A 54,759-nucleotide genomic window follows, 5' to 3' on the forward strand; every position below is an offset into this window, starting at 1 on the left:
CATGCATTACGTGGTGCTCAACCTGCTGGGTTCGTCGTTCTTCCTGATTGGCGTCGGCACCCTGTACGGCCTGCTCGGCACCCTGAACATGGCCGACATGGCTGCCCGCGTGGCCAGCGCCGACTCGCAGACCGCGCCGCTGGTGGCCGCCGCCGGCTTCCTGCTGCTGGTGGTGTTCGGCCTCAAGGCGGCCATCCTGCCGCTGTACTTCTGGCTGCCGCGCACCTACGCGGCAGCCAGCGCGCCGGTCGCCGCACTGTTCGCGATCATGACCAAGGTCGGCCTGTACGCCATCCTGCGGGTGTTCACCCTGGTGTTCGGCAGCGAGGCCGGCGAACTGGCCTTCTATGCCCATGACTGGCTCTGGTGGCTGGCGTTGCTGACCCTCGCGGCGGGTGCCATCGGTGCGCTGGCCGCCCGCAGCCTGCAGGAGATGATTTCCTATCTGTTGGTAATTTCGGTGGGCAGCCTGCTGGCGGTATTCGCCTTGGGCAGCCGTGCCAGCCTGGGGGCGGGTCTCTACTACCTGGTGCACAGCACCCTGGTATGCGGCGGGTTGTTCCTGCTAGCCGATCTGCTCGGCCGGCAGCGCGGCGAGCTGGCCGGTGCGCTGCAGGTCGGTCCGATGCTGCGCCAGCCGATGCTGCTGGGGGGGCTGTTCTTCTTCGGGGCGCTGGCGGTGGCCGGTCTGCCGCCGTTGTCCGGTTTCCTCGGCAAGCTGCTGATGCTGCGTTCGGCCGGCACCGGCGCCACCGCGCTGGAGTTCTGGCCGCTGCTGCTGATCGCCGGCCTGGCGTCGATCGTCACCCTCAGCCGGGCTGGCAACCGCCTGTTCTGGCGCAACAACGGCCAGGCTGCCGAAGGGCCGCTGGCCGATCCGCTGCGCTTGGCCGCCACGGCCGGTCTGCTGCTGGCCAGCGTGGTGCTGGTGATTGTCGCGCAGCCGCTGCAGGCGTACCTGGATGCCGCCGCCGCACAGTTGCTGGACCTGGCGCCTTATCTGCGCATTGTTGAAGGAGGTGAGGCATGACGCGCTTCGCCTGGCTGCCCCATCCGGGGCTGAGCCTGTTGCTCACGGGTGTCTGGCTGCTGCTGACCAACCAGCTCAGTCTCGGTCACCTGCTGCTCGGCCTGTTCCTGGGCTGGGTTATTCCGCTGCTGCTGCGCCGCTACCTGATCTTCGTGCCGCGCGTGCGCAAGCCGCTGAAGCTGTGCCTGTTCCTGCTCAAGGTGTTCTGGGACATCGTGGTCGCCAACCTGCATGTGGCGCGCCTGGTGCTGGGTCCGAAGGAACGGCTGAACCCGGCGTTCGTCGAGGTGCCGATGGTCATCGAGGATGAGTTCCTGCTAGCCACCCTGGCCTGCATCATTTCCCTGACTCCGGGAACGGTCTCCGCCGGGCTGACACCCGACCGCAAGACCCTGCTGCTGCATGCCCTGGACGCCCCGGACATCAAGGCGCTGGTGGCGGAACTGAAGCACCGCTACGAAGCCCCGCTGCTGGAGATATTCGAATGCTCGCCTACGTGATTCCGCTGTGCATGGGCCTGCTCGGCCTGGCGCTGGTGCTGAACATGCTGCGTCTGGTGCGCGGGCCGTCGGTGCCCGATCGGGTGCTGGCCCTGGATACCCTGTACATCAACGGTCTGGCGCTGATCGTGCTGTTCGGCATCTGGCTGGCATCGGACATCTTCTTCGAAGCCGCGCTGCTCATCGCGGTATTCGGCTTCGTCGGTACCGTGGCGGTGGGCAAGCACCTGCTGCACGGCGACCTGATCGACTGAGGGACACACCATGCCTTTCTGGATCGAATTGCTGATCTGCGCGTTTTTGCTGCTGGGCAGCCTGTTCGCGCTCGTCGGCGCCATTGGCCTCTATCGCCTGCCGGACTTCTTCACCCGTCTGCACGCGCCGACCAAGGCCACCACCCTCGGCGTGGGCGGCATCATCATCGCCTCGGTGATCTTCTTCAGTGTGCAGAAGCAGGGCTTGAGCCTGCATGAGCTGCTGCTCACCCTGTTCCTGTTCATCACCGCACCAGTGAGTGCGCACATGCTGTCGAAGGCCGCGCTGCAACAGGGCCTGCCGGCGATGGACAAGACGCGCGGCCGGCGATGGAAGGACGACGGGTTCTGAGGAATCCTGTGCCGGCCGCGCCTACCCGGCCGCGCCAAGAGCTCGCGAATGAATTCGCTCCCTCAAGGCCGCTGCCGGGCTGGTCCGGACTGTCCCTCAAGCGTAGGGTAGACAACGCTGTTCCTGTCCACCATTGACCCCGCACGGCGGCCAGAAAGGCGCTGACCGTCCTACGTCTAATCCCGCTTCAATGTGAAATTTCTTTTTCCGGATTCGCCATGAGCAAGTTCACCCCCGTCATCGACCGCTCGCGCGATGAGCATTTCATGCGCCTGGCGCTGGACCAGGCGCGCCTGGGCGCGGCGCAGGGGGAGGTGCCGGTCGGCGCGGTGCTGGTGCGCGATGGTGAGGTGGTCGGCAGTGGCTTCAACGCGCCGATCAGCCGTCACGATCCCAGCGCCCATGCCGAAATGGTCGCTATCCGCGCCGCCGCCGAGGCGGCGCAGAACTACCGCCTCCCGGGCACGACCCTCTACGTGACGCTGGAACCCTGCAGCATGTGCGCCGGGCTGATAGTGCATTCGCGCATCGCCCGCGTGGTCTACGGTGCCAGCGAGCCCCGCGCCGGGGTGGCGGTGAGCCAGGGGCGCTTCTTCGAGCAGAACTTCCTCAACCACTGGGTACGCGTCGAGGGCGGCGTGCTGGCCGAGGAGTGCGGGGCGGTGTTGAAGGAATTCTTCAAGGCCAGGCGCTGACGCGCTTCCCCTCTCCCTTGATGGGAGAGGGGCCGGGCGCCGTTCAGGCCGCCTCGGCCCGCGCCATCGCCTGGCGCTGGCGCCATTCCATGAAGGTCTTCAGGAACACGGTGAGCAGCGCCATGCACGCCAGAAGCGCGGCGGCGGTGAAGGCGGCGGCGGTCTTGTAGTCGTTGTTCAACTGCTCGACCAGCAGCGGCAGGGTCAGGGTCTGGTTCATGATGGTGCCGGACACCACCGACACCGCGCCGAACTCGCCCACCGCCCGCGCGTTGGTCACCACCACGCCGTAGAGCAGCGCCCACTTGATGTTGGGCAGGGTGACATGGCGGAAGATCTGCCAGCCATTGGCGCCCAGGGTCAGCGCGGCGGTTTCCTCTTCGGCGCCCTGGCTCTGCATGGTGGGAATCAGGATGCGCGCCACATAGGGCGCGGTGACGAACACCGTGACCATGACGATCCCCGGCCAGGCAAACATCAGCTGGATGTCACGATCGTAGAACCACTGGCCGACGAAACCCTCGATGCCGTAGATCACCAGGTAGCACAGGCCGGCGACCACCGGCGAGACCGCATAGGGGATGTCGATCAGCGTCGACAGCAGGCGGCGGCCGCGGAAGTCGTAGCGCGTCACGCACCAGGCCAGGCAGATGCCGAACACCAGGTTGATCGGCACCGTGGCGATGGCCACCAGCACGGTGAGCATCAGTGCGTGCTGCATGTAGTCTTCGGAGAGGTTCTGCACCAGCAGGTCCCAGCCGCCGGATAGCGCGCGGGTGAAGATCAGCACCAGCGGTACCAGCAGAACCAGGGCGACCACGGCGAGGCCGAGGCCGATCAGCAGCCATTGCTGCCAGGAATGGGGCTTCTTCATTTCTTGCGCTGCCAACGAAGGACGCGACTCTGCACCACCTGCAGGGTGAACAGCAGAATCAGGGAGGCCAGCAGGATCACCGAGGCGATGGCCGCGGCGGCGGGATAGTCGAATTCCTGCAGGCGCACGAAGATCATCAGCGAACTGACTTCGGTCTTGAACGGCATGTTGCCGGCGATCATCACCACCGCGCCGAACTCGCCGAGGCTGCGCACGAAGGATTGCGCGCCACCGGTGATCAGCGCCGGCACCAGCATCGGCAGGATCACGTGCCAGAAGGTCTGCCACTTGCTGGCGCCCAGGGTGTGCGCGGCTTCCTCGAACTCGTTGCCCAGCTCCAGCAGCACCGGCTGCACGGTGCGCACCACGAACGGCAGGCTGGTGAAAGTCATGGCCACCACGATGCCGGGAAATGCATAGGAAACCTTGAAGCCCAGCCACTGGCCGATCCAGCCGTCCGGCACCAGCAGGAAGGCCAGGGTCAGGCCGGCCACCGAGGTGGGCAGGGCGAAAGGCAGGTCCACCAGGGCGTCCACCAGCCGCCGGCCGGGGAAGTCGTAGCGGGCGATGATCCAGGCCAGCAGCAGGCCGATCAGCAGGGCGGCCAGGGACGAGATCAGCGCGCCTTGCAGGGTTACCGCATAGCTGGAAACCACCCGCGGATCGCTGATCGCCCGCCAGTATTCCAGCCAGGTGAGGTCACTGACGTACAGCAACAGTGCCGAGATGGGCAGGAGGATCACCAGCGACAGGTACAGGGTGCTGATGCCGAAGCTCAGCCCGAAACCCGGCAGGGTGGGTGCCTGATGAAAGAAGCGCGGAATCGGAAAGGTCACGGGAAATCGCTTGTCGATCGGAAAACAACCGCCGCAAAGGCAGTGCCGCCCGGCGGGGGCGGCACAGTCTAGCGCAGGCGGGACATCAGTTGGGGCGCTGGCTCAGCAGCTGGTCCAGCACGCCGTTGCGGCCGAAGTGGGTCTCGGTGATGGTGTCCCAGCTACCCAGCACGTCGGTGGGGTTGATCAGGCGAACCTTGGCGAACTGGGCCTCGGTGGCCTTGACCACCTCGGGGTGATGAACGCGCAGGTTGTAGCGGGTCAGCAGTTGCTGGATGTCCCGGGTGTACTGGAAATTCAGGTATTCGGTGGCCAGCTTGCGGGTGCCCTTCTGGTCCACCACCTTGTCGACGATGGCCACCGGGAACTCGGCCAGCACGCTCACCGGCGGAATCACGATCTGGTAGTTGCCGGCCTTGAAGTCCGGATGGTTGGCGATGTTGATCACTTCCGACTCGAAGGTCAGCAGCGCATCGCCCTGGCCGTTCTGGGCGAAGGCCACGGTGGCGCCACGGCCGCCGGTGGGGAAGTTCTCCACGTTGTGCAGCAGCTTGCCGACGAACGCCTTGATCTTGTCCTGGTCGCCGTTGAACTTCTCGTTGGCGAACAGCCAGGCGGCCAGGTAGGTGTAGCGGGCGTTGCCGGAGGTCTTCGGGTTGGGGAACACCAGCTTCACGTCGTCGCGAATCAGGTCATCCCAGCTCCGGATGTTCTTCGGGTTGCCCTCGCGCACCAGGAAACCGATGGTGCTGTAGTACGGCGAGCTGTTGTTGGGGAACTCGGTGGCCCAGTCCTCGTTGAGCAGGCGGCGCTTGGCGAGGATGTCCACGTCGGTCACCTGGTTGAAGGTCACCACGTCGACCTTCTTGCCCTGGATGATGTCCTGGGCCTGCTTGGAGGTGCCGGCGAAGGACTGGTCGATCTTCGGCTCCTCGCCGGTGGTGGCCTTCCAGTGCTCGATGAACTTCGGGTTGATCTCTGCGAACAGTTCGCGTGCCACGTCATAGGACGCGTTCAGCAGCGGCGGAGTCTGCGCCTGGGCGGCGGCGCCGAACAGGCTGGTGGACAGGGCGGTGGCCAGCAACAGTTTCTTGAGCATCGAAAACGTCCTTCGCGCAAGCGGGCAATCGGGAGTGGCCAGGCGGCCGTCTGGGTGGGGATTCTGCGGGATAGCCATATGCTATGAAAATACGGAATTCTCATAGTGATATAACGATTTAGAATAAGTGCGCGGAGCCGTCAGTTCGGGTCGAGCCGGGGGCATTCTCAGGCCTGCGGAGGCTGGCCGGATTGTTCATCCTCGGGCTTCTCGCCTCTTCCCGGCGTGCCCTGGCCCACATCGCTGGCCTTGTCGTGCAGGCGCTCACCCTGATGGCGCAGATCGCCGACGCGGCCCGGTGCTACGCCGGGCTCTTCGTTCTCGCGGCTCTCCTCCGCGGGCGACGGCTCGGCTTGGGTCGGGGTGTGCTGCGCATGGTGTGGGTCGCCGGTTGCCATGATGAGCGCTCCTGCGGGGCTGCGTGGACGGGCTGAGCAGGGGACCGGAAGGGCGGCGCGCAGGTTCCGGGTATGTGGCGAGCTGCGGCTCAGGGCGCGTGGCTGCAGCGCAGCTCCGCGTAGGGCTGGCCGGGCGCGTAGTCGCCGGGCACCCGCTCCACCACCTGGGCGCCGGGCGCGATCCGGAAAGGTACCGGTGGGGTGGTCGAGCGCACTTCCGCCGGAACCTGGAACTCGCAGACGACGGTCTGCTCGCCATGGTTGATTACCTTGACCGCCCGGACCCCGAGCAATTCGCCGTCCAAGGCCTGCAGCGGTTTGCCCATCGGCTGGACGTCAATCTGCAGGCCCTCCTGGTGGAGGATGATCTCGGGCTCGGCATTCTGGGCGAACAGGGGCAGGGCGAGGGCGAGGCCGCAGAGGGTGGACAGTGGCCGGAACATGGCGGATTCCCTTGCTGACGAATACCCGCCTTTAGAAGGCTGTGCGGCTGTTGGGTTCGCGCGGGGCGAATTTCAGCGCGTGGAGCCTGTCGGTTACCAGGAAGATCAGGCGGCCGCGAGGCGGGAGGAAGTGATGCGAGAGATGCGCTGGGGTGCCGTGATGCTGCTGGGGTTGCTCCTGGCAGCCTGTGGCGACGGGAACGGGGAGCGGGACCGACCTCCCGCAGCGCCGGCCATGCAGCCGGGCAACCCGGCCGCCGAGGGGGCGGATCGGCCCGACCTGCATGGGGAGGAAGCCGGGACCGAACGCTGACCCCGGCGTAACCGACCCGTCAGCCGATGCTGATCGGCGGCAGTTCCGGCAGGGTCACGGTCTGCTGGCTGCGCGGGGCCAGGATCTCCGCCTCGCCGTCGACGACGATCTCGTCCCGCTGGTTGACCACGCGGGTGCCGATGCGTACGCGGAACTTGGGCAGTTTCTCGAGGATTTCCAGCTGCACGGTGAGGGTGTCGCCGAATTTCACCGGGCGGGTGAACTTCATGGTCTGGCCCAGGTAGATGGTGCCGGGGCCGGGCAGGGTGCAGGCCACTGCCGCGCTGATCAGTGCGCCACTGAACATGCCATGGGCGATGCGCTCCTTGAACATCGTGCCGGCGGCGAACTCCGCGTCCAGGTGCACCGGGTTGCGGTCGCCGGACATGGCGGCGAACAGCTGGATGTCCTTCTCACCGACGGTCTTGCTGTACGTGGCCTTCTGGCCGACTTCGAGCGCCTCGTAGGGAGTATTGGTGAGTTGGGTCATGCGATCTCCTTGGGGTGGCAGGACTGCCGGTTGGCCAGGGCGGCCTCCAGCCAGTCGAGCAAAAAGGCTATGACATCCGCGCGGTTCGTTTCGTGCAGCAGTTCGTGGCGGGCGTCGGGGTAGAGCTGAGCGCTGACGCGTTCCAGGCCGGCACGGCGCAACGCGTCGACAAGATCCAACTGACGCCGTCCGTCACTGACCGGGTCACGCTCGCCGCCGATCACCAGCAGCGGCAGGTCGTGGGGGATTTGCGCCAGGTTTGCCACCGGCGTGATCTCCAGCAGGCCGCCGAACAGGTCGATCCACAACTGGTTGGTGCAGCGAAAACCGCACAGCGGATCGGCCAGGTAGGCGTCGACCGAGGCGGGGTCGCGGCTCAGCCAGTCATGGCGAGTGCGGTTGGGACGGAACGCCTTGTTGAACGTGCCGAAGGTCAGCCATTCCAGCAGCGCGCTGCGTCCATGCCGGCCCTGGCGCCAGCGTTCCAGGCGTGCGACCAGGCGTCCCAGCCGATAGAGCGCCGGCGACTGGTAGTTGGAGCCGGACAGCACCGCGCCGGCGAAGCCTGCGCCATGACGCAGCAGATAGGCCTGCGCCAGGTAACTGCCCATGCTGTGGCCGAACAGGAGCAACGGGACCTGCGGGTGGCAGGCGCGCAGGTGCAGTTCGAGCTGGTGCAAATCCTCGAGGACGCGCCGCCAGCCGTCATGGTCGGCGTAATGGCCGAGCAGGCCCTGCCGCTGACCGGTAACGCCGTGGCCGCGCAGGTCCGGTGCGTAGAGCGCAATGCCGCGCGCGGCCAGCGCCTGGCCAAGTTCGGCATAGCGTGCGCCGTGTTCGCTCATGCCGTGGATCAGCAGCAGCGCAGCGCGCGGCGGCTGGTCCGCGCTCCACTGATTGACCTGGAGGGCAACACCGTCGCTGGCTGGCAGGGTAAAGGTGCGCATGGCGCGCGCTCCGCTGAATAAAGACACGCATTGTAGGTAGGCTGCCGAACGCTGCCCAGCCCGAGGGTGTGCGTGCTGTCCCGCAGTTTGCGGTTTGCGCTCCGCCGGCGGGCTGCTACCTTGCTCCGGGTCATACCGGGTGGCCTGTTGCAGGGGTGCCGGCGGGCGAAATCCGGCGGCTGCTGCGGAGGCTGCATCTCGTGACTGAATGTCAATTCTCAGTCATTAACGAGACTGCAAGGCTTGATTTTGGCTATGGATGGCCTTTTGCAAAGCTGATACTCTCGCGGCGCTTAGGGGCTCTGCACCGGGCTCTCGGCCACCGAATAATATCAACCAACCGTCACTGCCGACGGTGAAGACAAGCTGTAGCTTAGGAGTGGGCTTTCCATGACCGAACATTACTGGAAGGACAAGTATCCGGCAGGCGTGCCTGCGGAGATCAATGCCGATGCGTTTCCGAACATCCAGGCCGTTCTGAAAGAGTCCTGCCAGCGCTTTGCCAACAAGCCCGCGTTCAGCAATCTGGGCAAGACGCTGACCTATGGTGAGCTCTACGAGCTTTCCGGTCGCTTCGCTGCCTGGCTGCAGCAGCACACCGATCTGCAACCGGGCGACCGCATCGCCGTCCAGCTGCCGAACGTGCTGCAGTATCCCGTGGTGGTGTTCGGCGCCATGCGTGCCGGCCTCATCGTGGTCAATACCAACCCGCTGTACACCGCGCGGGAAATGGAACACCAGTTCAACGACGCCGGCGCCAAGGCGCTGGTGTGCCTGGCCAACATGGCCCACCTGGCCGAGGAAGTGCTGCCGAAGACCGGCGTGAAGCACGTCATCATCACCGAAGTCGGCGACATGCTGCCGCCGCTCAAGCGCCTGATCGTCAACGCCGTGGTCAAGCACGTGAAGAAGATGGTGCCGGCCTACCGCCTGCCACAGGCCGTCAAGCTCACCGACGCCCTGGCCAAGGGCAAGGGCGTGCCGGTGCGCGAGGCCAACCCGGGCAACAGCGAAATCGCCGTGCTGCAGTACACCGGCGGCACTACCGGGGTGGCCAAGGGCGCCATGCTCACCCACCGCAACCTGGTGGCCAACATGCTGCAGTGCAAGGCACTGATGGGCGCCAACCTGGGCGAGGGCTGCGAAGTGGTGATCGCGCCGCTGCCGCTGTACCACATCTATGCCTTTACCGTGCACTGCATGATGCTGATGCTGACCGGCAACCATAACGTGCTGATCACCAACCCGCGCGACCTGCCGGCGATGATCAAGGACCTGGGCAACTACAAGTTCACCGGTTTCATCGGCCTGAACACCCTGTTCGTGGCCCTGTGCAACAACGAGGACTTCCGTCGCCTGGACTTCTCGAGCCTGAAACTGACCCTTTCCGGCGGCATGGCCCTGCAACTGGCCGCCGCCGAGCGCTGGAAGGAAGTCACCGGTTGCGCCATCTGCGAAGGCTACGGCATGACCGAAACCAGTCCGGTGGTGTCGGTCAACCCGGTGCAGAACATCCAGGTCGGCACCATCGGTATCCCGCTGCCTTCCACCCAGTGCCGCGTGATCGACGACGAAGGCAAGGTGCTGCCGTTTGGCGAGCGCGGCGAGCTGTGCGTCAAGGGCCCGCAGGTGATGAAGGGCTACTGGCAGCGCGAGGAAGCCACCCGCGAAGTGATGGACGCCGAAGGCTGGCTGCGCACCGGCGACGTGGCGATCATCCAGGACGACGGCTACATGCGCATCGTCGACCGCAAGAAGGACATGATCCTGGTCTCCGGCTTCAACGTGTACCCGAACGAGCTGGAAGACGTGCTGGCCACCCTGCCGGGCGTGCTGCAGTGCGCGGCCATTGGCGTGCCGGACGAGCGTTCCGGCGAGACGATCAAGATGTTCGTGGTGGTCAAGCCGGGCGCCAGCCTGACCAAGGAGCAGGTGCTCAAGCACATGCACGACAACGTCACCGGCTACAAGCGTCCCAAGCTGGTCGAGTTCCGCGACAGCCTGCCGACCACCAACGTCGGCAAGATCCTGCGTCGCGAGCTGCGTGACGAAGAGCTGAAGAAGCTGGCCAGCGCCTGATTGCTTCCTCCGCATCCACAAAACCCCGCTTCGGCGGGGTTTTGTGTTTTTGGGGAATGTCAGCGGTCGTTGTGTCCCAGGTTGCGCTGCGGGTCGATGCGATCACGCACGCGCTGCTTGAGCTCCTTGGCTTCCGGGAAGCCACCGTCGGCCTTGCGTTCCCAGATCTGCTCGCCGTCGCAGGTGATGCGAAACACCCCGCCGGTGCCTGGTTCCAGGCTGACCCGGCCAAGGTCGTCGGCAAAGGTGCTGAGCAGCTCCTGGGCCAGCCAGGCGGCTCGCAACAGCCAGTGGCACTGGGTGCAGTAGGTGATGACGATTTCCGCTTTCGGCCGCTGCATGGTGGTTACCTGTAAGAGGGAGTGGCGGCCAGTTTACCGCCGCCACGGCTGCGGCGAACCGCTGGCCACTGGTCTATAGATAGGGGGAATCCAGCAGGGAGGGCCATCCCATGAAAGGCGCCGAAGCCTACGTCAACGACCAGTGGAATACCTGCGGGCTGACTCATCTGCCCAGGGATGCCTGCGCGCTGCTGGTGCAGCTGCACTTCATCATTCCGCGCGATACCCAGTTCACCAGTTTGCTCAACGAGATCAGCGCCGTCTGCCGGCGGCACCTGCAGGAAGCCTACCCCGGGCGCAGTGTGCATGCCGACCCGGTGGTGGGCTCGGTGGTGGGTGATGGCAGCGGTGACGGCATCACCCTGCGCTTCCACGTCGGGCCGGCGCAATCGTAGGCTGGTCAACGCATGGCGTTCGTAGCCGGCACGGCGGGTTCGGCGGCCGGAAAAGCGCCGACCGCCCTACCGGCCAATCGCGTGCCTCAGCGTAGGGTGGTCAACGCAACGCGTTGGCCACCGTCTCGCGTCCTGCGCCGACCGCCTTACACCGGTAGGGCCTTGCGTGCCGGGGCCTGTGTAGCCTCGGTCCAGGCGCGCAGATCCGCGCCGCCGGGGTTCTGGAACACGCGCAGGCCGAACTCGGGCAGGATCGCCAGCATGTGGTCGAAGATGTCCGACTGGATGCTTTCGTACTCGGCCCAGGCCACCGTGTTGGTGAAGCAGTAGATCTCCAGCGGCAGCCCTTCCGCGGTGGGCGCCATCTGGCGCACCAGGAGGGTCATGCCCTGGTGGATCCCCGGGTGGCTGCGCAGATAGCGCTCCACATACGCACGGAAGGTGCCGATGTTGGTGACGCGCCGGGTATTCACCGGCTCGCGACCGGCTTCGGCCAGCTTGGCGTTCCAGTCGTCGATCTCGCGGCGCTTGTTGACCAGGTAGTCCTGCAGCAGGTTGAAGCGATACAACCGCTCGCGCTCCTCGCTGTCCAGGAAGTGGATGCTCTGCTCGTCGATCAGCAGGCTGCGCTTGATGCGCCGGCCGCCTGACTCCTGCATGCCACGCCAGTTCTTGAAGGGGTCGGTGATAAAGCGCTTGGTCGGGATGGTGGTGATGGTCTTGTCCCAGTTCTGCACCTTCACGGTGTGCAGGGCGATGTCGATCACGTCGCCGTCGGCGTTGAGCTGCGGCATCTCCACCCAGTCGCCGACGCGCACGATGTCGTTGGAGGTGATCTGCACGCTGGCCACCAGCGACAGCAGGGTGTCCTGGAAGATCAGCATCAGGACCGCGGCCATGGCACCCAGGCCGGAGAGCAGGATCAGCGGCGAGCGGTCGATCAGCGCGGCGATCACCAGGATGGTGGCGATTGCGTAGATGGCGATCTTCACCACCTGCAAATAGCCCTTGATGGGCCGGCGCTGCGCATCCGGGCGGCGCTGGTAGAGGTGGTTGACGATATTCAGCGCGGCGCCCAGTGCCAGGGCCACGGTGAGAATGATGAATCCCGCGCAGACGTTCTGGGTGACCGTGACGGCAGCCTGGGGCAGACCCGGCACGGCAGTCACACCGCCGGTGATGATCAGCGCCGGTACCACGTTGGACAGTCGGCGGATCAGCCCGAAGTCGTCGAAGGCGCCGGTCTTCAGCAGTGAGTACAGGCCGCGCACCAGGATGCGCTTGACCAGCCAGTTGGCAATCGCCGCCAGCAGCAGCAACGCGCTACAGGCAACCAGGGTTTGCAGTTCGGGATGGCTGCGCAGCCAGTCGAGCCCTAAGGCCAGCTCTTCTTGCATGTGAGTCTCCAGGTGAAGGGTGTAATCAGGGGCGGTAGGCGCCGATGAAGATGGCCGGATCGATGCGCACATCGTTGAGGCTGACGTTCCAGTGCAGGTGCGGGCCGGTGGAGCGGCCGGTGCTGCCCACCTTGCCCAGCACCTCGCCGCGCGCCAGGCGCTGGCCGACCGTCACATCGATAGCCGAGAGGTGGCAGAACATGCTGATCAGCCCGCGGCCATGGTCGACGAACACTGTCTGGCCGTTGAAGAAGTAGTCGCCGACCAGGATCACCTCGCCAGCGGCGGGCGCCTTCACCGGCGTACCGGCCGGTGCGGCGAAGTCCAGGCCCGAATGCGGATTGCGCTCCTCGCCGTTGAAGAAGCGCCGCAGCCCGAACGGGGAGGACAACGGGCCGTCCACCGGCCGGTCGAAGTACAGGTTGCTCGGTTGGAAGGCGCTGAAGCGCCGGTACGCCTCCTGCTGTTCGGCCAGCTCGCGGCCGATCCGCGCCAGGGCTTCCGGGCCAGGGTTGACCTGTTCCTTGTTTTTCAGGGTGATGTGCTGCTCGCGGTAAGTGCGTGCGCCGACCTCGAAGCTGCGCGGCTGGCCATCCACCAACAGGGTCTGCGCACCGGCGGGCGTTTGCAGCGGCACGCCGACGATGGCGATCCAGCGCCGGCCGTCCTCGCGAATCACCAGCGCCGGCTTGTCCTGGTAGCTCACCTGGGGCGCGTGCGGAGCATCGCCCAGGTCAACCACGGCGACGCCCCCGGGGACCGGTTTGTCGAGCAGGCGGGAAAGAAAGCCTTCGGCATGCGCCGGCAGGGCGAGGCAGAGCAGCAGGGTCAGCAGAGTGCGCATGGGAACCTGTGGGAAATAACGAACGCGGGGGACTTTATCATGGCTGCGGATGGCAGGCCGCTGCAGCCGCCCAAGCGGACTCGCCTTTTGTGGGAGCGGACTCGTCCGCGAGCTTCCTGCAGGCACCATCAAAAGCGCGCGAATGAATTCGCTCCCACGGGAGCAGCAGCGGACCGCTCCTACCGTCCTGGTGAGACGGCGGGCAGGCGGATCTCCACGCGCAGCCCGCCCAGCGGGCTGGCCTGCAGCTGCCATTCGCCGCGCCAGGCGCTGATGATGTCGGCGACGATGCCCAGTCCCAGTCCATGGCCCTCCAGCCCCTCGTCCAGGCGGGCGCCGCGCTGGCAGACGGTATCGCGGCGGTCGACAGGAATTCCCGGGCCGTCGTCGTCGACGCGCAGGCGGTAGCCATCCGGCAGCGTCGCGATGCCCAGGCGAACCTCGCTATGGGCCCACTTGCAGGCGTTGTCCAGCAGGTTGCCGAGCAGCTCCAGCATGTCCTCGCGTTCCCAGGGCAGATGGCAATCGGGCGGGGCCTGCCAGTCCAGTTTCAGGTCGCGGCGATGGATGGCCGCCAGGGTGGCGAACAGTGCCGGCAGCTCCTGCGCGCAGTCGAAGCCGCCGCCCGCCTGTCCCTCGCCGGCCAGGCGGGCGCGGCTGAGTTCGCGGGACACCCGCTGGCGAATCTGGCCCAGTTGCTCCTCCAACTGCTGGCGCAGTGCCGGCTGGGCGGCCAGCGCCTCGCTGTCCAGCAGGCCGGTCAGCACTGCCAGCGGCGTCTTCAAGGCATGGCCGAGATTGCCGATGGCATGGCGCGAGCGTTTCAGGGTCTCGTCGGTCTGCGTCAGCAGATGGTTGATCTGCGTGACCAGCGGCTGCAGTTCCTGTGGCACGTGGGTATCCAGCTGGGCGCGGCGTCCCTGCTGCAGCTCGGCGATCTGCGCGCGGGCGCTTTCCAGCGGGCGCAGGGCGGTGCGAACCGCCAGGCGCTGCAGCAGCCCGAAGGCCAGTAGCGCCACGCCCAGCAACGTCAGTCCACCGAGACGGACCTGTTGAAAGCTGTCGAGGATCGGGGTGTAGTCGTGGGCGACGCTGATGTGCAGGGGCTGACCGCCGCGCCGGTAGGCGGCGCGGTAGACCAGCAGACGCTGGTCCTGCGGCCCGTCGACCAGTTCGGGGTGCAAGCCGTCCTGCGTGGGCCAGTCGAGATCGCTGTCCCACAGCGAGCGGGAACGCCACTCGTGGCTGTCGCTGTCGATGCGGAAGTAGTGACCGGAGAATGCCCGCTGATAGCGCGGGCCGAGGCGCTGGCTGTCCAGCTGCAGGCCGTTGGCTCCGGGAACCACTGCCAGCAGCAGGCCTTCGGTCTCCTCGCGCAGGTCGGTCTCCATACTGCGGCGCAGGCCCGCCTCGAACAGCCACAGGCTGGCCTGCAGCAGGATCAGCCCGACCACCAGCAGGGCGGCGATCAGGCCGAGGCCCAGACGGCGCTGCAGCGAGTTCATGGGCGCGTTCCGAAGCGGTAGCCCTGGCCGCGACGGGTTTCGATGATCTCGCGCCCCAGCTTGCCGCGCAGGCGGTTGACCAGTACCTCGATGACGTTGGAGTCGCGCTCGGTTTCGCCGTCGTACAGGTGCTCGGCCAGCTGGGATTTGGACAGCAACTGGCCGGGATGCAGCATGAAATAGCGCAGCAGGCGGAACTCGCCGGCGGTCAGCGCGATGCTCTGGCCGTCGCGCCGGCATTCCTGGCGCGCCTCGTCCAGCTCCAGGGCGCCGACCGCCAGCAGCGGCTGGTTGGCCAGGCCGTGGGCGCGACGCAGCAGCGCCTGGATGCGCAGCAGCAGTTCCTCGGGATGGAAGGGTTTGGTCAGGTAGTCGTCGGCGCCGGCCTTCAGGCCGTCGATGCGCTCGGCCCAGCTGTCGCGGGCGGTGAGGATCAGCACCGGCGTGGCCAAGCCTCGCGCGCGCCACGCGCGCAGCACGTCCAGGCCGGGTTTGCCGGGCAGGCCCAGGTCGAGCACGACCAGGTCGTAGGGTTCGCTGGCGCCCTGGTACTCGGCGTCACGGCCGTCGGCCAGCCAGTCGACGGCGTAGCCGTGGCGTTTCAGATCGGCCAGCAACTGATCGGCCAGCGGCACATGGTCTTCCACCAGCAGCAGGCGCATCAGTCCTCCTTGTCCTCGAGCAGGGCGCCGCTGGCGGCGTCCAGTTCGATGTCGCGCACCTCGCCCTGGCGGGTCAGCAGTTCCAGCTCGTAGATGTAGCGGCCATGCTCTTCCTCCAGCTCGGCTTCCAGCAGGCGGGCGCCGGGGTAGCGCTCCAGCAGCGGTTGCATGAGTGCATCCAGCGACTGGATGGTCCCTTCGCGGCGCAGGCGCAGGGCTTCATCCTGGTTCAGGTCACGACCGGCCATCGCCGGGGTGGCGACGAGCAGGGCAGCGAGCAGCAGGGGAAGGGGGCGTGGCATGGCAAATGACTCGTGTGAGGGAAACGTCACGGCCGCCGCGCATCGTAGGGTGGATCACGCTTCATCGATCCACCATCGCGCCGGCCAGGCGCGGCCGGTCTGGCGCGCCGTGCCGGTGCGATGGTGGACAAAGAAGGCGATGTCCACCCTACAGGTCCGTGCGGGCCGCGTCAGTCGTCCTTTTGATTCTCCAGGACTTCGCCGGTGGCGGCGTCCAGTTTCAGGTCCCATTGCTGATTCTGGGCATCGCGCAGCTCCACCTTGTAGAGGTAGCGGCCATTCTCTTCCTCGAGCTCGGTTTCTTCCACCTTGGCGCCAGGGTGCTGCTTGAGTGCGGTTTCGTTGAGCGACTCGAACGACTGGATGGTGCCGGCATCGCGCAGCTTGAGCGCTTCGTCCGGGCCGATGTCGCGGTCGGCGGCCAGCGCCAGGTTGGCGCCGAAGGTCAGGGTGGTGGCGGCGAACAGCAGGGTGAGGGTCTTGCGCATGGTTGTGGTCTCCATGGGTTGCTTTGACGAACACAGGTTAGGGAAGGCGGCTTAACTGAAGCTGAAAGGCGATACCGCGCGGGCCGGCCTGGTGCTGGTCGACGGAGGTCGTGATGACTCCCCAGGCGCGGCCTGCCCCACGGCGAGACCACGGGGCCAATTGACGCACCCGTGGGTGCGGAGATATACAGCCCCCCTCGCCCGTGCGCGGGCATACCTTGAGATAGACAGGGGTTGTGATGAACGGTTTTACCCGGGCGGGATTGTGGATCCTGGTGCTGAGTTCGGTGGTGCTCACCCTGTCGCTCGGCGTGCGACACGGCTTCGGCCTGTTCCTGGCGCCGATGAGCACGGAATTCGGCTGGGGCCGTGAGGTATTTGCCTTCGCCATCGCCCTGCAGAACCTGATCTGGGGCCTGGCGCAGCCGATCACCGGCGCGCTGGCCGACCGCTTCGGCGCTGGCCGCGCGGTGCTGGTAGGCGGGCTGTTCTATGTGGTCGGCCTGGTGCTGATGGGCATGGCGGAAACCCCGCTGGGCCTGTCGCTGAGCGCCGGCGTGCTGATCGGCCTGGGGCTGTCCGGCACCTCCTTCTCGGTGCTGTTGGCCGCGGTCGGACGCGCTGCCACCCCGGAAAAGCGCAGCATGGCGATGGGTATCGCCGCCGCGGCCGGCTCCTTCGGCCAGTTCATCATGCTGCCCGGCACCCTGGGGCTGATGGAGTGGCTGGGCTGGTCAGCGGCCCTGCTGGCGCTGGGCGCGCTGGTGGCGCTGATCGTGCCGATGGGCGCCGCCCTGCGCGAAGCGCCGGCGCCGCGCCAGGCACACCAGCAGACGCTGGGCGAGGCGCTGAGCGAGGCCGCTCGTCACCCCGGCTTCTGGCTGCTGTCGGTGGGCTTCTTCGTCTGCGGCTTCCAGGTGGTGTTCGTCGGTGTGCACCTGCCGGCCTACCTGGTGGACCAGGGCCTCGGCGTGCATGTGGGCACCACCGTGCTGGCGCTGGTCGGCCTGTTCAACATCGCTGGCACCTATGGCGCCGGCTGGCTGGGCGGCTGCATGTCCAAGCCCAGGCTGCTGGTTGCCCTGTACCTGCTGCGTGGCGTGGTGATCACCGCGTTCTTCTACCTGCCGCTGAGCGAGATGTCCGCCTACCTGTTCGGCATGGCCATGGGGCTGCTGTGGCTGTCCACCGTGCCGCTGACCAACGGCACGGTGGCGACCCTGTTCGGCGTGCGCAACCTGTCGATGCTGGGCGGCATCGCCTTCCTGTTCCACCAACTGGGCTCGTTCATGGGCGGCTGGTTGGGCGGCTACCTGTATGACCTCACCGGCAGCTACTCGCTGGTCTGGCAGATTTCCATCCTGCTCAGCCTGATGGCCGCCCTGCTCAACTGGCCGGTGCGCGAAGTCCCGGTGGCCCGCCTGCAGACCGGAGGGGCGAGCGCATGAGCCGGGGCGCCTGGCTGAAGACCGCTCTGCTGATCGGCCTCGGCCTGCTGCTGGCCCTGGCCTGGTGGGGCTGGACGCGGGGCGGGCTGGCGCTGTTGCAGACAGGGATGAGCTGTTAGCTAGCCATTGGGTGGCGGTGGACAAGAAAGACGTTGTCCACCCTACGTTCTCTGGCGTAGGTCCGGTGCGATGGCGGACAGGCTAGAACGGCGCTGGGCTTTCGAAGCGCAGCCGCTCGCCGGTGACCGGGTGGGTGAGCACCAGCAGGCTGGCGTGCAGGCACAGGCGGTCGTGGGCGGCCAGGGCTTCTTCGTGGGCATACAGGCGGTCGCCGAGCAGCGGATTGCCGATGCTCAGCATGTGTACGCGCAACTGGTGCGAGCGGCCGGTGATCGGCGTGAGCTCCACGCGGCTGTAGTGCCCGCAGCGCTCCAGCACGCGCCAGAAGGTCAGGGCATGCCGGCCCAGTTCGTGGTCCACCACATGGCGCGGCTTGGTCGGCGGGTCGTAGCGCAGCGGCAGTTCGATCCGGCCGCTGTCCAGCTCCGGTTCGCCCCAACAAAGGGCGGTGTAGGCCTTCTCGGTTTCCCGGTCATGGAACTGCCGGGACAGCTCGCGGTGGCTGTCGGCATCGCGGGCCAGCACGATGACCCCGGAGGTCTCCCAGTCCAGGCGATGCACGATGCGCGCCTCGGGGTAACCGTTTTCCTGCAGGCGGGTCACCAGGCAGTCGCGATTGTCCTCGGCGCGCCCGGGCACGGAGAGCAGCAGGGTGGGCTTGTTGATCACCAGCAGGGCGTCGTCCTGATGGAGGATCTCGATATTCGACAGGGGCATGGGACAAATCCGTAAAACAAGGCGAGGGCGGACGTGTCCGCGCAGGGTGCGTGCGGGATTGTAGGAGCGGCTTCAGCCGCGATAAAGGGGCAGAGCCGGATTGGGCGCTTGGACAGGACTGTAGGGTGGACAACGCTTTTCTTGTCCACCATCGCGCCGTGCGGAGCGATAGTGGATCGGTGAAGCGTGATCCACCCTGCGAGAGCATCGCGGCTGAAGCCGCTCCTACAGGATCGTGCTGCGACGGCGCGCCGGGCGGCGCGTTGGTGGATCGTTAATGCGTGATCCACCCTACGAGTGGCAGGATCAACGATCCGGCAGTGGAATGTTCACTTCCAGGATCGAGCAGTTGTCGTGGTCCTCCAGGCTGACCTGCACCTTGTCGTCGCTGATGTTCACGTACTTGCGCACGACAGCGATCAGTTCCTTGTGCAGGGCCGGCAGATAGTCGGGTTGCACCCGCTGGCCGCGTTCGTGGGCCACGATGATCTGCAGGCGCTCCTTGGCGATGGAGGCGGTTTGTTTTCTCTCACGCTCGCGCAGCAGGTCGAAAAAGCTCATTTAGCGGCCTCCGAACAGACGTTGCAGGAATCCCTTCTTCTGCGCGTCGATGAACCGGTGCGGGACCTCCTTGCCCATCAGGCGGTCCACCGCGTCGCTGTAGGCCTGGCCGGCGTCGCTGTGCTCGTCGAGGATGACCGGCACGCCCTGGTTGGAGGCCTTGAGCACCGACTGGGATTCGGGAATCACACCCAGCAGGCGGATGGCGAGGATCTCCTCGACGTCATCGACGCCCAGCATCTCACCCTTGTCGACGCGGGTGGGATCGTAGCGGGTCAGCAGCAGGTGTTCCTTGATCGGCTCCTCGCCGCGCTCGGCGCGTCGCGACTTGCTGGACAGCAGGCCCAGCATGCGGTCGGAGTCGCGCACCGAGGACACTTCCGGGTTGGTCACCACGATGGCCTCGTCGGCGTAGTACATGGCCAGGTGGGCGCCGCGCTCGATGCCGGCGGGGGAGTCGCAGATGACGTACTCGAAGTTCTGGGACAGTTCGTCCAGCACGCGGCCGACGCCGTCCTGGGTCAACGCCTCCTTGTCGCGGGTCTGACTGGCGGCCAGCACGTAGAGATTCTCCAGGCGCTTGTCCTTGATCAGCGCCTGGTGCAACGTGGCGTCGCCGTTGATGACGTTGACGAAGTCGTAGACCACCCGGCGCTCGCAGCCCATGACGAGATCCAGGTTACGCAGGCCGATATCGAAGTCGACGATGACGGTTTTGTGCCCTCGCAGGGCGAGTCCGGTGCCCAGTGCGGCGCTGGTAGTGGTTTTACCCACGCCTCCCTTGCCGGAAGTAATAACGAGGATCTTGGCCAAGGTAAATCACCCCTGAATGAGTAAAACGGGAACTTCGAGAACCGAAAGGGTGGCGTCCTTTCCGGGTCATCCGACCTGTAAAAACCGCGAAACAACTTTCAAAGCCGGTGGATATTCAATAAATCCCCCGTGAGACTGATATGCACGCCCTGTCCCCAGAAGGGGCTGCGGCGCAAATCTTCAGCCACCTTATACCGCCCGGCGATGGACACCAGTTCGGCATTCAACTCCTTGCAGAATATCCGCGCCTTGCCATCGCCCTTGATGCCGGCCAGTGCGCGTCCGCGCAGGGGTCCGTAAACATGGATATTGCCGTCCGAGAGAAGTTCCGCCCCCGGACTCACCGGTCCGATCACGATCAGATCGCAGCCCTGGGCGTAGACCTGCTGGCCGCCGCGCACCGGCCGGTGGATGACCTTGCTCGGCCGGGGCACCTCACCCTGGCTGGCCTCATCGCTCGGCTCCAGGGCGCGCCCGCTGGCGCTGCTCGTGGCAATCACCGGGACATCGAGTTCGGAGGCCAGGGTCATGTCATCCTGACGGTCCGTGCGCACCGCGAGCGTCTGCAGGCCATGTTGCCGGCAGATCGCGATGAGTTTCTGCAGATCGACGGGAATGGACGCGTCGTGCAACTTGTCCAGGGCAAGAATCAGCGGGGTGTTATCAAAGAACTTGGGTGCCTGGGCGACTTTGTCCGCCAGTTGGCGTTCGAGCCTGGCGAGGTCGTAACGGGCCAACTCCAACAGGGTAATGGCTAGCATGCTGCCCTTGAGTTGGAATACCGCGTCCTGATCCTGGCTCATCATTTGCCCGCTTCGGTAAATGACGGGACTTATAGCGGGAAATACAGGGCTTTTCCAAGGGTGAATACGCATTTTGGACAGCCGGGTTTCTGGCGTCGTTTTTCTGTGGGTCGGGTTGTCCACTGCTTCTCTTCGGTGCCCCAAAAGCTCGCGAATGAATTTGCTCCCACAGCTGCCGTGCGGTGCTTCTGTTAGGGGCGGACTTGTCCACGAGCTTCTTCGCTCCCGTAGCTGCCCGTGCTGCGCAGCTCCAAAAATCCCCATTTCCCGGTAACATGCCGCACTTTTACGCAATCGAGTCCTGGCATGGAACGTTCACCCTTTCGCACCTACTACCTGCATCCGCGTTTCTGGCCGTTGTGGTTCGGCCTGGGCTTGCTGTGGTTGATCGCGCAGCTGCCTTATCCGCTGCTGCTGCGCATGGGGCGAGTGGCAGGGTGGGGGTTGTACCAGTTTGGTGGCGAACGCCGCACCATTGCTCGCCGTAACCTGGAGCTGGCCTTCCCGCAGATGAGCGAAGCGGAGCGCACGCGACTGCTCAAGGAAAACTTCGCGTCCATGGGCATCGCCTTCTTCGAGATGGCCATGAGCTGGTGGTGGGCCAAGCCGCGCCTGGCGAAGCTGGCGCATGTCGAGGGGCTGGAGCACCTTCGCCAGGCTCAGGCAGAGGGCCAGGGCGTGATCCTCATGGCGCTGCATTTCACTACCCTGGAGATCGGCGCCTCGTTGCTCGGCCAGCTGCATACCATCGATGGCATGTACCGCCAGCACAACAACCCGGTGTTCGACTTCGTCCAGCGCCGCGGCCGGGAACGTCACAACCCGGATGCCACCGCCGTGGAGCGCGAAGATGTGCGCACCATGCTCAAGGTACTGCGCGCCGGCCGGGCCATCTGGTACGCACCGGATCAGGACTATGGCCGCCGACAGAGCATTTTCGTGCCGCTGTTTGGCATCCCCGCCGCCACCGTGACCGCCACCACCAAATTCGCCCGCCTGGGCCGCGCCCGCGTCATTCCCTTCACCCAGGAGCGCCTGGCCGACGGGTCTGGTTACCGCCTGGTGATCCATCCGCCGCTGGAGAACTTCCCCGGCGAGAGCGAGGAAGCTGATTGCCTGCGCATCAACCAGTGGATCGAGCAGGCGGTGGCCCAGTGCCCCGAGCAGTATCTCTGGTCGCATCGCCGCTACAAGACCCGTCCCGTGGGCGAGTCCAAGCTGTACGCCCCTCGTACCCGCAAGCGTAAGCGCAGCCGTAACGTGCGCCGCGAGTAATCGCCGAGAAGGCCACTTCATGCCGGCCGACAGGAGTTACGGTCAAACGTAGGGTGGGCAACGTTGTCCTTGTCCACCATCGTGCCGGCCACGTGCTCCTCGCCAAATCGACGGACGTGTGACCCTCGTCACTCCCGTTTCCCAGTGTGTTGGGATTTTGACGACCCGGCATTACCATGCCGCCCCTCCGATGGCTGTTAAAGGACTAACCCGCCATGCAGTACCCGCAGATCACCCATCACGGCGCCCGTGAGGGGGTCACCGGCTCCTGTCACCAGTTGCACATGGATGAGCAGCATGGACTGCTGATCGACTGCGGCCTGTTCCAGGGTGCCGAAACCTCGCCTGAGGGCAAGGCCGGCGCCGACAACCTCACACTCGATTTCCCCCTCGACGGCATCCGTGCCCTGGTTGCCACCCATGTGCACATCGATCACGTCGGGCGCATTCCGTGGCTGCTGGCCGCTGGCTTCAAGGGGCCGATCCTGTGCAGCGAGCCCTCGGCCAAGCTGCTGCCCATCGTGCTGGAAGACGCCTTCCGCCTCGGCGTCAGCCGTGATCAGGCAAAGGTCGAGCGCTACCTGAAGCTCATCGAGCAGCGGCTGATCGCCTTGCCCTACAACACCTGGTTCACCCTGGTGGACCAGCCGCAGCTGCACGCGCGCATACGCCTGCAGCGTGCCGGCCATATCCTTGGCTCGGCCTACGTGGAAATCGACCTGCATTACCCGCAGCGCAAGCATCGCGAGCGGGTGCTGTTCTCCGGCGACCTGGGCGCACCGCATGCGCCCTTGCTGCCCGCGCCCAAGCCGCCGTATCGCGCCGATACCCTGGTGATCGAAAGCACCTACGGCGACCGTCTGCATGAGGATCGTCGCGGCCGCCGCCGACGCCTGGAGGCGGTGATCGAGCGCGCCCTGGCCGACGGTGGCAGCGTGCTGATTCCGGCGTTCAGCGTCGGGCGTACCCAGGAGCTGCTGTACGAACTGGAAGACATCATCCACCGCAAATCCCGGCAGGGCGCCCGCGCGGAACCGGATGCCCCGCCCGGCACTCCAATCGATTGGCCGCAGTTGCCGATCATTCTCGATTCGCCGCTCGCCAGTCGCTTCACCGCAGCGTATCGAGAGCTGCAGCCTTTCTGGGACCAGGAAGCCCTGCGACGTGTCCGTAGCGGGCGTCGTCCCTTAGGGTTTGAGCAACTGCTTACTGTCGACAGTCACACCGAGCATGAACGCATGGTTCAACACCTGACCCGTACCGCCCGGCCGGCCATTGTCATCGCGGGTAACGGCATGTGCTCGGGCGGGCGTATCGTCAATTACCTGAAGGCCATGCTCGGCGATCCGCGCCACAACGTGCTGTTCGTGGGCTACCAGGCGCGCGGCACCCCCGGCAATGCCATCCAGGCCTACGGGCCGCGCGGTGGCTACGTGGATCTTGACGGTGAGCGCATCGACATCCGCGCCGGCATTGACACTCTGGGTGGCTATTCGGCCCATGCTGATCAACAGGGCTTGGTCAGTTTCGTGACGCGCATGCGGCATTGGCCTTCGCATATCCGCCTGGTTCATGGTGAGCCCACCGCCAAGCAGAAGCTGGCCGAGGCGCTGACGGCGAGGTATGAGCTGCGTCAGTCGAGCGTACGTATCGTGATGCCGTAGGCGTTTTATGGGGTACAATCCGCGACTTTTAAGCGGGCCTATTTGCGTTCTAGGAATATCTCGCGGGATAACAAGGTGCATGGATATGAATGCGCTCCAGGACACGGAAGCTGTGGCGGGCCAACAAGCCGCCTGGTACCTGATCCATTGCAAGCCCCGCCAGGACGAGCGCGCCGAAGAGCACCTCACGCGGCAGGGCTACGCCTGCTACCGCCCCCGTGTGCAGCGGGAGAGCCTTGTTCGGGGTCGCCGCCAGAGCGTGGTGGAATCCCTGTTTCCCGGCTACCTGTTCATCCAGCTGAACCCGGATTCCAACTGGTCGCCGCTGCGCTCCACCCGGGGCGTCAACCGCCTGGTCCGCTTTGGCGACTACCCGTTGCAGGTTCCATCCAGCCTCATCGACTCCCTTCAGGAGCGCACCCCGTCCGAGCCGCAACCGCTGCTGCAGCCTGGCGATCGCGTGCGCATCGTCGAAGGCAGCTTCGCCGAGCTGGATGCCATTTTCCTTAACATGGACGGCGAAGAGCGCGTGGTGCTGCTGATGAAACTGCTCAACCGCGAACATCGACTTAGTCTGCCGCTATCCAGCGTGCGTAGAGACTAACAGCGCCTCTTAATAGGCACGGGGCACGAATACTCCCTCTCCCCCTGTGGGAGAGGGCCGGGGAGAGGGGGCAACCCCTACCCAAAGCCAAAAACACGGCGGCACGGCTCTTGCCTGTTACCGCCGCTTTTTGAAAAAGCGTCCTCAGGAAGCCGACGGTAAATCCTGGGGCGGTAGCGTGCCTGAAGGCATGTCTAGCACGACAAACCAATGCAGGGGCGGTTCAGCCGCGAATAGAGGTCCTCAGGGTACCCATGCCGCTCTACCAACTGACTGATTCATGATTCCGCACCGTCTAATCAACATTGCGCTCCGCGGGATGACGTTGGGCAGCAAGTTCCTGCTGATCTTCTTCCTGGCGAGATTCCTCGAGCCGGCGGAGCTGGGGCTGTATGGCTTGCTCGTCGCGACCATCGGCTACGCGCTGTACCTGCTGGGGCTGGATTTCTACACCTACTCGACCCGGGAAATCCTCAAGCGCGAGCGCAACGAATGGGGCGGGCTGCTGAAAAACCAGGGCGCCCTCACCCTGGTGCTTTACGCGTTGTTCATTCCGCTGTTGTTACTGATTTTCGTGGCGGGAACGCTGCCCTGGTATCTGGCCTTCTGGTTCTTCGTGCTGCTGGTGCTGGAGCACCTCAACCAGGAACTCATGCGGTTGCTGATCGCGATCTCGGATCAACTGATGGCCAGCGTGGTGCTGTTCCTGCGCTCAGGAGCCTGGGCGGTCGCGGTGGTGCTGCTGATGTTCATCCAGCCGGAAATGCGTACCTTGCAAGCAATACTGGGTGCCTGGACGCTTGGCGGGCTGCTGGCGGTATTACTGGCGGTCTGGCGCCTGAGCCGCCTGAGCCTTTCCGGCTGGCGAAGCAAGGTCGATTGGCGCTGGATTCGCCGGGGCATCAAGGTGGCCGCCCCGTTGCTAGTGGCTACCCTGGCGCTCCGCGGCTTGTACACGCTGGACCGGTACTGGCTGGACGCGCTGGCCGGGCTTGAAGTGCTGGGCGCGTATGTGCTGTTCATGGGAATTGCCAACGCCATGCTGTCCTTCCTGGATGCGGGCGTTTTCGCCTTCAGCTATCCGAAACTGATCACCGCGTTCCAGCAGTCCAGGTCCGCGGAGTTCCGACAGGAATTGAAACGTTTGCTGGTGCATACGCTGGTACTGTCCTGCGTCTTTGCGGGCATGGCCCTGCTGCTGATCGATCCCCTGTTGCACTGGCTGGGCAAGCCGCTCTATCTCGAGCAGAAGGCGATGTTTCCCTGGGTTCTTCTGGGAGCGTTCCTGTATGCACTGGGCATGGTTCCTCACTATAGCCTGTACGCGCAGAATCGGGATCGGCCGATCATTCAAAGCCATATCGCCAGTCTGCTCGTCTTCGTCTCGGCCACCTGGCTGTTCTCGCAAAGCTGGCCGCAGCTCGCGGTTCCGCTCGGCCTTTGCCTGGCATTTCTTTCCATCGCGCTTTGGAAGTCGTACGCCTTCTTCAGGCTGACCCCCGCGCAGTACTACTCACCTCAGCTTGATCGTTGATCTTCAGAAAAAGGTATTTCTCGCATGCTGCAAAATTCAACCATCCTCGTCACCGGCGGCACTGGCTCCTTCGGCAATACCTTCGTGCCGATGACCCTGGCCAAGTACAACCCGAAGAAGATCATCATCTTCTCGCGTGACGAGATGAAGCAGTGGGACATGGCCAAGAAGTTCCAGGGCGATTCGCGTATCCGCTTTTTCATTGGTGACGTACGTGACAAGGAGCGTCTATACCGGGCCCTGGACGGCGTCGACTATGTCGTCCATGCCGCCGCCACCAAGATCGTGCCGACCGCGGAATACAACCCCTTCGAATGCGTCAAGACCAACGTCATGGGCGCCATGAACCTGATCGATGCCTGCATCGACAAGAAGGTGAAAGGCGTCGTCGCCCTGTCCACCGACAAGGCCAGCAGCCCGATCAACCTGTACGGCGCCACCAAGCTGACCTCCGACAAGCTGTTCGTGGCCGGCAACTCCTATTCCGGCGAACACGGCACCCGCTTCTCGGTGGTGCGCTACGGCAACGTGATGGGCTCGCGCGGCTCGGTCATCCCGTTCTTCATGTCCATCAAGGACAAGGGCGTGCTGCCCATCACCGACGAGCGCATGACCCGCTTCATGATCTCCCTTGAAGAAGGTGTGGAACTGGTCTGGCACGCCTTCGAGGACATGGTGGGTGGCGAGATCTACGTCAAGAAGATCCCCTCCATGAAGGTCACCGACCTGGCCCGCGTGGTGGCTCCGGATGCCCGGCAGGAGGTCGTCGGCATTCGCCCCGGCGAAAAGCTGCACGAGCAGATGATCAGCGCCGAGGACTCCTACTACACCTACGAGTACCCGGAGCACTTCAAGATCCTGCCCACCATCCACAACTGGGGCGTCTGCGAGAAGCGCATCAAGGATGGCACCAAGGTTCCGGAAGGTTTCGTCTACGCCAGCGACAACAACACCGAATGGATGAGCGACGCCCAGCTGCAAGCCTGGATCGACGCCAACCGCGAAAAGATCGGGAGCATCTGAAGTCATGATCCCCTACGGTCGCCAGGACATCAGCCAGGCCGATATCGATGCGGTGCTGGATGTACTAAAATCCGATTTCCTCACCCAGGGTCCGCAGGTGCCGCGCTTCGAACAGTGCGTGGCCCAACATGTGGGCGCCAGCCATGCGCTGGCAGTGAACAGCGCCACCTCGGCGCTGCATATTGCCTGCCTGGCACTGGGGCTCGGCCCCGGCGACCGTCTGTGGACCACGCCGATCACCTTCGTGGCCTCGGCCAACTGCGCGCTGTACTGCGGGGCCGACGTCGATTTCGTCGACATCGACCCGCGCACCTATAACCTCTGCCCGCAGGCCCTGGCCCGCAAGCTGGAGCAGGCCGAGCGCGAGGGCAGCCTGCCCAAGGTCGTGGTGGCCGTGCACCTGTGTGGCCAGCCGTGCGACATGCAGGCCATCCATGCCCTGGCCCGACGCTACGGCTTCAAGGTCATCGAAGACGCCTCCCATGCCATCGGCGGCAAGTACCGCGACGAGTTCATCGGCAACTGCCGCTACAGCGACATCACCATCTTCAGTTTCCACCCCGTCAAGATCATCACCACCGCCGAAGGCGGCATGGCGCTGACCAACGACGCCGAGTTGGCCAACAGGATGGCGCTGCTGCGCAGCCACGGTATTACCCGTGATCCGGCGCAGATGACCCACGAGGCCGACGGCCCCTGGTACTACCAGCAGATCGATCTGGGCTTCAACTACCGGATGACCGAACTGCAGGCCGCCCTCGGCAACAGCCAGATGGAGCGCCTGGACGCGTTCGTGGCGCGTCGTCACCAGTTGGCCAGCCGCTACGACGACCTGCTCGCCGACTTGCCCGTGACTACTCCCTGGCAGCATCCGGACAGCTACTCCGGTCTGCACCTGTATGTCATTCGCCTGCAACTGGACAAGATCACCAGCACCCATCGCCAGGTGTTCGAAGCCCTGCGCGAGCAGGGTATCGGCGTTAACCTGCACTACATCCCGGTGCACACCCAGCCGTACTACCAGCGCATGGGCTTCCGTCAGGGTGACTACCCCGAAGCCGAACGCTACTACGCCGAAGCTATCAGTCTGCCGATGTTCCAGACCATGACCGAGGCGCAGCAGGATGAGGTCGTTTCCGCGTTGAAAGAGGCGCTGTTGTCTTGAAAAGCGTTGTTGTTCTACAGGCTCGTACCAATTCCTCTCGTCTGCCAGGAAAGGTCCTCCTTCCTGTAAGTGGAATTCCCTTAGTGGTATTGGCTGCAAGACGTGCTGCCAATACAGGTAGGGAAGTGATCGTTGCCACTTCAACAGAGGCAACAGATAACGCCCTGGCTGAGACGGTACGGAGTCATGGTGTTAAGTTCTACCGAGGTAGCCTAGAAAATACCTTGGAAAGAATCGTCAATGCGTTATCAGAATATGAAGATGAAACGCTGGTTTTTCGTCTTACTGCTGATAATGTTTTTCCGGATGGGCCGCTGCTTGATGAAATTGAGCAAGACTTCATGGCGCGTAATCTGGATTATTTGTGCTGTAATGGGGAAAGGTCTGGTTTGCCATATGGCATGAGCGCTGAATTGACACGCTTGGGTCATTTGCGGAGTGCTTTGGTTTCGACGCATAGTAAATATGATCAGGAACACGTGACTCCGTACATCAGGCGAATATTTGGTGAAGCCTACTTTGATAAGTATAAAGAGGTGGGTAAGGGACATTTCCGATGCACGGTTGACTGTCTCGATGACTATCTTGGTATTCGACAAGTGTTTTCCGGGATTGAAGATGCAGTACAGGTGCCCGCCCTGGAATTGGTCAAGCGCCTGAAGGGTGTTCCTTATCAACCGATGCAGTTGAAATCAGTTCCCAAACTGGTATTAGGCACTGCCCAGCTCGGACTGAATTATGGTATTGCCAACGAATCAGGTAAGCCGGAGCAGGTTGAGGCCGAAAGGCTAATAAAAAATGCCATAGCAAATGGTGCTTCTTATATAGATACGGCACGTGCTTATGGTGACAGCGAAGAGGTTATCGGTAATGCCCTCAAGTCCGGCTGGGAAGGTCGGGCGCGTATTGTCACCAAGCTGTCACCACTGACGGACTGCCCGCCTGATGCCGAACCTGCAGTCGTAAACGCTTTTGTTGACGCCAGTATTTACAAGTCATGCATGGCTTTGCGCATGCAATACCTCGATGTTTTGATGCTGCATCGTGCATCCCACATGCATGACTGGGATGGCGGAGTCTGGTCGAGACTCTTGGAGCACAAAGCCAGTGGTACATTGATGGCGCTGGGTGTGTCGGTTCAAAATCCCGAGGAGTTAGCTTTAGCACTGGAATCAACCGATGTTGAGTTTATCCAGATGCCTTTCAATGTGCTCGACTGGCGCTGGGATCAATTGATTCCAAAGATAAAAGCTCAAAGAAAGGCGAGATCCCTTACTATTCATGTGCGCAGCACTCTTCTACAGGGTCTTCTAACGAGCACAAGCACAGGACATTGGCGCAGGGCCAATGTTTCGTCCCCCAAGCTGGTTCTGGATTGGCTTGTGGAGCAATGCTCCAATGCAGGTCGGGAATCGGTTTCCGACTTTTGCCTGAGTTTCGTCAAGTCGCTCGATTGGGTTGATGGCCTGGTTGTTGGTATGGAGACTATGTCTCAGCTTTCTGAAAATATAGAAATTTTATGTAGGCCCGATCTGTCGGCGGATTTGATGAATTCTGTGATGATGACCCGCCCGAGACTTGAAGAAGACTCGCTTAATCCGGCTTGCTGGAGCAAGGAATGAACAAAGGTGTGGAAATCTTTTCCCTGAAGGGGAAGACAGCATTGATCACAGGTGCTACGGGGCATCTGGGGTCATCAATGGCATTTATTCTGGCTGAGGCTGGGGCCACTGTTCTTATAAACTCTCGTTCCCACGAACGCAGTGATGAACTAGTTACCAGGCTTCGGGAGTTCGGACTTCTTGCGGAGAGCGCAGTTTTTGATGTCACATCCTCGGATCAGGTGGCCCGTTACATTTCGACTATTCAAGGGCGTCCACTGCATATCCTGATCAATAACGCATATGTGGGGGGGGCAGGGAGCATAGAGTTGACTGGCGATGAAGCCTATTCTGCTAGTTATGATGTAACCATGGTTGCTGCTCACAGGCTATTGAAATCGCTATTGCCGAATCTGCGTCAAGCTGTTCGTGAGTGCGGTGATGCCTCCGTTATAAATCTTGCGTCTATGTACGCTTTGGTCAGTCCGGATCAGCGTATTTACGACTCTGCGAGCGGAGTTAATCCTCCGTTCTATGGCTCAGCAAAGGCAGCATTGCTGCACTGGACGCGCTACGCAGCCTGTGAGTTCGGAAGGGAAAGTATCAGAGTCAATGCAATTTCCCCAGGCCCGTTTCCATCCATGGCAGTTCAGAACGCCAGCCCTGCCTTTATTGAGACACTTAGCAAAAAAGTTCCCATGGGACGGATAGGTGCTCCTGAAGAAATAAAGGGGCCGACCTTGTTCTTGGCCTCTGCCTCATCATCCTTTGTAAATGGCGCCAATATCGTCGTAGACGGTGGCTGGACCTGCTGGTGAGCCAGTGAATCAAACCATTGTCATCCGCGCCGATGCTTCCTTGCAGATCGGTACTGGCCATGTGATGCGCTGCCTGACCCTGGTCGATGCGCTTGCTGCGCGCGGGGCCGAGTGCCAGTTCATCAGCCGCGCTCACCCAGGCAACCTGATCGAGTTCGTCCGTAGCCGGGGCTACATCGTCCACGCCCTGCCGGAATCGCCAGCAGGCATCGAAGCGGACCCTACGGGCGACCAGGCGCAATCGGTTGCGCATAGTCACTGGCTCGGTGTCACTCAGGCGCAGGATGCCGAAGCCTGCGCGGCTATCCTTGCCGACCTGCAGCCGGATTGGCTGATCGTGGATCACTACGCGCTGGATGCCCGCTGGGAGCGAGCCCTCAAACCCTACTACCGACGGCTGATGGTCATCGACGACCTGGCTGACAGGCCGCACGAGAGCGACCTGCTACTGGATCAGACCTACTCCCGCAAGGCTGAGGATTACCGCGCCTGGGTCCCGGCCAGTTGCCGCCTGCTGTGCGGCTCGCAGTACGCCTTGCTGCGCCCTGAATTCGCCGCACTGCGTCCCTACAGCCTGCATCGTCGTAACGACCCGCAACTGCGCCAGTTGCTGATCACCATGGGCGGTGTCGACAAGGACAACGCCACCGGCCAAGTGCTCGAGGCACTGCGTTCATGCGCGCTCCCGGTGGGTTGCCGAATCACCGTGGTGATGGGCGCAACCGCGCCCTGGCTGAAAGAAGTGGAGCGGTTGGCTCAGAACATGCCGTGGCCAACGCAGGTCAAGGTTGGCGTCAGAGACATGGCGCAACTCATGGCTGACAGTGACCTGGCGATAGGGGCGGCGGGAGCGACTTCCTGGGAGCGTTGCTGTCTTGGCCTGCCAACCATCATGGTTGTGCTGGCCGCTAATCAGTCTCAAGTTGCCCAAGGGCTTGAGCAGGCAGGCGCCGCGCTGGTTATTGAGTCAACGCAGAGCATTGCCCATCATCTATTCAGTCGACTCATTCCATTGATTGCATCTCCAATGCTGCTGAAAGCCATGAGCCAGTCTGCTTGCGATATCGTCGATGGGCAGGGCATCGATACTGTTATCCAGCATCTGGAGTTCTGACGTGACCCTATCCACCCAACAGTCGGTACGTCCGATGGCCGTCTCTGATCTCGAAAGGGTCTTGGCGTGGCGCAATCATCCCGAAGTCCGACGCTATATGTACACCCAGCACGAAATTACGCTGGAAGAGCATAGCCGTTGGTTCGAGCGAGCCACACAGGACCGCAGTCGGCACTTGTTGATCTTTGAGAACGACGCCGTACCGCTAGGTTTCATCAATATCCATCAGATAGCCACGGGCGGGATAGCGGACTGGGGCTTCTACGCAGCACCAGACGCACCAAAAGGGACGGGGCGACAACTTGGGCAAGCCGCATTGCAGTATGCCTTCAAGAGCGCTGGCCTTCATAAGCTCTGCGGTCAGGCACTTGGCTATAACGAAAAGTCGATTCAGTTTCATCTGAGTCTGGGATTCACGCAGGAAGGCATCCTGCGGCAACAACATTTCGACGGTCAGCACTATCACGATGTGGTGTGCTTCGGCCTGCTTGCCAGTGAATGGCAAAAGAACCATTGAGAAAGAACCCTATGTCGAAAATTCCGAGCATCAACATAGCGGGCCGCCGAATTGCGGCCGATATGCCTCCTTACATCATTGCCGAACTCTCCGCCAACCATAACGGCCGTTTGGAAACTGCACTGAAGATCATCGAGGAAGCCAAGAAGGCTGGCGCCGATGCGATCAAGTTGCAGACGTACACCGCCGATACCATCACGCTCAACTGCGACTCTGAAGAGTTCCAGATCCACGGCGGTCTGTGGGACGGCAAGACCCTCTACCAGCTCTACCAAGAAGCTCACATGCCTTGGGAGTGGCACAAGCCGCTGTTCGAGCATGCCCGCAAGCATGAAATCACGATTTTCAGCTCGCCTTTTGACAATACCGCTGTTGACCTGCTGGAAGACCTCAACGCCCCTGCCTACAAGATTGCCTCCTTCGAGGCCGTCGACTTGCCATTGATCAAATACGTGGCCAGCACTGGCAAGCCGATGATTATCTCTACCGGTATGGCAGATGCGGAAGAAATCCAGGAAGCCATCGATGCTGCACGCCACGGCGGCTGCAAGGAGCTGGCGATTCTTCATTGCGTTAGTGGCTACCCTGCACCGGCGGAGGATTATAACCTGCGCACCATTCCGGATATGATCCAGCGCTTCGGGTTGGTTACCGGCCTTTCAGACCATACCTTGGATAACACTACGGCCATCGCCAGTGTTGTACTGGGTTCCTCTATCATCGAAAAACATTTCACGCTGGATCGTAGTGGTGGTGGTCCGGACGATAGTTTCTCACTAGAGCCGGCCGAGCTTGCGGCGCTGTGTCGTGACAGCAAGACTGCTTGGGCGGCACTCGGGAATGTCGATTATGGGCGCAAGTCCAGCGAGCAGGGAAATGTTCAGTTCCGACGGTCGCTATATTTTGTGGAGAACTTGAAGGCGGGGGCCGTGATCCAGGCTTCTTCGGTTAGAAGCGTAAGGCCCGGTTATGGGTTGTCTCCGAGGCATATTGAAGCGGTCGTAGGGGCACGGCTACTTAAGGATGTAACAATGAATTCTCCTGTAACCTGGGGTGAGTTTGAGAAATAGCTTTTAGTAATTTTTCGACGTAAATAAGAGAAAGTTAGAGAAGCGCTACAGATGGCTAATATTTGTTTTACCGTGCTGCATTATCGTGTGCCCTTTGTTTACGCGCTTTCGGTTGAGCTGGAACGGCGGGGGCATTCTGTTTTCTTTTTGTGTCCCAGCCCTAAGTGGCGTGACTGGTTGTTGGCTAAAGGGATAAGTAAACAACGAATCCTAGATCAGACGGTAGCCATCAAAGGCGAACCTTTGTCAGAGGTCGAGCTTTCTTTCTTTGAAGAGATACGGGAAGCTGAGCGGAGAAGTAACCTTACGCTCAATAGTATGATTCTAATGGATAGGTTGGTTAGGGAGTGGAATTCGGAGCTGGCTTATAATTATTTGGTTCGCCTGTACGTTCTATTGAAAAGATTTATTCCGGAGAACAAGATTGATATGGTTATTGGTGAGGCAACGCCTGCCAACGAGCTGTTGACATCAGTTGTGTGTGAGTCAATTAATGTGCCGTATTATTTTCCGATTACTGTTCGTATTCCAGATAATCGATTTGCTTTCTTCAAGGGTCGTTTCCATAATGATTTCGCACTGCGAAAGAATATTGCCGAAGAGGATAGCCAGGCGGCCGGGGAGTGGGCTGGAGAATTTTTATCTTCGTTTGAGCAAAGAAAGCCAAAGCCGTCTTATTGGCATAAAAACAATAAGCTCCCAAAATTTCAGGTTGCATGGCTTTATAAGTTTTTCAAAACATTGCTTGAAGAGCTTAAGTACAAAAAGTCGGACCCTACACGGTTCAATCTATCTTGGCTGTTAAAAAAGCGGATGGGTGAGGTTGTAAATCGCTATAGGCTGAGATGTGTGAAATTTCAGGAGTTGTCACAGGGGGAGAGTTTCGTTTTGTACCCTCTGCATAAACAGCCAGAATCTAGTGTGGATGTGTTGGGGGATTTCTATTCAGATCAACTCAACCTGATCAAGCAGATCGTCCGGTCGCTCCCTGCTGGATACAAGTTGTACGTCAAAGAACATTCCAATGCTATCGGAGACAGGCCGTTAAGTTTTTATCGCGAAGTGGAGCGGCTCCCCAATGCCAAGTTAATATCACCAAAAGCGGATAGCTTTCATCTTTTGAAGTTTGCTTCTCTGGTGGTAACAGTTTCGGGAACGATGGCATACGAGGCAGGGTTGCTTGGGAGGCCGGTAATTACGTTCTCCGATATGTTTTTTAGTAAGCTGCCCTCTGTCAGATACTGTGCTGCAGTGCGGAGTTTGCCTGAGGCTATTTTCGAGCTGATTGGTTATGTTCCAGGCGTGGGGGACGAGGAAGAAAAGCTCAGATTTTTGAAGTTCGTTCATGAGAATAGCTTTGAAGGGACATTTTCTGATGTTAATGCATATCCTGAAGTTATTGAAGAAACTAACATAAATAAAGTGGCTAACGCCGTTGAGGCTGTTGTGTAAATAAGCTTGAGGGCATGCTGTGCTGGGAATCATTTATGGCGGAGGGGTTGCTTTACTAATCTGTTCGTTGGGTCTTCTCGTGTGGAGGAAGTTCGGTTCGATTTTTGCGCTCCTGTTGCCGTTCATGTATGGCTACTTTAGTGTTTTTCTGTCTTGCTTATATTTAGAGCTGTACCCCTCTTTCATATTTGAGCAGGAGAGATATTCTTTTTTTAATGGCGCTTCCTTGTTGTTATTTGTGGTCTTGCTTTTTTCTGTGCTGTCAGTGGTTTTCGTCTTCCAGAATTTGTCGAGGGTGGTTGGTGTCCAGAAAGAAGGAAGGTCCTTGCTTTCTAAAAAAGCTCTTTTTTCGGTTGTCGTTCTTGAGGGGGTATTGATAGCTCATGTGTTTTTGTCGGGTTCGCCTTTATTTGAGGTGGGGGTTACAAAATTCAGCTTTTGGAGGGATCAGGCAATCTTGGAGCCGCTCTCTATTTTTAATTGGGCGCTTTATCCCGTTATATTTGTAGTAGGGGCAAACGGTGCTTTTTTCATGTACTCAAAGAGTAGGGTTTCGTGGTTTTTATCGGTCCTTGTCTTGGTGTTTGGGTGTTTGTATTATGTGAGTTGGGGGAATAAGTTCTCCGCGCTACTGTTGGTGGTTTTTCTCTACTTTATTCCAGGGGTTATTGCATTTCGCAGAAGGTTTGGTTTTTCTTACCCTATTGTTAGTCGTACATTTGCACTGGGTTTGGGTTTCCTTTTTTTGATTATTGGTTTGGTGTCTTCCCAATACGAGAGGTTTCAGTCAAGAGGGTTGGATGCTCGTGAGCAGTTAATTGAGCGGGTATTTGTGCTGCAGGGGCACGTATGGTGGGGGAGTGTGGGTGCCGTATTAGCTGGTGGGCCGGACTTCGATCAAGCGGCTAAGGAGTTGGGCTCAGTATTCCGCAGGGACGATTCGGATTCTGTTGGTATGCGTTATATGATGAAGAAGCTAGCTCCTGAATATTTGTATTCAAGCTATCTTGAGAGTGGTGTTGAGTATACTGGTGGTTATCCTGCGATTTTGGTTTTGATTTTTGGTTTGTTCGGAGGGGTGTTATTTTCTGTTGTGCTGTGGGGATTTTATGGTTTCTTTTTGTTTTATCTGGCTCGTCTGATTTTTATAGGCTCTAGAGTTAGGTTGTTTTTTTCATCATACTTGTACATAACGTCTTTCGCTTGGTTTCAGCACGGGTCTATTTCGAGCTTTATCAACTGGAAGTTTTTGGTTGTCTGTCTTTTTCTACTGTCTCTGGAAATTGTTTTTTACTTGCGTGGCTTAGAAAGGCAGGCGTCTCAAGAGGTTTATAATGTCTAGTAGTAGTTATAATGTTTTGTTTTTGCTTCGGTCGGATGCTGGTATAAAACCTGGGGGGGATTTAGTCCAAGCAAGGTTCTACCAAAAAGTGCTTGAGGAGAAAAATTCTTGCAAAGTTTTCTTTTCGCATGATTTGACGATGCGTGAAATAAGAGAGATTAGTTGGGATCTTGTTCAGGTTTTTAATATATCCAGATTGCATGAGAATATGGCGCTTCTGCGGGGGGTTGAATTCAGATCGCTGCTCCTGACGCCCATAATGCAGCCTGGGTTTAGTTTTGGCTCTAAGTTGGTCGTTAAAAATTTTATAAGAGGCCTTCTTTGGGGGCGTGCCTCTCTTCAATACCTAAGATCGCCTTCTGAACTTTTGAATCAATTTGATGGATTTGTTTTCCTTTCCGATGCAGAGAGGTCGGCTTTCTTTGCAAGTTTTCCGGCTTATTCCGCGAGCGATAATGCTATCTATCAAAATGGGGTTGCTGATGGACTGGCGGCTGACGGACATCCGAGATTTTTTGATTTCATGGTTGCGGGACGGATTGAGCCAAAGAAGCGGGTTGTCGAGGCTGTAGAAGCTGTTGCTAAGGCGGCGCCAAAATCGATTCTCGTCTGCGTCGGTGGCATTAATTGGTATCACCCTATTTATTGCTTAAAATTTTTTCTGCAAGTACTAAAAGGTAATGTAGTCTATTTGGGCAGGCGTGACCCTTCGGTAGTCTACGATTTCATGCGTCGAGCCAAAGTTCTATTGAATTTCAGCGAACTTGAAGTTTCGCCTCTTGTCGACTTGGAGGCTCTGGCATGTGGCTGTTACGTCGTCTCCACCATCTATTCATATTCCCATCTGCCCGACGGTGAGCGTTATGTTCGGATTGACGTCAAAGATATTTCACAGTGCTTTGTGGCAATCAGGAAGTCACTCGAATCAGACGGCAATATTTTTATGAAGATCAATACGTGGGCAGAAAACTCTGGCGCTTATCATGGCCTCGTGAATCGGATGTTCAAGGCGAATAAGAATGATGGAGTAGACGAATGAGTTGCGCCGTAATTTATGGTGGCACAGGATTTATTGGTTCCTTCTTTGCTCGATTCCTTATAGATCAAAAGCTTATAGATAAGGTGTACCTTGTCGACGTCGAGCCTCTGGAACGTAAAGTCAGTGCTTTTCGTCGTGCGTTTGGAGTATCCAATGAGAAGCTTGAAGTAATCATTGCTGATGTCCGTCAATCGATAGATTGGACGCCAAGCGAATCCGTCGAATTGATCGCCAACTTTGCTGCCGTACATCGTGAGCCTGGCCACGAGGATTTCGAGTACTACGAAACCAATCTTCTGGGTGCGGAGAATGTCTGCGCCTGGGCGGAGAGGGTTGGTTGCAACCGCTTGATTTTCACCAGTTCCATTTCGCCGTATGGCCCTAGCGAGGCAGTGAAGGATGAGCGCTCGCTGCCAGTACCGGCTACGGCCTACGGTGGATCGAAACTGGCAGCGGAAAAGATTCATCAGATTTGGCAGGCAAAGGACGATGCCAATCGCCGTTTGGTGATTGTGCGGCCAGGTGTGGTTTTTGGTCCCGGTGAAGGCGGCAACGTATCGCGGCTGATAAAGGCGGTTCTGCACCGCTATTTCTTCTATATGGGTAACCGTGCTACGCGCAAGGCGGGTGTCTACGTCAAGGAACTGTGCAATGCCATGTGGTGGGTGTTGCAACAGCAGGAAGCGAAGGGCGAGCGCGTCAGCCTGTTCAACATGTCGATGAATCCTGGTCCGTCCATTGAGGAATACGTCAACGCCGTCTGCATGGTTGCCGGTGTGAAGCGTACGGTTCCGGCCGTTCCTTATCCTTTATTGCTTACTGCTGCTTATTCCATTGATGCCATTGCCAGGCCGTTGGGGGTCAGCCACCCGTTCAGCCCGGTCCGCATACGTAAGCTGGTGCGCTCTAACAATATTTTGCCCACCTATTTGGTGAAGAACGGTTACCCCTATCAGTACACCCTGGAAAGCGCTTTCGCGGATTGGAAGCAAAGCTGTCCCGAAGAGTGGCAATAAAGCGTGAGGTTTCATGTCTGATTCATTGGTTGACCGGAACATGCGGATCGCCTGCATAGTGCCTACTTATAATGGCCGGAACGACCTAGGCCGGTTGCTGGATTCGTTGGAGCAGCAGCGCGCATCCTTCGATTTATTTATCGTGGATTCCAGCTCGTCTGATGGCACAAATGAACTGGCATGTTCCCGTGTCAATAACGTACTGACAATTCCCAGTAGCCAGTTCAATCATGGCGGCACAAGACAGATGATGGTTAATCGTAACCCCGGTTACGATATCTATGTATTCCTGACCCAGGATGCTTATCTGGAGGAATCGGATGCCATCGAAAATCTGGTGGCGGCCTTTGAAGACTCCAAGGTCGCAGCCGTTTGCGGGCGCCAGTTGCCACACAAGAACGCCTCGCCATTAGCCGAGCATGCCCGCCTTTTCAATTACCCGGCGACCTCGTTGGTAAAATCATTCGACGATGCCCCTGCCATGGGGATCAAGACGGCGTTTATGTCCAACTCGTTCGCCGCCTATCGCGGTGCCGCGCTTCTGGAAGTTGGTGGTTTTCCAGAGCATGTGATTTTCGCCGAGGATATGTACGTAGCGGCAAAGATGTTGTTGGCGGGGTGGAAGGTTGCTTACGCCGGTAATGCAAGCTGCCGTCATTCCCACAACTACACCCTTCGTGAAGAGTTTTGCCGCTATTTCGATATGGGCGTCTTTCATGCACGTGAACCCTGGATCAGGGAGCGTTTCGGTGGTGCGGGCGGCGAGGGGCTGCGATACGTGAAGTCGGAGCTTGCTTTCCTCGGTTTGTCGCGTCTGCATCTCTGGCCATCGGCGATTTTCCGCAATGCTGTCAAGTTGCTGGGTTACAAGCTGGGGCAGAAGGAACAGGGCATGTCTTTGGCCTTGAAGAAAAAAATGGGCATGTACAAACGTTACTGGGACAGTCCCTACGCGGAGAAATATTGATGCGCATTTTGGTCACTGGCGGTGCCGGCTTCATTGGCTCTGCCGTGGTACGCCATCTGGTCGGCAATACCACTCATGAAGTCGCGTGTCTCGATAAATTGACCTATGCGGGTAATCTGGAGTCGCTTGGTTCGGCTGCCGATTCGGCACGTTACCGGTTCTACCGGGCGGACATCTGCGATGCCCTGACACTGGACAAGGTGTTTGCCGAGTTCCAGCCGACGGCGGTGATGCATCTGGCGGCCGAATCCCATGTGGATCGCTCCATCGATGGCCCGGCGGATTTTATTCAAACCAATATCGTCGGAACCTATACCCTTCTGGAGGCTGCCCGGCGCTACTGGAATAGCTTCGAGCCTGCCGCCAAGTCGGCTTTCCGTTTCCACCATATCTCCACCGACGAAGTGTATGGTGACCTGGAAGGCACCGATGATCTGTTCATCGAAACCACGCCTTACGCCCCCAGCTCGCCCTATTCGGCCTCCAAGGCCAGTTCCGACCATCTGGTGCGTGCTTGGCAGCGTACCTACGGGTTGCCGACAATCGTCACCAACTGCTCGAACAATTACGGCCCTTACCACTTTCCCGAGAAGTTGATCCCGCACATGATCCTCAACGCCTTGGCCGGCAAGCCGCTGCCGGTGTATGGCGATGGTTCGCAGATTCGCGATTGGCTGTATGTGGAAGACCATGCCCGCGCGTTGGTCGAAGTGGTGACCCGCGGGGAAGTCGGCGAGACGTACAATATTGGTGGGCACAACGAGAAGCGCAACCTTGAAGTCGTGCAGACCATTTGTGCGCTGCTGGATGAGTTGAAGCCCGCTGTTGATGGGCGTTCCTATAAGGAACTGATTACCTTCGTGAACGACCGGCCGGGGCATGATCGTCGCTATGCCATCGACGCCTCGAAAATCGAGCGTGAGCTGGGCTGGAAGCCGCAGGAAACCTTCGAAAGCGGTATCCGCAAGACGGTGCAGTGGTATCTGGATAATCGCCAGTGGTGGGAGCGTGTCCTGAATGGCAGCTATCAACTGGGTCGCTTGGGAGAGAAGGCATGAAAGGCATCATTCTGGCCGGCGGCTCCGGCACCCGTCTGCATCCGATCACGCGCGGCGTCTCCAAGCAGCTGTTGCCAATCTACGACAAGCCAATGATCTATTACCCGTTGTCGGTGCTGATGCTGGCCGGTATCCGGGAGATCCTGGTGATCTCCACGCCCGACGATCTGCCGAATTTCCGCAAGCTGCTCGGCGACGGTGCGGATTTCGGTATTTCCTTGAGCTATGCCGAACAGCCCTCGCCGGACGGGCTGGCCCAAGCGTTCCTGATCGGCGAGGAGTTCATCGGCGACAGCAGCGTTTGCCTGATCCTCGGTGACAACATCTTCTACGGCTACGGCTTCAGCGCCATGCTGCGCGAGGCTGCCAGCCGCAAGAGCGGCGCCACCGTGTTCGGCTATCACGTGACCGATCCCGAACGCTTCGGGGTCGTTGAGTTCGATGCCAGCGGTAAGGCGGTTTCCATCGAGGAGAAGCCCAAGGCGCCCAAATCGAACTATGCGGTCACCGGGCTGTATTTCTACGACAACTCTGTGGTGGAAATCGCCAAGCAGGTGAAGCCGTCGGCCCGTGGCGAGCTGGAGATCACCGATGTGAACAACGCGTACCTCCAGCGCGGTGATCTGCATGTCAGCCTGTTGGGTCGCGGCTTCGCCTGGCTGGATACCGGTACCCATGATTCGCTGATGGAGGCCAGCCACTTCGTGCAGACCATTGAGGCTCGGCAGGGGTTGAAGGTGGCGTGCCTGGAGGAGATTGCGTACCACCAGGGTTGGTTGAGCAAGGAACAACTGGCCCGGCAGGCGGAAGCTCTTAGCAAGACGGGCTATGGGCAGTATTTGCAGCGGTTGTTGGTGATGCCGCCCGCTCTCTGAGCGGTCGGGTTGTATGGGGATTCGGCTCCCTCGGCCGGATAAACCCGGCCCCACGGGTGACGACGCCGGCTTCGTCGCGGGCAGGAGTACAGTTTTGAAGGTTATTGAAACGAAGCTTCCCGGGGTGCTGATCATTGAGCCCAAAGTATTTGGGGATCATCGCGGGTTCTTTCTGGAAACGTTCCAGGTCGAGCGCTATCGCGAGGCGGGGATCGATCTGCCGTTCGTTCAGGACAACCATTCTCGCTCGCAGCGAGGGGTGCTGCGCGGGTTGCATTTCCAGAAGACCCGCCCGCAAGGCAAGCTGGTCAGTGTTACCCGTGGAGCGGTGTACGACGTAGCGGTGGATATTGATCCGGCCTCGCCAACGTGCGGGCAGTATGTGGGCGTCGAGCTGAACGACGAGAACCACCGCCAGCTGTGGGTGCCGCCGGGCTATGCCCACGGCTTCTGTGTGCTCAGTGACGTGGCCGACTTCTGTTACAAGTGCACCGATCTGTACTTCCCCGAGGATGAAAGCGGGCTGCTGTGGAATGATCCAGAAGTGGGTATTCCTTGGCCGATCGACACGCCGCAGTTGTCCGCGAAGGACCAGCGGAACCCGAGCCTGCGCAAGCTGTTGGAGAGGTAACGATGCGGGTATTGATAACCGGCGCTCGTGGCCAGGTTGGCCACGAACTGTTGCGTTTGGCACCGGAAGGCTTCGATGTGCTCGGCCTGGGTTCGGCTGAACTGGATATCACCGATGCCTCGGCAGTAGCGCGGGAAGTTGAACGTTTGCGGCCGCAGTTGATCATCAATGCAGCAGCCTATACGGCGGTCGATAAGGCCGAGTCCGACCCCGAACGTGCCTATGCGGTAAACCGGGATGGCCCTGCGAACCTCGGGCGTGCTGCCGAGCAACGGGGCATTCCCGTCCTGCATATTTCCACGGACTATGTGTTTTCCGGAGATGCCGCCCAGCCCTATCGGGAAAGCGATCCCACTGGCCCGACCGGTGTGTACGGCGCCAGCAAGCTCGCGGGCGAGCAAGCGCTGGCGGCCAGTTGCAGGCGCCATGTCGTCCTGCGCTCCAGTTGGGTGTTTGGAGCGCATGGCAACAACTTCGTGAAAACCATGCTGCGCCTGGGCCAGGAGCGAGACGAGCTTTCCGTGGTGGCGGACCAGCATGGGTGCCCTACCTCAGCCGCCAGCATCGCGCGTGCCCTATGGACACTGGCGCAGCACTACCAGCAAGAAGGCGGCTTGCGCTGGGGGATATATCACTACAGCGGTACGCCAGCCTGTTCATGGTACGGGTTTGCCCAGGCGATTTTTCAGCAGGCCCACGCCGCTGGGTTGATTTCTCGACAGCCGGTCGTGCATGCCATCGCTACCGAGCAGTATCCGACTCCGGCCAAGCGACCGGCCTGGTCGGTTCTGGATTGCTCGTTGCTTAGGCAGGTATATGGTATTGAGCCGGCGGATTGGCGAGCGGAGTTGAATACCGTTTTGGCTGAGCTGTGACCGAGCATGCTCTCGGCAGTATTTCGCATTCCGTTCAATTCATTCAGTGCATTTCTTGCAAGGGCGGGTGCATGGCCTGCCTTTTCATTTCTAAGGACGTCTCGTGATTCGTAAATGTCTTTTCCCCGCTGCCGGTTATGGCACCCGCTTTCTTCCGGCTACCAAGGCCATGCCCAAGGAAATGCTGCCGGTGGTCAACAAGCCGTTGATTCAATATGGCGTCGAGGAGGCGCGGGACGCTGGCCTGACCCAGATCGCCATAGTTACCGGGCGCGGCAAACGGGCCTTGGAGGATCACTTCGATATCAGCTACGAGCTGGAGCACCAGATCAAGGGCACCGACAAGGAGCGCTTCCTGGACGAGACCCGGGAACTGATTGATCAGTGCAGCTTTGCTTACACACGCCAGGTGGAGATGAAGGGCTTGGGGCATGCCATCCTGACTGGGCAGCCGCTGATTGGTGACGAGCCGTTTGCCGTGGTCCTGGCGGATGACCTGTGCCTCAACCCGGGCGGCGACCCGGTGCTGCTTCAAATGGTCAACCTCTACAAGCAGTTCCGCTGTTCCATCGTGGCGATTCAGGAGGTTCCGCGGGAGGAAACCTCCAGATATGGAGTCATTGCCGGTGAGATGATTCGTGATGACATCTACCGGGTGAATACCATGGTCGAGAAGCCCAAGCCCGAGGACGCTCCATCGAATCTTGCCATTATTGGTCGCTATATACTGACACCGGACATTTTTGAGCTGATCGCGCAGACAGAACCTGGCAAAGGGGGTGAAATTCAAATCACCGATGCGCTGATGAAGCAGGCTCAGCGGGGTTGTGTGCTGGCCTATAAATTCAAGGGCCGACGCTTTGACTGTGGGAGTGCGGAAGGATATGTCGAGGCTACAAATTATTGTTTCGAGAATTTCTATAACTGATTATGGGCTTGGTCGGATTGCGGCTTTTTTTCTACTGAGCCGCATTTTTGCCCACTTTTGACGGGCTGTAGTGAAGTTAGTTCTTTGAGGGGGGCAGGTGAGATTTTTGGGCGCAATGCATGAACTACCCAAACCTTGGCTATGGCTGTTGAGCATCGGAATTTTTGTCCAGATATCGGGGGAGCTATTCAATAACGACGGCAGTCGTCATGTCACCCAGATGTATCTCCTACTGTTCCTGCCCGCTTTGATACTGCTGGCTCAGCAGCGCTTCTGTCTAGAGCTATGGGCTCAGCCGGCGGGTTGGCTTTTTCTCGCCCTAGCTCTCTGGGTGGTGCTAATCGGCATGGTGCACCCGGGTTCGCAGGGGAAAGCTTTCTACTGGCTCAAAATTAGCCTGCTGTTGGTGTTATACGTTTTCGCCGTTGCGAGCCTCGCCCGTCATCCACGGGCTTTTTTATGGATGATCCTGGCGGCAATATTGGTTGCGGCGTTTTTTGCCTGGTTGACGCTGGCTTATCAGTTTTTTGTTCTAGATAAGCCCTTCACCTATAAGTATCTGCGAAACGCTGGGCGATTATTCAAGTTGGGGTGGAATGACTTTGCGGATCTGAAACATCCGGTTCTGGCTGGGTTGTATTTCGGAATTTTTGCCGTTTTAAGTCTCGCTATTTTTGTGGGGCGAAATTTGCGGTTTTGGCAGGCGCTTGGATTGCTCGCTATGTTGGGTGGGCTGCTATTGTATGTGCTGCTGAGCTTTTCGCGCGGCGCTTGGTTTGCGACATGTGCCGGTGGGCTGGCCATTCTGCTGATGTGTCGCAACCGTAAGTCGGCTTTTATGCTCGTGACTGGTGTAGTTGCCCTGCTGGTGGCGGCTGTTGTTTTCTGGGCGGAACTACAATATGAGCAAGCTAGAGGGCTCACTTATCGGGATCAGATCTGGTTGGAATGGCTTCGGCGCCTTCCTGAATTCTGGTTATGGGGGGAAGGTGCGGGATCCAGGTTTTTGTTCCGGTTTAGCCATGGCTCCGTCAATCACGCACACAGCCTCTACCTGCAATTCTGGTATGAATACGGTGTTGTCGGGTTTGCGCTGTTGTCTGCGCTCATTGTAGCGGTGCTTTGGAAAGGCTGGCAGTGTCGCGATCAGTTTCTAGCCAAGGCTGCTCTAGCGATGATGGCGTTTGTAGTGGTCGGCATGGTCTCGGACATCAGTTCCTTGTTCAAACAGCCCAACATTTTCTGGACCATGTTCTGGCTGCCGGTGGGCATTTTGTTAGGTATTCGACGGCCAGGCGAAGTGGCGGCGGCAGAAGGATCACCTGCGGTGGGTTGATCAACTGATATGACTGCCTTCGTTTGCGCGAGATTTTTCCGGCTCGACGATTTACCATCCGCAGCCAGCGTTTCGTTACCCACCTAAGGTTTTTCATGGACATGAGATCCACCCCGAGCTACCAGCCAACCTTTGCTGAGCGCTATCCAGTGCCTTTGATCGTTGCGCTGACGGAGCTCGGCTTGGTCGTACTGGCGAGCCTTCTGGCTCACTACTTGCGCTTCGGTTCATTCGACATGCCGGGGCGCTACAACACCGCGACCCTCGTTGCCGGCATCATAGTGGTCGCCTGCCTGATGTTTACCGGCGTATACGGCTCCCATCGAGGCAAACCCTTCTTTTCTCAGCTTGTACGCTTTTTGACAGGATGGCTGGTCGCCGCCGGCATCTTGTTGGCCCTGACTTTCTTCATGAAAACGTCAAACAACTACTCTCGTGTCTGGTTCGCCTATCTGTTGGCGCTGGGCATGGGTCTGACGTTTGTGATGCGCCTGGCGATGTATGTATTCCTGCGCCAGGTGCGTGCCGGTGGGCGCAACCTGAAAACGGTTCTGCTGGTGGATTCTGGCGGCGGTACGTTTAAGTCGGACCAGGAATCGGCGCTACGGCTACAGGGTTTCAAGGTGGTCCGCCGCTTGCCCTTTCAAGAGGACTCAGGCTGGCTAGAGAAGCTGGTTGAGGCTGTTCAGGATGAGCGAGTTCATGAGGTGTGGCTCTCGCTACGCATTGAGCAGGGCAAGGCCTTACCGGACATCATGTACGCCCTGCGCCACAGCACCGTTGGGGTGCGCATGTTTCCGGACTGGGGCGACTTGCCGCTGTTGAACCATAAGGTTTCTCACATCGCGGGCTTGTACTCGCTGGACCTCAGCTGTACTCCAATGGATGGTCCGGCGCGCTTCATCAAGCGCACCGAGGACATCCTTATTGGCGGGCTGATCAGTTTGTTGATTTTGCCGGTATGTGTGGGGATCGCTATCGCAGTCAAGGCCACGTCGCCCGGGCCGGTGGTGTTCAAGCAGTACCGCACGGGCATCAACGGCAAGAAGTTCAAGGTGTATAAGTTCCGCTCGATGGTGGTGCACCAGGAGAACGGTAACGGCGTCACCCAGGCGAAGAAAAACGATGCACGGATCACGCCGATAGGCGCCTTCCTGCGCCGCACCAGCCTTGATGAACTGCCACAGTTTTTCAATGTGCTGCAGGGACGCATGTCGCTGGTGGGCCCGCGTCCCCATGCGTTGGCCCACAACGAGTATTACAAGGACATGGTCGAGTCCTATATGCAGCGCCACAAGGTGAAGCCGGGCATTACTGGCTGGGCGCAGGTGAATGGCTACCGAGGCGAGACGGACACCCTGGACAAGATGCAGAAGCGGGTGGAGTACGACTTGTGGTACATCGACAACTGGTCGTTGTGGCTGGACCTGAAGATCATTTTCCTGACGGTTTTCAAGGGCTTTATCAACAAGAACGCCTATTAGGGCTTATGTTCGTTGTGTGTGGGCGGACTTGTCCGCGAGCTTTTGTGCAGTGCTCACCCAAAAGCTCGCGAATGCATTCGCTCCCACATGCCAAAGTTTGAGCCTTGCGGTCGGCCTGGCTATTCGGCGAGCATCCGCAGCGCCTGGCCCTCCGCGTACCACAGGCGCAGCTCGCCGTTTTCCCCCATCTCCCAGCGCTTCACCTGGCCCAGCGCCTGGAGGAAGCGGTCTTCCTGTTCCATCAGGGCCGGGGCGCACGCCATGCGGGTGGCGCCGGCGTGGTCGAAGCTCAGGTTCTGTCCATTGGTCTGGTAGCTGGCGAACCAGCGGTTGCAGCCGGCGTGGCCGTAGGCGCGGCCGTCGGCGCCGAGGGTCACGGTGAGGTGGCTGCTGTCGATCAGCGGGCGTTCGCCGATCCATTCCACCTTGTAGGGGGTGTCGAGCGGCAGGTGGGGTGGCGTCATGCTGGCACAACCGGTGAGGAGTAGGGCGGCGGCGAGAGAGGGGGCGAGCTTGCTCATGGGGGCCTCGTTGGATTGCGGATTACCGGGGATTTTAATGCGTAGGGCGGACAACGTTGTTTTTGTCCGCCGGCCTGGGTTTCGGCGCGGCCCCAGCGGCGGACAGGAAAAGCGTTGTCCGCCCTACGGGGTATTCCGCAACGGGTGCGTTGGGCTTACCGGCAGGCGGGGCACAGATGGCCTTGGACTGCCTTGCTCCAGCCTAGTTCGGCGATGCGCGCTTCGGCGGCGGGCTGTTGGGCGGCCTTGCCGAGGCTGGCGTCGACGGCGAATTCAAAATCCAGCTGGGCGCCGCAGTTGTCGCAGTTCACCTTCCAGTTGTGGATGGCCAGCTCGCGGAACACGGGTCCGCTGGCGGTCGCCAGCCACTGGCCGGGCGGGTTGATCAGATGGCGGACCTTGTCGACGGTCAGGCGCATGGCCAGTTCGCGGCTGCCCTTGAGGGTGACCAGCAGCGTATCGCCCGTCTGGATCGAGCCGCCGTTGCCGGTGACCTGGTAACGGCCCGGCGCCAGGGCGCGGCATTCGGTGAGGGTGTGGGCGGGGTTGAGCAGGTTGTAGCGGAAGTCGTGTTCGGCCATGGCGGGTGATCTCGAATGGGGCGGCAATGGTAGCAAACCCACGGTATGCACGTTCCCCGTAGGTGGGGCTTTAGCCGCGACCGGGCGGGTTGGCGCGCCAAAAGCGCGGTCGCGGCTGAAGCCGCTCCCGCAAATATGTAGGGTGGACAACGCTTTGCTTGTCCACCATCGTGCCAGGTACGGCGCGCCTTGCGGCGCGCATGGTGGATCGGTGGAGCGCGATCCACCCTACGGGGGCGGGAAGGGCCTGGCAGAGCTGAATCTCCACAAACGACAAGGCCCGCTTTCGCGGGCCTTGTCGTTTTACCGGGAAGCTATCAGCGCTCCAGGTACTGCAGCTTGTCCTTCACGCCATCCCATTCCTCGGCGTCGGCCAGGGGTTCCTTGCGCTCGGTGATGTTCGGCCAGACTTCCGCCAGGTCGGCGTTGAGCTCGATGAACTCCTGCTGGTCCTCGGGCACCTCGTCCTCGGAGAAGATCGCCTGGGCCGGGCATTCGGGTTCGCACAGGGCGCAGTCGATACACTCGTCCGGGTGAATGACCAGGAAGTTCGGGCCTTCGTAGAAGCAGTCCACCGGGCAGACTTCCACGCAGTCGGTGTATTTGCACTTGATGCAGTTGTCGGTGACGACGAAGGTCATGGCCTATCTCTCTCCTCAGGCGACGGCTGGGTCTGGTCTTTGCCAGGCTCCCGCTCGAAACAGGGACCGCCGCGGCTCAGGCAACCGGGCAAGCTCCGATATCAAAAACGCGCGGATTCTAACAGCTCCCGCGCGGGTCGGTTATATCCGACTCTTCCACGCATATAACAATTCGAGCGCCTGACGCGGGGTCAGATTATCCGGGTGGAGCCGCGCCAGCTCGTCGATCACGGGGTGTGGCAGGCTGGCAAACAGGTCGTTCTGCACGGGTGCGACGGATTGTCCCTGGGGCGCTTTCGGAGCCTCGTGGGGCAGGCTGGTGACTTCCAGGCGCGCCAGGTGCTCGCGGGCGCGCTGGATCACCGGTGACGGCACGCCGGCCAGTTGCGCCACGGCCAGGCCGTAGCTCTGGCTGGCCGGGCCGGGCAGTACGTGGTGCAGGAAGACGATGCGCTCGTTGTGTTCGGTGGCGTTCAGGTGCACGTTGGCCACCACCGGCTCGCTTTCCGGCAGCACGGTAAGCTCGAAGTAGTGGGTGGCGAACAGCGTCCAGGCGCGCAGCTTGGCCAAATGCTCGGCGGCCGCCCAGGCCAGCGACAGGCCGTCGAAGGTGCTGGTGCCGCGGCCCACTTCGTCCATCAGCACCAGGCTGCGGTCGGTGGCGTTGTGCAGGATGTTGGCGGTTTCGCTCATCTCCACCATGAAGGTGGAGCGTCCACCGGCCAAGTCGTCGCTGGAGCCGATGCGGGTGAAGATACGGTCTACCAAGGACAGTTCGCAGGCCTTGGCCGGCACGAAGCTGCCGACGTGGGCGAGCAGCACGATCAGCGCGGTCTGGCGCATGTAGGTGGACTTACCACCCATGTTCGGGCCGGTGATGACCAGCATGCGCGTGGCGTCGTCGAGGGTCAGGTCGTTGGCCACGAAGGGTGTGGTCAGCACCTGCTCGACCACCGGATGGCGGCCCTGCTCGATCTTCAGGCACGGCTCCTCGACGAAGCGCGGGCGGGCAAGATCCAGGGTCAGCGCACGCTCGGCCAGGTTGCTCAGCACATCCAGCTCGGCCAGCGCGGCGGCGGTTTCCTGCAGCGGCGCCAGTTCGCCGATGAGCAGCTCCAGCAGTTCGTCGTAGAGCAGTTTCTCCCGGGCCAGCGCGCGGCTCTTGGCCGACAGCGCCTTGTCCTCGAAGGCCTTCAGCTCCGGAGTGATGAAACGCTCGGCGCCCTTGAGGGTCTGGCGGCGCTGGTAGTCGGCCGGCGCCTGTTCTGCCTGCACGCGCGGCAGTTCGATGTAGTAGCCGTGGATGCGGTTGTAGCCGACCTTGAGGTTGGGCAGGCCGGTGCGCGCCTTCTCGCGGGCTTCCAGGTCCATCAGGTACTGGCCGGCGTTTTCCGACAGTGCTAGCAGTTCGTCCAGCTCGGCGTCGTAGCCGCGCGCCAGCACGCCGCCGTCGCGGATCACCGCCGGCGGGTTGTCGATGATGGCGCGTCGCAGCAGGTCGGCCAGCTCGGGGTAGGTGCGCACGTTGGTGGCCAGACTCTGCAGATGGGGCGCTTCCAGATCGCCCATGGCCTGTTGCAGGTCGGGCAGCGCGGCCAGTGCATCGCGCAGGCGCGCCAGGTCGCGCGGGCGGGCGTTGCGCAGGCCGATGCGGGCGAGGATGCGCTCCACGTCGCCGATGTCCTTCAGGCGCGGCTGCAGGGTTTCGAAGCGGTAGCGTTCCAGCAGGCAGGCGATGGCGTCCTGGCGGGCTTCCAGTACGGCGCGGTCGCGCAGCGGGCGGTTCAGCCAGCGGCCGAGCAGGCGGCTGCCCATGGCGGTCTGGCTGCGGTCCAGCACCGATTGCAGGGTGTTGTCGCGTCCACCGGCGAGGTTGGTGTCGATTTCCAGGTTGCGCCGACTGGCGCCGTCCAGCACCACGGTGTCGGCCAGGCGCTCGTGGCGCAGGCTGCGCAGGTGCGGCAGGGCGGTGCGCTGGGTTTCCTTGGCGTAGGAGAGCAGGCAGCCGGCGGCGCCGATGGCCAGGGTCAGGCCCTCGCAGCCGAAGCCCTTGAGATCCTGGGTGCCGAATTGCTGGCAGAGGCTCTTGAAGGCGGTGTCGCGCTCGAAATCCCAGGGCGCGCGGCGGCGGCTGCCGCGCCGCTTCTCGGCGGGCAGACCCTGGGGCCAGTCGTCGGGAATCAGCAGCTCGGCCGGATCGAGGCGTTCCAGCTCGGCGAGCAGCGCTTCCCAGCCTTTGATCTCCTGCACGGTGAAGCGGCCGCTGGTGATATCCAGCACGGCCAGGCCGAACAGGCGCTCGTCGCCGAGCAGCGCGGCCAGCAGGTTGTCGCGACGCTCGTCGAGCAGTGCTTCGTCGCTCACCGTGCCGGGGGTGAGGATGCGCACTACCTGGCGTTCCACCGGGCCCTTGCTGGTCGCCGGATCGCCGATCTGCTCGCAGATCACCACCGACTCGCCGAGCTTGACCAGCTTGGCCAGGTAGCCCTCGGCAGAGTGAAAGGGAATCCCGGCCATGGGAATCGCCTGTCCGGCGGACTGGCCGCGCGCGGTGAGGGTGATGTCCAGCAGCTTGGCGGCCTTCTTCGCGTCCTCGTAGAACAGCTCGTAGAAATCGCCCATGCGATAGAACATCAGCTGCTCCGGGTACTGGCTCTTGAGCTTCCAGTACTGCTGCATCATGGGCGTGTGGGACGAGAGGTCGAGGGTGTCCTTGGGCATGGGAATCCGGGCGCTGGCTGGGTGTTCGAAAAGCGGGGAAGATTACCATTTCCGGCGCGGGAGCTGTGGGCGTGATGCCAAAAGCTCGGGGACAGGTCTGCTTCCAAGAAGCTCGCGAATGAATTCGCTCCCTGCTCCGAACCTGTGGGAGCGAATTCATTCGTGAGCTGTTAGCCGGCTCTGCCACGCGGGCCAGCGACCTGGTGTAGGGTACTGCTCGATTGATCTTGAAGGAGTAACGATGGACGCGCTCACCACCCTGGCTAAGCGCCTGGGCGCCGCTTTGCTGGCGCAGCAGGCCCAGGCCACCACCGCCGAATCCTGCACGGGCGGGGGTATCGCCGAGGCCATTACCCGCATTCCCGGCAGCTCTGCCTGGTTCGAGTCGGGTTACGTCACCTATTCCAACACCCAGAAGATTGCCCAGTTGGGCGTGCCGGCGGAGCTGTTTGCCACCGTCGGCGCGGTCAGCCGCGAAGTGGTCGAGGCCATGGCGCGGGGTGCGCAGCAGCACAGCGGGGCGCGCTTCGCGGTGGCGGTCAGCGGCATCGCCGGACCGGACGGCGGCACGCCGGACAAGCCGGTCGGCACCGTCTGGCTGGCCTGGGCGGATGGCCCGCAGGTGCATGCGCATCGCTTCCAGTTCGCCGGCGATCGTGCCGAAGTGCGCCGTCAGTCGGTTGAGGCGGCATTGAATGGTCTGATCCGGCTGGCCGTCGGAGAAAATCCGTTCGAGGGGTAGGCGAGTGCGGAAGCCTATGCTCTAATACTGGCTACTTATACAGTTGTTTGGTGGCCGTCGGGCCCTGTCGAATTTAGCGAGGACTTCTCAATGGACGATAACAAGAAGCGCGCCCTGGCGGCGGCCCTGGGCCAGATCGAAAAGCAGTTTGGCAAGGGCGCGGTGATGCGCATGGGCGACCATGACCGCCAGGCCATTCCGGCCATTTCCACCGGTTCCCTGGGCCTGGATATCGCCCTGGGCATCGGTGGCCTGCCCAAGGGCCGTATCGTCGAGATCTACGGTCCGGAGTCCTCCGGCAAGACCACCCTGACCCTGTCGGTGATCGCCGAAGCCCAGAAGCAGGGCGCCACCTGCGCCTTCGTCGACGCCGAGCACGCGCTGGACCCCGACTACGCCGCCAAGCTGGGCGTCAACGTCGACGACCTGCTGGTCTCCCAGCCGGACACCGGCGAACAGGCCCTGGAAATCACCGACATGCTGGTGCGCTCCAACGCCGTGGACGTGATCATCGTCGACTCCGTGGCCGCGCTGGTGCCCAAGGCGGAAATCGAAGGCGAGATGGGTGACTCCCACGTCGGCCTGCAGGCCCGCCTGATGTCCCAGGCGCTGCGCAAGATCACCGGCAACATCAAGAATGCCAACTGCCTGGTGATCTTCATCAACCAGATCCGCATGAAGATCGGTGTGATGTTCGGCAACCCGGAAACCACCACCGGCGGTAACGCCCTGAAGTTCTACGCCTCGGTGCGCCTGGACATCCGCCGCATCGGCGCGGTGAAGGAAGGCGACGAGGTGGTCGGCAGTGAAACCCGCGTCAAGGTAGTAAAGAACAAGGTGGCACCGCCGTTCCGCCAGGCCGAGTTCCAGATCCTCTACGGCAAGGGCATCTACCGCAACGGCGAGATCATCGACCTGGGCGTGCAACTGGGCCTGCTGGAGAAGTCCGGCGCCTGGTACAGCTACCAGGGCAGCAAGATCGGTCAGGGCAAGGCCAACGCCGCCAAGTACCTGGACGACAACCAGGAGGTGCGCAGCACCCTGGACAAGGCTATCCGCGAGAAGCTGCTGGTCAGCCCCGGCAACCTGAAGGCCAGCGCCGACAGCGAGGAAGACGTGGCCGAGCTGGACGATCTCTGATCGGCTGAGCCATGCCTGTCGTGCTGGATACGCCCGTCGCCGTGCGACGGGCCGCCATGGACCTGCTCGCGCAACGCGAGCACGGTCGCGTCGAGCTGGCGCGCAAGCTGCGCCGGCGCGGTGCCACGCCCGAACTGATCGACAGCGCCCTCGACCGCCTGGCCGAAGAAGGGCTGCTCGACGAATCCCGTTACCTGGAAAGCTTCATCGCCGCCCGCGCCCGCGCCGGTTACGGCCCCTTGCGCATTCGCGAGGAACTGGCCCAGCGCGGTTTGCCGCGCGAGGCGATTGAGCTAGCGCTCGGCGAATGCGGGGTGGACTGGGCCGAGCAGTTGAACGAGCTCTGGCAGCGGCGCTTCGGCGTGCGCCCGCAGGATCCGAAGGAACGTGCTCGCCAGGGACGGTTCCTGGCCTACCGGGGGTTTTCGATGGAGCAGATTTCGCGGCTGTTGCGCGGTTGAAACCGCGGCGCGCCTTGCGGCGCGTTGGTGGATCGATGGAGCGCGATTCACCCTACGGGTCTGTTTCGTAGGGTGGACAACGTTTTTCTTGTCCACCATTGGAGCGCCACTGCGCATATAAAGCTCGCGGACAAGTCCGCTCCCACGGAGAGCTGATCCGGTGGGTGCAGACCTGTCCTGCCTATGGCTTCACCACCCGCTCGTGTCCTTCCACCAAAGGCTGCGGTGCGCCCAGCTTGTCCCCATAGATCACCGCGTAGGTCAGCACGTTCTGCACGTACTGGCGGGTTTCGTCGAAGGGCAGGCTTTCCACCCAGACGTCGAATTCCAGCTCCCGGGACTCATTCAGCCACTGGCGCACCCGCTGCGGCCCGGCGTTGTAGGCCGCGGTGGCGAGAATGCGGTTGTGGCCGAACTGGCGGTGCACCTGACTGAGGTAGGCGGTACCCAGCTGGATGTTGAGGTCGGGATCGAGGATCTGCCGGGGGGACTGGAGGCGGATGCCGAAGCGCCGCGCCGTTTCCCGGGCGGTGGCCGGCATCACTTGCATCAGGCCGGTGGCGCCGGCATGGGAGCGGGCATCATCCATGAACCCGCTTTCCTGACGCGTGATTGCATAGACCCAGCTGGACTCCAGGCCTCGCTGCTGGGCCGTGCGCACCAGGGTGTTGCGGTGGGCCATCGGAAAGCGGATGTCCAGGTCGTCCCAGTGTTGCGCCAGGCTGATGGTGCGGATGGCCGGGAAGTGCCAGTCCATGTCATGGGCCAGTTTGGCCTGGGCGATCAGCTCGTCGCGGCTGAACAGGCGGCTGACGTGGTACCACTCGCGGCGCGCGTCGACGATCTGGCCGCGCTGGTAGAGTTCCAGGGCGCGTCGAATGCCGGCGCTGTTGCGCACCTGCTGCAGGACCTGTGGATCGATCTGCAGGGGCCGGTGCCCGATGCGGGGGGGCTGGCCGATGCGGTCGGCGGCCAGGAAACCGTAGAAATCCCGTTCGGTCGCCACCGGCCGGTACAGTTGCAGCGCTTCGGGCGTGTCGCCCTGGGACAGCTGCAGGCTGCGCGCGCGCCAGTAGCGCCAGCGGTTGCTTTGCGCCAGTTCGCCGTCGAGGCGGTTGGTGAGCTGGTGGGCTTCTTCCCAGCGTTCCAGGCGCAGCAGCAGGCGCACGCGCCATTCGGCGAGCGTTGCATCGCGCAGCTCCGGATCGTAGTCGGCCATCAGGCGCAGGGCGCGGCTATCGAAGCGTTTCGCCAGGCGTAGCCCCAGATCGCGGGCGATGGCCAGCTTCTCCTCGGTGGGGAAGGTGAGGTGAGGCGCGTACTGGTCGAGCAGTTCCAGAGCGCGCTCGGGGTCGCGACGCGCCAGGCGGCGCAGACCGAGGCCGACGATCTCCGCCATGCGCGCATCGTCGCGCAGGAAGCGCTGGCTCTGGCTCAGGCGCTCCGGTGTGCGGGCCACCTCGAGCAGCAGCTGGCCGTCGGCACGCAGTGTGGTGAGATTGCTGGCCAGATGGGTCGCCAGGCCGAGGTTGCCGGCCAGGGTGGCGAGGCGCAGGCGCTGCCAGCGAAGATCTTCGGTTAGCCCGCCCTGATTGCTCCACAGCCGGAACAGGCCATCGCACTCGTCCGGCTGGGATGTGCCTACCAGCCACAGGCGTTCCGCCTGGGCCTGGCCGGTTTCCCGCTGGCCGCTTTCCAGCAGGTAGCGACCGTACAGGCAATCCAGTTCGGTGAGCTCCAGGCGCGGGTCGTAATGGTCGAGGAACGGCTGCCAGTCGCGCCGCTGGGCCAGAAGGCGCAGCCAGCGCAGCTTCAGGCGGGATGCCTGGGGCAGGTCGCCATGTTCGGTGAAGAATTT

At 61.3% G+C, this 54,759-nt stretch carries 58 protein-coding genes (2 of these 58 running past the window's edge); 35 read left to right on the top strand and 23 right to left on the bottom strand.

The annotated features are described in order from the left end of the window. The 5 genes from PT85_RS01365 to tadA form a co-directional block, all read left to right on the top strand. On the top strand, nt 1–1,030 hold the 3' portion of the coding sequence (locus PT85_RS01365; protein ID WP_039561992.1) for a monovalent cation/H+ antiporter subunit D. It extends 473 nt beyond the left edge of the window; 1,030 of the gene's 1,503 nt are visible here — the last part of the coding sequence; its start codon lies beyond the left edge, outside the window; its stop codon occupies nt 1,028–1,030. After that, nucleotides 1,027–1,530 carry a Na+/H+ antiporter subunit E gene (locus PT85_RS01370; protein ID WP_039605721.1) on the top strand — a complete coding sequence of 168 codons (504 nt, stop codon included), beginning with the start codon at nt 1,027–1,029 and terminating at the stop codon, nt 1,528–1,530. The genes PT85_RS01365 and PT85_RS01370 overlap by 4 nt, the downstream gene beginning before the upstream one ends. Continuing rightward, on the top strand, nt 1,515–1,784 hold the full coding sequence (locus PT85_RS01375; protein WP_039561996.1) for a K+/H+ antiporter subunit F: 270 nt from the start codon (nt 1,515–1,517) through the stop codon (nt 1,782–1,784). The genes PT85_RS01370 and PT85_RS01375 overlap by 16 nt, the downstream gene beginning before the upstream one ends. Nucleotides 1,785–1,794: 10 nt before the next feature. Beyond that, complete coding sequence (locus tag PT85_RS01380; RefSeq protein WP_039561997.1) at nt 1,795–2,136, top strand: Na+/H+ antiporter subunit G; 342 nt, start codon at nt 1,795–1,797, stop codon at nt 2,134–2,136. Nucleotides 2,137–2,354: 218 nt separating this feature from the next. Continuing rightward, nucleotides 2,355–2,831, top strand: a complete 477-nt coding sequence (tadA, locus tag PT85_RS01385) for a tRNA adenosine(34) deaminase TadA (RefSeq protein WP_039605722.1) — start codon at nt 2,355–2,357, stop codon at nt 2,829–2,831. A 43-nt stretch (nt 2,832–2,874) separates the two neighbouring features. Here the strand turns inward: tadA and cysW are convergent, their stop codons facing one another. The 7 genes from cysW to PT85_RS01425 form a co-directional block, all read right to left on the bottom strand. After that, the gene (gene cysW / locus PT85_RS01390) at nt 2,875–3,705 is read right to left on the bottom strand and encodes a sulfate ABC transporter permease subunit CysW (protein ID WP_039605723.1); all 831 of its coding nucleotides are present in this window, start codon (nt 3,703–3,705) and stop codon (nt 2,875–2,877) included. Continuing rightward, complete coding sequence (gene cysT, locus PT85_RS01395; protein WP_027590891.1) at nt 3,702–4,541, bottom strand: sulfate ABC transporter permease subunit CysT; 840 nt, start codon at nt 4,539–4,541, stop codon at nt 3,702–3,704. The genes cysW and cysT overlap by 4 nt, the downstream gene beginning before the upstream one ends. 85 nt (nt 4,542–4,626) lie before the next feature. Then, a complete protein-coding gene (gene cysP / locus PT85_RS01400; protein ID WP_027590892.1) occupies nt 4,627–5,640 on the bottom strand; it encodes a thiosulfate ABC transporter substrate-binding protein CysP in 1,014 nt (337 codons plus the stop codon). 167 nt (nt 5,641–5,807) lie between these two features. Continuing rightward, nucleotides 5,808–6,038, bottom strand: coding sequence for a hypothetical protein (locus tag PT85_RS01405; RefSeq protein WP_039605724.1), 231 nt, complete (start codon nt 6,036–6,038; stop codon nt 5,808–5,810). Between the two features lie 89 nt (nt 6,039–6,127). Beyond that, nucleotides 6,128–6,481 (bottom strand): hypothetical protein, encoded by a 354-nt coding sequence (locus tag PT85_RS01410; RefSeq protein ID WP_027590894.1) that lies wholly within the window; start codon nt 6,479–6,481, stop codon nt 6,128–6,130. Nucleotides 6,482–6,813: 332 nt separating this feature from the next. Next, complete coding sequence (locus PT85_RS01420; RefSeq protein WP_027590896.1) at nt 6,814–7,284, bottom strand: MaoC family dehydratase; 471 nt, start codon at nt 7,282–7,284, stop codon at nt 6,814–6,816. After that, on the bottom strand, nt 7,281–8,231 hold the full coding sequence (locus PT85_RS01425) for an alpha/beta hydrolase (protein WP_039605726.1): 951 nt from the start codon (nt 8,229–8,231) through the stop codon (nt 7,281–7,283). Before PT85_RS01425 ends, PT85_RS01420 begins: the two co-directional genes overlap by 4 nt. A 390-nt stretch (nt 8,232–8,621) precedes the next feature. Between PT85_RS01425 and fadD1 the strand changes: the two genes are divergently transcribed. Continuing rightward, nucleotides 8,622–10,310 carry a long-chain-fatty-acid--CoA ligase FadD1 gene (fadD1, locus tag PT85_RS01430; RefSeq protein ID WP_039605727.1) on the top strand — a complete coding sequence of 563 codons (1,689 nt, stop codon included), beginning with the start codon at nt 8,622–8,624 and terminating at the stop codon, nt 10,308–10,310. A 59-nt stretch (nt 10,311–10,369) separates the two neighbouring features. Here the strand turns inward: fadD1 and PT85_RS01435 are convergent, their stop codons facing one another. Continuing rightward, the gene (locus PT85_RS01435; RefSeq protein ID WP_027590899.1) at nt 10,370–10,651 is read right to left on the bottom strand and encodes a SelT/SelW/SelH family protein; all 282 of its coding nucleotides are present in this window, start codon (nt 10,649–10,651) and stop codon (nt 10,370–10,372) included. 110 nt (nt 10,652–10,761) lie between these two features. On the opposite strand from PT85_RS01435, the gene PT85_RS01440 reads away from it, so the two are divergent. Further along, nucleotides 10,762–11,046: a hypothetical protein gene (locus PT85_RS01440; protein WP_027590900.1), complete on the top strand. Its 285-nt coding sequence runs from the start codon at nt 10,762–10,764 to the stop codon at nt 11,044–11,046. 146 nt (nt 11,047–11,192) lie between these two features. Here the strand turns inward: PT85_RS01440 and PT85_RS01445 are convergent, their stop codons facing one another. The 6 genes from PT85_RS01445 to PT85_RS01470 form a co-directional block, all read right to left on the bottom strand. Then, the gene (locus PT85_RS01445; RefSeq protein WP_027590901.1) at nt 11,193–12,443 is read right to left on the bottom strand and encodes a mechanosensitive ion channel family protein; all 1,251 of its coding nucleotides are present in this window, start codon (nt 12,441–12,443) and stop codon (nt 11,193–11,195) included. Nucleotides 12,444–12,468: 25 nt separating this feature from the next. Beyond that, entirely contained in the window at nt 12,469–13,287 is an 819-nt protein-coding gene (locus tag PT85_RS01450) for a peptidoglycan DD-metalloendopeptidase family protein (RefSeq protein ID WP_039605728.1), read from the bottom strand. A 179-nt stretch (nt 13,288–13,466) separates the two neighbouring features. Then, a complete protein-coding gene (locus PT85_RS01455) occupies nt 13,467–14,792 on the bottom strand; it encodes an ATP-binding protein (protein WP_039605729.1) in 1,326 nt (441 codons plus the stop codon). Next, nucleotides 14,789–15,454: a response regulator transcription factor gene (locus PT85_RS01460; protein WP_039605730.1), complete on the bottom strand. Its 666-nt coding sequence runs from the start codon at nt 15,452–15,454 to the stop codon at nt 14,789–14,791. Before PT85_RS01460 ends, PT85_RS01455 begins: the two co-directional genes overlap by 4 nt. After that, a complete protein-coding gene (locus PT85_RS01465) occupies nt 15,454–15,756 on the bottom strand; it encodes a PepSY domain-containing protein (protein ID WP_039562017.1) in 303 nt (100 codons plus the stop codon). The genes PT85_RS01460 and PT85_RS01465 overlap by 1 nt, the downstream gene beginning before the upstream one ends. Before the next feature lie 170 nt (nt 15,757–15,926). Continuing rightward, a complete protein-coding gene (locus PT85_RS01470) occupies nt 15,927–16,244 on the bottom strand; it encodes a PepSY domain-containing protein (protein WP_027590906.1) in 318 nt (105 codons plus the stop codon). Nucleotides 16,245–16,483: 239 nt separating this feature from the next. Here PT85_RS01470 and PT85_RS01475 point away from each other — a divergent pair, with 239 nt between their 5' ends. Together PT85_RS01475 and PT85_RS18345 are read left to right on the top strand one after the other, a co-directional pair. Beyond that, entirely contained in the window at nt 16,484–17,692 is a 1,209-nt protein-coding gene (locus PT85_RS01475) for an MFS transporter (RefSeq protein WP_039605731.1), read from the top strand. Continuing rightward, a complete protein-coding gene (locus PT85_RS18345) occupies nt 17,689–17,811 on the top strand; it encodes a hypothetical protein (protein ID WP_256214744.1) in 123 nt (40 codons plus the stop codon). The genes PT85_RS01475 and PT85_RS18345 overlap by 4 nt, the downstream gene beginning before the upstream one ends. A gap of 82 nt (nt 17,812–17,893) precedes the next feature. On the opposite strand, the gene PT85_RS01480 is transcribed toward PT85_RS18345, so the two are convergent. The 4 genes from PT85_RS01480 to minC all read right to left on the bottom strand — a co-directional run bounded on the left by PT85_RS01480 (nt 17,894) and on the right by minC (nt 20,706). Further along, nucleotides 17,894–18,529, bottom strand: a complete 636-nt coding sequence (locus PT85_RS01480; protein ID WP_039562020.1) for an RluA family pseudouridine synthase — start codon at nt 18,527–18,529, stop codon at nt 17,894–17,896. Nucleotides 18,530–18,835: 306 nt separating this feature from the next. Then, on the bottom strand, nt 18,836–19,090 hold the full coding sequence (gene minE, locus PT85_RS01485; protein WP_027590909.1) for a cell division topological specificity factor MinE: 255 nt from the start codon (nt 19,088–19,090) through the stop codon (nt 18,836–18,838). Further along, nucleotides 19,091–19,903: a septum site-determining protein MinD gene (gene minD, locus PT85_RS01490; protein WP_027590910.1), complete on the bottom strand. Its 813-nt coding sequence runs from the start codon at nt 19,901–19,903 to the stop codon at nt 19,091–19,093. Between the two features lie 98 nt (nt 19,904–20,001). Further along, nucleotides 20,002–20,706, bottom strand: coding sequence for a septum site-determining protein MinC (minC, locus tag PT85_RS01495; protein WP_039605959.1), 705 nt, complete (start codon nt 20,704–20,706; stop codon nt 20,002–20,004). A gap of 306 nt (nt 20,707–21,012) precedes the next feature. On the opposite strand from minC, the gene PT85_RS01500 reads away from it, so the two are divergent. From PT85_RS01500 to PT85_RS01600, 23 genes are all read left to right on the top strand, one after another. Then, on the top strand, nt 21,013–21,981 hold the full coding sequence (locus tag PT85_RS01500) for a lipid A biosynthesis lauroyl acyltransferase (protein ID WP_039605732.1): 969 nt from the start codon (nt 21,013–21,015) through the stop codon (nt 21,979–21,981). A 215-nt stretch (nt 21,982–22,196) separates the two neighbouring features. Continuing rightward, a complete protein-coding gene (locus PT85_RS01505; protein ID WP_039605733.1) occupies nt 22,197–23,645 on the top strand; it encodes an MBL fold metallo-hydrolase RNA specificity domain-containing protein in 1,449 nt (482 codons plus the stop codon). Nucleotides 23,646–23,730: 85 nt separating this feature from the next. Then, nucleotides 23,731–24,249: a transcription/translation regulatory transformer protein RfaH gene (gene rfaH / locus PT85_RS01510; protein ID WP_175444376.1), complete on the top strand. Its 519-nt coding sequence runs from the start codon at nt 23,731–23,733 to the stop codon at nt 24,247–24,249. A 280-nt stretch (nt 24,250–24,529) separates the two neighbouring features. After that, nucleotides 24,530–25,783, top strand: a complete 1,254-nt coding sequence (locus PT85_RS01515) for a lipopolysaccharide biosynthesis protein (RefSeq protein ID WP_039605734.1) — start codon at nt 24,530–24,532, stop codon at nt 25,781–25,783. Nucleotides 25,784–25,807: 24 nt separating this feature from the next. After that, nucleotides 25,808–26,806, top strand: coding sequence for a UDP-N-acetylglucosamine 4,6-dehydratase (inverting) (pseB, locus tag PT85_RS01520; RefSeq protein WP_039605735.1), 999 nt, complete (start codon nt 25,808–25,810; stop codon nt 26,804–26,806). A gap of 4 nt (nt 26,807–26,810) precedes the next feature. Then, nucleotides 26,811–27,971, top strand: a complete 1,161-nt coding sequence (gene pseC / locus PT85_RS01525) for a UDP-4-amino-4,6-dideoxy-N-acetyl-beta-L-altrosamine transaminase (RefSeq protein WP_039605736.1) — start codon at nt 26,811–26,813, stop codon at nt 27,969–27,971. Next, nucleotides 27,968–29,593 carry an aldo/keto reductase gene (locus tag PT85_RS17610; protein WP_074467545.1) on the top strand — a complete coding sequence of 542 codons (1,626 nt, stop codon included), beginning with the start codon at nt 27,968–27,970 and terminating at the stop codon, nt 29,591–29,593. Before pseC ends, PT85_RS17610 begins: the two co-directional genes overlap by 4 nt. Then, nucleotides 29,590–30,390: an SDR family NAD(P)-dependent oxidoreductase gene (locus tag PT85_RS17615; RefSeq protein ID WP_074467546.1), complete on the top strand. Its 801-nt coding sequence runs from the start codon at nt 29,590–29,592 to the stop codon at nt 30,388–30,390. The genes PT85_RS17610 and PT85_RS17615 overlap by 4 nt, the downstream gene beginning before the upstream one ends. A gap of 64 nt (nt 30,391–30,454) precedes the next feature. Next, entirely contained in the window at nt 30,455–31,504 is a 1,050-nt protein-coding gene (gene pseG, locus PT85_RS01535; protein WP_407681068.1) for a UDP-2,4-diacetamido-2,4,6-trideoxy-beta-L-altropyranose hydrolase, read from the top strand. A gap of 34 nt (nt 31,505–31,538) precedes the next feature. Then, nucleotides 31,539–32,021 (top strand): UDP-4-amino-4,6-dideoxy-N-acetyl-beta-L-altrosamine N-acetyltransferase, encoded by a 483-nt coding sequence (pseH, locus tag PT85_RS01540; protein WP_039605961.1) that lies wholly within the window; start codon nt 31,539–31,541, stop codon nt 32,019–32,021. An 11-nt stretch (nt 32,022–32,032) separates the two neighbouring features. Beyond that, complete coding sequence (gene pseI, locus PT85_RS01545; protein WP_039605739.1) at nt 32,033–33,091, top strand: pseudaminic acid synthase; 1,059 nt, start codon at nt 32,033–32,035, stop codon at nt 33,089–33,091. 51 nt (nt 33,092–33,142) lie between these two features. Further along, nucleotides 33,143–34,543: a capsular polysaccharide export protein, LipB/KpsS family gene (locus PT85_RS17900; protein WP_139182061.1), complete on the top strand. Its 1,401-nt coding sequence runs from the start codon at nt 33,143–33,145 to the stop codon at nt 34,541–34,543. 19 nt (nt 34,544–34,562) lie between these two features. Beyond that, nucleotides 34,563–35,885 (top strand): DUF6418 domain-containing protein, encoded by a 1,323-nt coding sequence (locus PT85_RS01550; RefSeq protein ID WP_039605740.1) that lies wholly within the window; start codon nt 34,563–34,565, stop codon nt 35,883–35,885. After that, nucleotides 35,878–36,924 carry a glycosyltransferase gene (locus PT85_RS17620; protein ID WP_082013016.1) on the top strand — a complete coding sequence of 349 codons (1,047 nt, stop codon included), beginning with the start codon at nt 35,878–35,880 and terminating at the stop codon, nt 36,922–36,924. Before PT85_RS01550 ends, PT85_RS17620 begins: the two co-directional genes overlap by 8 nt. Then, nucleotides 36,921–37,940, top strand: coding sequence for an NAD-dependent epimerase/dehydratase family protein (locus tag PT85_RS01560; RefSeq protein WP_039605742.1), 1,020 nt, complete (start codon nt 36,921–36,923; stop codon nt 37,938–37,940). The genes PT85_RS17620 and PT85_RS01560 overlap by 4 nt, the downstream gene beginning before the upstream one ends. A gap of 13 nt (nt 37,941–37,953) precedes the next feature. After that, a complete protein-coding gene (locus tag PT85_RS01565; protein WP_052237578.1) occupies nt 37,954–38,907 on the top strand; it encodes a glycosyltransferase family 2 protein in 954 nt (317 codons plus the stop codon). Then, a complete protein-coding gene (gene rfbB, locus PT85_RS01570) occupies nt 38,907–39,965 on the top strand; it encodes a dTDP-glucose 4,6-dehydratase (RefSeq protein ID WP_039605743.1) in 1,059 nt (352 codons plus the stop codon). The genes PT85_RS01565 and rfbB overlap by 1 nt, the downstream gene beginning before the upstream one ends. After that, a complete protein-coding gene (rfbA, locus tag PT85_RS01575; protein WP_039605744.1) occupies nt 39,962–40,840 on the top strand; it encodes a glucose-1-phosphate thymidylyltransferase RfbA in 879 nt (292 codons plus the stop codon). Before rfbB ends, rfbA begins: the two co-directional genes overlap by 4 nt. 94 nt (nt 40,841–40,934) lie before the next feature. Continuing rightward, the gene (rfbC, locus tag PT85_RS01580) at nt 40,935–41,471 is read left to right on the top strand and encodes a dTDP-4-dehydrorhamnose 3,5-epimerase (RefSeq protein ID WP_039605745.1); all 537 of its coding nucleotides are present in this window, start codon (nt 40,935–40,937) and stop codon (nt 41,469–41,471) included. Between the two features lie 2 nt (nt 41,472–41,473). Beyond that, nucleotides 41,474–42,346 (top strand): dTDP-4-dehydrorhamnose reductase, encoded by an 873-nt coding sequence (gene rfbD / locus PT85_RS01585; RefSeq protein ID WP_039605746.1) that lies wholly within the window; start codon nt 41,474–41,476, stop codon nt 42,344–42,346. 103 nt (nt 42,347–42,449) lie between these two features. Beyond that, nucleotides 42,450–43,274, top strand: coding sequence for a UTP--glucose-1-phosphate uridylyltransferase GalU (galU, locus tag PT85_RS01590; RefSeq protein WP_039605747.1), 825 nt, complete (start codon nt 42,450–42,452; stop codon nt 43,272–43,274). A gap of 115 nt (nt 43,275–43,389) precedes the next feature. After that, nucleotides 43,390–44,610, top strand: coding sequence for an O-antigen ligase family protein (locus PT85_RS01595; protein WP_052237579.1), 1,221 nt, complete (start codon nt 43,390–43,392; stop codon nt 44,608–44,610). Nucleotides 44,611–44,705: 95 nt separating this feature from the next. Next, nucleotides 44,706–46,094: an undecaprenyl-phosphate glucose phosphotransferase gene (locus PT85_RS01600; RefSeq protein WP_234702653.1), complete on the top strand. Its 1,389-nt coding sequence runs from the start codon at nt 44,706–44,708 to the stop codon at nt 46,092–46,094. A gap of 119 nt (nt 46,095–46,213) precedes the next feature. On the opposite strand, the gene PT85_RS01605 is transcribed toward PT85_RS01600, so the two are convergent. The 4 genes from PT85_RS01605 to mutS form a co-directional block, all read right to left on the bottom strand. Continuing rightward, nucleotides 46,214–46,615: an META domain-containing protein gene (locus PT85_RS01605; protein ID WP_039605748.1), complete on the bottom strand. Its 402-nt coding sequence runs from the start codon at nt 46,613–46,615 to the stop codon at nt 46,214–46,216. 155 nt (nt 46,616–46,770) lie between these two features. Next, a complete protein-coding gene (locus PT85_RS01610) occupies nt 46,771–47,196 on the bottom strand; it encodes a hypothetical protein (RefSeq protein ID WP_039605749.1) in 426 nt (141 codons plus the stop codon). A 317-nt stretch (nt 47,197–47,513) separates the two neighbouring features. Beyond that, complete coding sequence (gene fdxA / locus PT85_RS01615; RefSeq protein WP_027589295.1) at nt 47,514–47,837, bottom strand: ferredoxin FdxA; 324 nt, start codon at nt 47,835–47,837, stop codon at nt 47,514–47,516. 141 nt (nt 47,838–47,978) lie between these two features. After that, a complete protein-coding gene (gene mutS / locus PT85_RS01620; protein ID WP_175444377.1) occupies nt 47,979–50,558 on the bottom strand; it encodes a DNA mismatch repair protein MutS in 2,580 nt (859 codons plus the stop codon). Nucleotides 50,559–50,799: 241 nt separating this feature from the next. Here mutS and PT85_RS01625 point away from each other — a divergent pair, with 241 nt between their 5' ends. The 3 genes from PT85_RS01625 to recX all read left to right on the top strand — a co-directional run bounded on the left by PT85_RS01625 (nt 50,800) and on the right by recX (nt 52,901). Further along, nucleotides 50,800–51,300: a CinA family protein gene (locus PT85_RS01625; RefSeq protein WP_039605750.1), complete on the top strand. Its 501-nt coding sequence runs from the start codon at nt 50,800–50,802 to the stop codon at nt 51,298–51,300. 90 nt (nt 51,301–51,390) lie between these two features. Next, nucleotides 51,391–52,440 (top strand): recombinase RecA, encoded by a 1,050-nt coding sequence (gene recA / locus PT85_RS01630; RefSeq protein ID WP_027589298.1) that lies wholly within the window; start codon nt 51,391–51,393, stop codon nt 52,438–52,440. A gap of 11 nt (nt 52,441–52,451) precedes the next feature. Next, nucleotides 52,452–52,901, top strand: coding sequence for a recombination regulator RecX (recX, locus tag PT85_RS01635; RefSeq protein WP_039605751.1), 450 nt, complete (start codon nt 52,452–52,454; stop codon nt 52,899–52,901). Nucleotides 52,902–53,082: 181 nt separating this feature from the next. Here the strand turns inward: recX and PT85_RS01640 are convergent, their stop codons facing one another. After that, nucleotides 53,083–54,759: the 3' portion of a transglycosylase SLT domain-containing protein gene (locus PT85_RS01640; protein ID WP_039605752.1), read on the bottom strand. Its footprint extends 243 nt past the window's final position; 1,677 of the gene's 1,920 nt are visible here — the last part of the coding sequence; its start codon lies beyond the right edge, outside the window — the gene reads right to left on this strand; it ends in the stop codon at nt 53,083–53,085.

Source organism: Pseudomonas flexibilis, assembly GCF_000806415.1.
Lineage (GTDB): Bacteria > Pseudomonadota > Gammaproteobacteria > Pseudomonadales > Pseudomonadaceae > Serpens > Serpens flexibilis.

Excerpts from the sequence above, each read along its gene's own strand:
- PT85_RS01370 (WP_039605721.1), top strand. The coding sequence starts at position 1,027 with ATGACGCGCTTCGCCTGGCTGCCCCATCCGGGGCTGAGCCTGTTGCTC.
- PT85_RS01375 (WP_039561996.1), top strand. The coding sequence starts at position 1,515 with ATGCTCGCCTACGTGATTCCGCTGTGCATGGGCCTGCTCGGCCTGGCG.
- PT85_RS01380 (WP_039561997.1), top strand. The coding sequence starts at position 1,795 with ATGCCTTTCTGGATCGAATTGCTGATCTGCGCGTTTTTGCTGCTGGGC.
- tadA (WP_039605722.1), top strand. The coding sequence starts at position 2,355 with ATGAGCAAGTTCACCCCCGTCATCGACCGCTCGCGCGATGAGCATTTC.
- cysW (WP_039605723.1), bottom strand. The coding sequence starts at position 3,705 with ATGAAGAAGCCCCATTCCTGGCAGCAATGGCTGCTGATCGGCCTCGGC.
- cysP (WP_027590892.1), bottom strand. The coding sequence starts at position 5,640 with ATGCTCAAGAAACTGTTGCTGGCCACCGCCCTGTCCACCAGCCTGTTC.
- PT85_RS01405 (WP_039605724.1), bottom strand. The coding sequence starts at position 6,038 with ATGGCAACCGGCGACCCACACCATGCGCAGCACACCCCGACCCAAGCC.
- PT85_RS01410 (WP_027590894.1), bottom strand. The coding sequence starts at position 6,481 with ATGTTCCGGCCACTGTCCACCCTCTGCGGCCTCGCCCTCGCCCTGCCC.
- PT85_RS01420 (WP_027590896.1), bottom strand. The coding sequence starts at position 7,284 with ATGACCCAACTCACCAATACTCCCTACGAGGCGCTCGAAGTCGGCCAG.
- PT85_RS01425 (WP_039605726.1), bottom strand. The coding sequence starts at position 8,231 with ATGCGCACCTTTACCCTGCCAGCCAGCGACGGTGTTGCCCTCCAGGTC.
- fadD1 (WP_039605727.1), top strand. The coding sequence starts at position 8,622 with ATGACCGAACATTACTGGAAGGACAAGTATCCGGCAGGCGTGCCTGCG.
- PT85_RS01435 (WP_027590899.1), bottom strand. The coding sequence starts at position 10,651 with ATGCAGCGGCCGAAAGCGGAAATCGTCATCACCTACTGCACCCAGTGC.
- PT85_RS01440 (WP_027590900.1), top strand. The coding sequence starts at position 10,762 with ATGAAAGGCGCCGAAGCCTACGTCAACGACCAGTGGAATACCTGCGGG.
- PT85_RS01445 (WP_027590901.1), bottom strand. The coding sequence starts at position 12,443 with ATGCAAGAAGAGCTGGCCTTAGGGCTCGACTGGCTGCGCAGCCATCCC.
- PT85_RS01450 (WP_039605728.1), bottom strand. The coding sequence starts at position 13,287 with ATGCGCACTCTGCTGACCCTGCTGCTCTGCCTCGCCCTGCCGGCGCAT.
- PT85_RS01455 (WP_039605729.1), bottom strand. The coding sequence starts at position 14,792 with ATGAACTCGCTGCAGCGCCGTCTGGGCCTCGGCCTGATCGCCGCCCTG.
- PT85_RS01460 (WP_039605730.1), bottom strand. The coding sequence starts at position 15,454 with ATGCGCCTGCTGCTGGTGGAAGACCATGTGCCGCTGGCCGATCAGTTG.
- PT85_RS01465 (WP_039562017.1), bottom strand. The coding sequence starts at position 15,756 with ATGCCACGCCCCCTTCCCCTGCTGCTCGCTGCCCTGCTCGTCGCCACC.
- PT85_RS01470 (WP_027590906.1), bottom strand. The coding sequence starts at position 16,244 with ATGCGCAAGACCCTCACCCTGCTGTTCGCCGCCACCACCCTGACCTTC.
- PT85_RS01475 (WP_039605731.1), top strand. The coding sequence starts at position 16,484 with ATGAACGGTTTTACCCGGGCGGGATTGTGGATCCTGGTGCTGAGTTCG.
- PT85_RS18345 (WP_256214744.1), top strand. The coding sequence starts at position 17,689 with ATGAGCCGGGGCGCCTGGCTGAAGACCGCTCTGCTGATCGGCCTCGGC.
- PT85_RS01480 (WP_039562020.1), bottom strand. The coding sequence starts at position 18,529 with ATGCCCCTGTCGAATATCGAGATCCTCCATCAGGACGACGCCCTGCTG.
- minE (WP_027590909.1), bottom strand. The coding sequence starts at position 19,090 with ATGAGCTTTTTCGACCTGCTGCGCGAGCGTGAGAGAAAACAAACCGCC.
- minC (WP_039605959.1), bottom strand. The coding sequence starts at position 20,706 with ATGAGCCAGGATCAGGACGCGGTATTCCAACTCAAGGGCAGCATGCTA.
- PT85_RS01500 (WP_039605732.1), top strand. The coding sequence starts at position 21,013 with ATGGAACGTTCACCCTTTCGCACCTACTACCTGCATCCGCGTTTCTGG.
- PT85_RS01505 (WP_039605733.1), top strand. The coding sequence starts at position 22,197 with ATGCAGTACCCGCAGATCACCCATCACGGCGCCCGTGAGGGGGTCACC.
- rfaH (WP_175444376.1), top strand. The coding sequence starts at position 23,731 with ATGAATGCGCTCCAGGACACGGAAGCTGTGGCGGGCCAACAAGCCGCC.
- PT85_RS01515 (WP_039605734.1), top strand. The coding sequence starts at position 24,530 with ATGATTCCGCACCGTCTAATCAACATTGCGCTCCGCGGGATGACGTTG.
- pseB (WP_039605735.1), top strand. The coding sequence starts at position 25,808 with ATGCTGCAAAATTCAACCATCCTCGTCACCGGCGGCACTGGCTCCTTC.
- pseC (WP_039605736.1), top strand. The coding sequence starts at position 26,811 with ATGATCCCCTACGGTCGCCAGGACATCAGCCAGGCCGATATCGATGCG.
- PT85_RS17615 (WP_074467546.1), top strand. The coding sequence starts at position 29,590 with ATGAACAAAGGTGTGGAAATCTTTTCCCTGAAGGGGAAGACAGCATTG.
- pseG (WP_407681068.1), top strand. The coding sequence starts at position 30,455 with ATGCGCTGCCTGACCCTGGTCGATGCGCTTGCTGCGCGCGGGGCCGAG.
- pseH (WP_039605961.1), top strand. The coding sequence starts at position 31,539 with ATGGCCGTCTCTGATCTCGAAAGGGTCTTGGCGTGGCGCAATCATCCC.
- pseI (WP_039605739.1), top strand. The coding sequence starts at position 32,033 with ATGTCGAAAATTCCGAGCATCAACATAGCGGGCCGCCGAATTGCGGCC.
- PT85_RS17900 (WP_139182061.1), top strand. The coding sequence starts at position 33,143 with ATGGCTAATATTTGTTTTACCGTGCTGCATTATCGTGTGCCCTTTGTT.
- PT85_RS17620 (WP_082013016.1), top strand. The coding sequence starts at position 35,878 with ATGTCTAGTAGTAGTTATAATGTTTTGTTTTTGCTTCGGTCGGATGCT.
- PT85_RS01560 (WP_039605742.1), top strand. The coding sequence starts at position 36,921 with ATGAGTTGCGCCGTAATTTATGGTGGCACAGGATTTATTGGTTCCTTC.
- PT85_RS01565 (WP_052237578.1), top strand. The coding sequence starts at position 37,954 with ATGTCTGATTCATTGGTTGACCGGAACATGCGGATCGCCTGCATAGTG.
- rfbB (WP_039605743.1), top strand. The coding sequence starts at position 38,907 with ATGCGCATTTTGGTCACTGGCGGTGCCGGCTTCATTGGCTCTGCCGTG.
- rfbA (WP_039605744.1), top strand. The coding sequence starts at position 39,962 with ATGAAAGGCATCATTCTGGCCGGCGGCTCCGGCACCCGTCTGCATCCG.
- rfbD (WP_039605746.1), top strand. The coding sequence starts at position 41,474 with ATGCGGGTATTGATAACCGGCGCTCGTGGCCAGGTTGGCCACGAACTG.
- PT85_RS01595 (WP_052237579.1), top strand. The coding sequence starts at position 43,390 with ATGCATGAACTACCCAAACCTTGGCTATGGCTGTTGAGCATCGGAATT.
- PT85_RS01600 (WP_234702653.1), top strand. The coding sequence starts at position 44,706 with ATGGACATGAGATCCACCCCGAGCTACCAGCCAACCTTTGCTGAGCGC.
- PT85_RS01605 (WP_039605748.1), bottom strand. The coding sequence starts at position 46,615 with ATGAGCAAGCTCGCCCCCTCTCTCGCCGCCGCCCTACTCCTCACCGGT.
- PT85_RS01610 (WP_039605749.1), bottom strand. The coding sequence starts at position 47,196 with ATGGCCGAACACGACTTCCGCTACAACCTGCTCAACCCCGCCCACACC.
- fdxA (WP_027589295.1), bottom strand. The coding sequence starts at position 47,837 with ATGACCTTCGTCGTCACCGACAACTGCATCAAGTGCAAATACACCGAC.
- mutS (WP_175444377.1), bottom strand. The coding sequence starts at position 50,558 with ATGCCCAAGGACACCCTCGACCTCTCGTCCCACACGCCCATGATGCAG.
- PT85_RS01625 (WP_039605750.1), top strand. The coding sequence starts at position 50,800 with ATGGACGCGCTCACCACCCTGGCTAAGCGCCTGGGCGCCGCTTTGCTG.
- recA (WP_027589298.1), top strand. The coding sequence starts at position 51,391 with ATGGACGATAACAAGAAGCGCGCCCTGGCGGCGGCCCTGGGCCAGATC.
- recX (WP_039605751.1), top strand. The coding sequence starts at position 52,452 with ATGCCTGTCGTGCTGGATACGCCCGTCGCCGTGCGACGGGCCGCCATG.